At 34.5% G+C, this 57671-nt stretch carries 61 protein-coding genes and 5 tRNA genes (1 of these 66 running past the window's edge); 8 read left to right on the top strand and 58 right to left on the bottom strand.

From position 1 onward, the window contains the following. From tuf to rpsO, 4 genes are all read right to left on the bottom strand, one after another. A complete protein-coding gene (gene tuf, locus ACSYTJ_RS02985; RefSeq protein ID WP_491716143.1) occupies positions 1–1188 on the bottom strand; it encodes an elongation factor Tu in 1188 nt (395 codons plus the stop codon). Positions 1189–1405: 217 nt separating this feature from the next. Next, a complete protein-coding gene (locus ACSYTJ_RS02980) occupies positions 1406–2320 on the bottom strand; it encodes a hypothetical protein (RefSeq protein ID WP_491720083.1) in 915 nt (304 codons plus the stop codon). A gap of 15 nt (positions 2321–2335) precedes the next feature. Next, on the bottom strand, positions 2336–4066 hold the full coding sequence (locus ACSYTJ_RS02975; protein WP_491716141.1) for a ribonuclease J: 1731 nt from the start codon (positions 4064–4066) through the stop codon (positions 2336–2338). 139 nt (positions 4067–4205) lie between these two features. Beyond that, positions 4206–4475, bottom strand: coding sequence for a 30S ribosomal protein S15 (gene rpsO / locus ACSYTJ_RS02970; protein ID WP_491716140.1), 270 nt, complete (start codon positions 4473–4475; stop codon positions 4206–4208). Between the two features lie 255 nt (positions 4476–4730). Between rpsO and rpsT the strand changes: the two genes are divergently transcribed. Beyond that, positions 4731–4985, top strand: a complete 255-nt coding sequence (rpsT, locus tag ACSYTJ_RS02965) for a 30S ribosomal protein S20 (protein ID WP_491716139.1) — start codon at positions 4731–4733, stop codon at positions 4983–4985. Between the two features lie 47 nt (positions 4986–5032). On the opposite strand, the gene ACSYTJ_RS02960 is transcribed toward rpsT, so the two are convergent. From ACSYTJ_RS02960 to ACSYTJ_RS02905, 12 genes are all read right to left on the bottom strand, one after another. Next, complete coding sequence (locus ACSYTJ_RS02960) at positions 5033–6358, bottom strand: IS3 family transposase (RefSeq protein ID WP_491719859.1); 1326 nt, start codon at positions 6356–6358, stop codon at positions 5033–5035. Between the two features lie 124 nt (positions 6359–6482). Next, the gene (holA, locus tag ACSYTJ_RS02955) at positions 6483–7496 is read right to left on the bottom strand and encodes a DNA polymerase III subunit delta (RefSeq protein ID WP_491720082.1); all 1014 of its coding nucleotides are present in this window, start codon (positions 7494–7496) and stop codon (positions 6483–6485) included. A gap of 4 nt (positions 7497–7500) precedes the next feature. Further along, complete coding sequence (locus ACSYTJ_RS02950; protein ID WP_491720081.1) at positions 7501–9714, bottom strand: DNA internalization-related competence protein ComEC/Rec2; 2214 nt, start codon at positions 9712–9714, stop codon at positions 7501–7503. An 18-nt stretch (positions 9715–9732) separates the two neighbouring features. Next, positions 9733–10215: a ComE operon protein 2 gene (locus ACSYTJ_RS02945; protein WP_491716136.1), complete on the bottom strand. Its 483-nt coding sequence runs from the start codon at positions 10213–10215 to the stop codon at positions 9733–9735. 27 nt (positions 10216–10242) lie between these two features. Then, complete coding sequence (locus ACSYTJ_RS02940; RefSeq protein WP_491720080.1) at positions 10243–10947, bottom strand: helix-hairpin-helix domain-containing protein; 705 nt, start codon at positions 10945–10947, stop codon at positions 10243–10245. 71 nt (positions 10948–11018) lie between these two features. Next, positions 11019–12056 (bottom strand): SepM family pheromone-processing serine protease, encoded by a 1038-nt coding sequence (locus ACSYTJ_RS02935; protein WP_491716134.1) that lies wholly within the window; start codon positions 12054–12056, stop codon positions 11019–11021. After that, entirely contained in the window at positions 12046–12534 is a 489-nt protein-coding gene (gene coaD, locus ACSYTJ_RS02930) for a pantetheine-phosphate adenylyltransferase (protein WP_491716133.1), read from the bottom strand. The genes ACSYTJ_RS02935 and coaD overlap by 11 nt, the downstream gene beginning before the upstream one ends. 2 nt (positions 12535–12536) lie before the next feature. Next, a complete protein-coding gene (gene rsmD / locus ACSYTJ_RS02925) occupies positions 12537–13097 on the bottom strand; it encodes a 16S rRNA (guanine(966)-N(2))-methyltransferase RsmD (RefSeq protein ID WP_491716132.1) in 561 nt (186 codons plus the stop codon). A gap of 12 nt (positions 13098–13109) precedes the next feature. Beyond that, the gene (locus ACSYTJ_RS02920; protein WP_491716131.1) at positions 13110–13370 is read right to left on the bottom strand and encodes a YlbG family protein; all 261 of its coding nucleotides are present in this window, start codon (positions 13368–13370) and stop codon (positions 13110–13112) included. Positions 13371–13379: 9 nt separating this feature from the next. After that, positions 13380–14570 carry an FtsW/RodA/SpoVE family cell cycle protein gene (locus tag ACSYTJ_RS02915; RefSeq protein WP_491716130.1) on the bottom strand — a complete coding sequence of 397 codons (1191 nt, stop codon included), beginning with the start codon at positions 14568–14570 and terminating at the stop codon, positions 13380–13382. Between the two features lie 129 nt (positions 14571–14699). Beyond that, a complete protein-coding gene (gene typA, locus ACSYTJ_RS02910) occupies positions 14700–16535 on the bottom strand; it encodes a translational GTPase TypA (RefSeq protein WP_491716129.1) in 1836 nt (611 codons plus the stop codon). A 210-nt stretch (positions 16536–16745) separates the two neighbouring features. Then, positions 16746–17024, bottom strand: a complete 279-nt coding sequence (locus ACSYTJ_RS02905) for a UPF0223 family protein (protein ID WP_491716128.1) — start codon at positions 17022–17024, stop codon at positions 16746–16748. A gap of 80 nt (positions 17025–17104) precedes the next feature. Here ACSYTJ_RS02905 and def point away from each other — a divergent pair, with 80 nt between their 5' ends. Next, positions 17105–17665 (top strand): peptide deformylase, encoded by a 561-nt coding sequence (def, locus tag ACSYTJ_RS02900; protein ID WP_491716127.1) that lies wholly within the window; start codon positions 17105–17107, stop codon positions 17663–17665. A 32-nt stretch (positions 17666–17697) separates the two neighbouring features. On the opposite strand, the gene ACSYTJ_RS02895 is transcribed toward def, so the two are convergent. After that, positions 17698–18156, bottom strand: coding sequence for a hypothetical protein (locus ACSYTJ_RS02895; RefSeq protein WP_491720079.1), 459 nt, complete (start codon positions 18154–18156; stop codon positions 17698–17700). A gap of 173 nt (positions 18157–18329) precedes the next feature. On the opposite strand from ACSYTJ_RS02895, the gene ACSYTJ_RS02890 reads away from it, so the two are divergent. From ACSYTJ_RS02890 to ACSYTJ_RS02880, 3 genes are all read left to right on the top strand, one after another. Next, the gene (locus ACSYTJ_RS02890; RefSeq protein WP_491716125.1) at positions 18330–18545 is read left to right on the top strand and encodes a DNA-directed RNA polymerase subunit epsilon; all 216 of its coding nucleotides are present in this window, start codon (positions 18330–18332) and stop codon (positions 18543–18545) included. A gap of 2 nt (positions 18546–18547) precedes the next feature. After that, the gene (gene rnjA / locus ACSYTJ_RS02885) at positions 18548–20230 is read left to right on the top strand and encodes a ribonuclease J1 (RefSeq protein WP_491716124.1); all 1683 of its coding nucleotides are present in this window, start codon (positions 18548–18550) and stop codon (positions 20228–20230) included. A 71-nt stretch (positions 20231–20301) separates the two neighbouring features. Beyond that, entirely contained in the window at positions 20302–21255 is a 954-nt protein-coding gene (locus ACSYTJ_RS02880; protein WP_491716123.1) for a diacylglycerol/lipid kinase family protein, read from the top strand. Between the two features lie 77 nt (positions 21256–21332). On the opposite strand, the gene ACSYTJ_RS02875 is transcribed toward ACSYTJ_RS02880, so the two are convergent. The 29 genes from ACSYTJ_RS02875 to ACSYTJ_RS02735 all read right to left on the bottom strand — a co-directional run bounded on the left by ACSYTJ_RS02875 (position 21333) and on the right by ACSYTJ_RS02735 (position 49910). Beyond that, the gene (locus tag ACSYTJ_RS02875) at positions 21333–21548 is read right to left on the bottom strand and encodes a hypothetical protein (RefSeq protein WP_491716122.1); all 216 of its coding nucleotides are present in this window, start codon (positions 21546–21548) and stop codon (positions 21333–21335) included. 118 nt (positions 21549–21666) lie between these two features. Continuing rightward, entirely contained in the window at positions 21667–22125 is a 459-nt protein-coding gene (locus tag ACSYTJ_RS02870; RefSeq protein WP_491716121.1) for an arginine repressor, read from the bottom strand. 12 nt (positions 22126–22137) lie between these two features. Next, positions 22138–23571: an arginine-ornithine antiporter gene (arcD, locus tag ACSYTJ_RS02865; RefSeq protein ID WP_491716120.1), complete on the bottom strand. Its 1434-nt coding sequence runs from the start codon at positions 23569–23571 to the stop codon at positions 22138–22140. Between the two features lie 158 nt (positions 23572–23729). Next, positions 23730–24716 (bottom strand): aldo/keto reductase, encoded by a 987-nt coding sequence (locus ACSYTJ_RS02860; RefSeq protein WP_491716119.1) that lies wholly within the window; start codon positions 24714–24716, stop codon positions 23730–23732. Between the two features lie 195 nt (positions 24717–24911). Continuing rightward, positions 24912–27308: an SF1B family DNA helicase RecD2 gene (recD2, locus tag ACSYTJ_RS02855; RefSeq protein ID WP_491720078.1), complete on the bottom strand. Its 2397-nt coding sequence runs from the start codon at positions 27306–27308 to the stop codon at positions 24912–24914. Between the two features lie 24 nt (positions 27309–27332). Further along, positions 27333–28055 (bottom strand): tetratricopeptide repeat protein, encoded by a 723-nt coding sequence (locus ACSYTJ_RS02850; RefSeq protein WP_491716117.1) that lies wholly within the window; start codon positions 28053–28055, stop codon positions 27333–27335. A gap of 16 nt (positions 28056–28071) precedes the next feature. Further along, positions 28072–28731 (bottom strand): histidine phosphatase family protein, encoded by a 660-nt coding sequence (locus ACSYTJ_RS02845; protein ID WP_491720077.1) that lies wholly within the window; start codon positions 28729–28731, stop codon positions 28072–28074. Positions 28732–28844: 113 nt separating this feature from the next. Next, complete coding sequence (gene mnmA / locus ACSYTJ_RS02840; protein WP_491716115.1) at positions 28845–29972, bottom strand: tRNA 2-thiouridine(34) synthase MnmA; 1128 nt, start codon at positions 29970–29972, stop codon at positions 28845–28847. 102 nt (positions 29973–30074) lie between these two features. Further along, entirely contained in the window at positions 30075–30416 is a 342-nt protein-coding gene (locus tag ACSYTJ_RS02835; RefSeq protein WP_491716114.1) for a hypothetical protein, read from the bottom strand. Positions 30417–30428: 12 nt separating this feature from the next. Next, on the bottom strand, positions 30429–31583 hold the full coding sequence (locus ACSYTJ_RS02830) for a cysteine desulfurase family protein (RefSeq protein ID WP_491720076.1): 1155 nt from the start codon (positions 31581–31583) through the stop codon (positions 30429–30431). A 21-nt stretch (positions 31584–31604) separates the two neighbouring features. After that, a complete protein-coding gene (locus ACSYTJ_RS02825) occupies positions 31605–32297 on the bottom strand; it encodes a 5'-methylthioadenosine/adenosylhomocysteine nucleosidase (RefSeq protein WP_491716112.1) in 693 nt (230 codons plus the stop codon). Positions 32298–32309: 12 nt separating this feature from the next. Beyond that, the gene (locus ACSYTJ_RS02820) at positions 32310–32624 is read right to left on the bottom strand and encodes a hypothetical protein (RefSeq protein WP_491716111.1); all 315 of its coding nucleotides are present in this window, start codon (positions 32622–32624) and stop codon (positions 32310–32312) included. Further along, positions 32625–33170, bottom strand: coding sequence for an NUDIX hydrolase (locus tag ACSYTJ_RS02815; protein ID WP_491716110.1), 546 nt, complete (start codon positions 33168–33170; stop codon positions 32625–32627). Between the two features lie 60 nt (positions 33171–33230). Next, positions 33231–33440, bottom strand: a complete 210-nt coding sequence (locus ACSYTJ_RS02810; protein ID WP_491716109.1) for a cold-shock protein — start codon at positions 33438–33440, stop codon at positions 33231–33233. A 52-nt stretch (positions 33441–33492) separates the two neighbouring features. Beyond that, positions 33493–36291 carry an isoleucine--tRNA ligase gene (gene ileS / locus ACSYTJ_RS02805; RefSeq protein ID WP_491716108.1) on the bottom strand — a complete coding sequence of 933 codons (2799 nt, stop codon included), beginning with the start codon at positions 36289–36291 and terminating at the stop codon, positions 33493–33495. Positions 36292–36531: 240 nt separating this feature from the next. Beyond that, a complete protein-coding gene (locus tag ACSYTJ_RS02800) occupies positions 36532–37179 on the bottom strand; it encodes a DivIVA domain-containing protein (RefSeq protein WP_491720075.1) in 648 nt (215 codons plus the stop codon). A gap of 15 nt (positions 37180–37194) precedes the next feature. Then, positions 37195–37977, bottom strand: a complete 783-nt coding sequence (locus ACSYTJ_RS02795; protein WP_491716106.1) for a YlmH family RNA-binding protein — start codon at positions 37975–37977, stop codon at positions 37195–37197. After that, positions 37974–38255: a YggT family protein gene (locus tag ACSYTJ_RS02790; protein ID WP_491716105.1), complete on the bottom strand. Its 282-nt coding sequence runs from the start codon at positions 38253–38255 to the stop codon at positions 37974–37976. Before ACSYTJ_RS02790 ends, ACSYTJ_RS02795 begins: the two co-directional genes overlap by 4 nt. A gap of 19 nt (positions 38256–38274) precedes the next feature. Further along, positions 38275–38730, bottom strand: coding sequence for a cell division protein SepF (locus ACSYTJ_RS02785; protein WP_491716104.1), 456 nt, complete (start codon positions 38728–38730; stop codon positions 38275–38277). A gap of 26 nt (positions 38731–38756) precedes the next feature. Beyond that, the gene (ftsZ, locus tag ACSYTJ_RS02780; RefSeq protein ID WP_491716103.1) at positions 38757–40016 is read right to left on the bottom strand and encodes a cell division protein FtsZ; all 1260 of its coding nucleotides are present in this window, start codon (positions 40014–40016) and stop codon (positions 38757–38759) included. Positions 40017–40035: 19 nt separating this feature from the next. Further along, positions 40036–41379, bottom strand: a complete 1344-nt coding sequence (gene ftsA, locus ACSYTJ_RS02775) for a cell division protein FtsA (RefSeq protein WP_491720074.1) — start codon at positions 41377–41379, stop codon at positions 40036–40038. 160 nt (positions 41380–41539) lie between these two features. After that, on the bottom strand, positions 41540–42367 hold the full coding sequence (locus ACSYTJ_RS02770; RefSeq protein WP_491716101.1) for a cell division protein FtsQ/DivIB: 828 nt from the start codon (positions 42365–42367) through the stop codon (positions 41540–41542). Positions 42368–42387: 20 nt separating this feature from the next. Next, on the bottom strand, positions 42388–43482 hold the full coding sequence (murG, locus tag ACSYTJ_RS02765; protein WP_491720073.1) for an undecaprenyldiphospho-muramoylpentapeptide beta-N-acetylglucosaminyltransferase: 1095 nt from the start codon (positions 43480–43482) through the stop codon (positions 42388–42390). Beyond that, positions 43482–44858: a UDP-N-acetylmuramoyl-L-alanine--D-glutamate ligase gene (murD, locus tag ACSYTJ_RS02760; RefSeq protein ID WP_491720072.1), complete on the bottom strand. Its 1377-nt coding sequence runs from the start codon at positions 44856–44858 to the stop codon at positions 43482–43484. Before murD ends, murG begins: the two co-directional genes overlap by 1 nt. A 29-nt stretch (positions 44859–44887) precedes the next feature. Continuing rightward, positions 44888–45841 carry a phospho-N-acetylmuramoyl-pentapeptide-transferase gene (gene mraY / locus ACSYTJ_RS02755; protein WP_491720071.1) on the bottom strand — a complete coding sequence of 318 codons (954 nt, stop codon included), beginning with the start codon at positions 45839–45841 and terminating at the stop codon, positions 44888–44890. 17 nt (positions 45842–45858) lie between these two features. Then, on the bottom strand, positions 45859–48024 hold the full coding sequence (locus ACSYTJ_RS02750; RefSeq protein ID WP_491720070.1) for a penicillin-binding transpeptidase domain-containing protein: 2166 nt from the start codon (positions 48022–48024) through the stop codon (positions 45859–45861). After that, positions 48021–48404, bottom strand: a complete 384-nt coding sequence (ftsL, locus tag ACSYTJ_RS02745; protein WP_491720069.1) for a cell division protein FtsL — start codon at positions 48402–48404, stop codon at positions 48021–48023. The genes ACSYTJ_RS02750 and ftsL overlap by 4 nt, the downstream gene beginning before the upstream one ends. A gap of 27 nt (positions 48405–48431) precedes the next feature. Next, positions 48432–49376, bottom strand: coding sequence for a 16S rRNA (cytosine(1402)-N(4))-methyltransferase RsmH (rsmH, locus tag ACSYTJ_RS02740; RefSeq protein WP_491716095.1), 945 nt, complete (start codon positions 49374–49376; stop codon positions 48432–48434). A gap of 174 nt (positions 49377–49550) precedes the next feature. After that, positions 49551–49910, bottom strand: coding sequence for a DUF3397 family protein (locus tag ACSYTJ_RS02735; RefSeq protein ID WP_491720068.1), 360 nt, complete (start codon positions 49908–49910; stop codon positions 49551–49553). 86 nt (positions 49911–49996) lie between these two features. Between ACSYTJ_RS02735 and ACSYTJ_RS02730 the strand changes: the two genes are divergently transcribed. Next, a complete protein-coding gene (locus ACSYTJ_RS02730) occupies positions 49997–50116 on the top strand; it encodes a DUF4044 domain-containing protein (RefSeq protein ID WP_491716093.1) in 120 nt (39 codons plus the stop codon). A 49-nt stretch (positions 50117–50165) separates the two neighbouring features. Here ACSYTJ_RS02730 and ACSYTJ_RS02725 read toward each other — a convergent pair whose 3' ends face one another. From ACSYTJ_RS02725 to ACSYTJ_RS02710, 4 genes are read right to left on the bottom strand one after another with little or no spacing between them, the layout of a single operon-like run. Beyond that, positions 50166–50681, bottom strand: coding sequence for a tRNA (cytidine(34)-2'-O)-methyltransferase (locus ACSYTJ_RS02725; protein WP_491716092.1), 516 nt, complete (start codon positions 50679–50681; stop codon positions 50166–50168). Between the two features lie 32 nt (positions 50682–50713). Further along, the gene (locus tag ACSYTJ_RS02720) at positions 50714–51604 is read right to left on the bottom strand and encodes an RluA family pseudouridine synthase (protein WP_491720067.1); all 891 of its coding nucleotides are present in this window, start codon (positions 51602–51604) and stop codon (positions 50714–50716) included. After that, positions 51591–52406, bottom strand: a complete 816-nt coding sequence (locus ACSYTJ_RS02715; RefSeq protein ID WP_491716090.1) for an NAD kinase — start codon at positions 52404–52406, stop codon at positions 51591–51593. The genes ACSYTJ_RS02720 and ACSYTJ_RS02715 overlap by 14 nt, the downstream gene beginning before the upstream one ends. Before the next feature lies 1 nt (position 52407). Continuing rightward, positions 52408–53016 (bottom strand): GTP pyrophosphokinase, encoded by a 609-nt coding sequence (locus tag ACSYTJ_RS02710; RefSeq protein ID WP_491716089.1) that lies wholly within the window; start codon positions 53014–53016, stop codon positions 52408–52410. A gap of 197 nt (positions 53017–53213) precedes the next feature. On the opposite strand from ACSYTJ_RS02710, the gene ACSYTJ_RS02705 reads away from it, so the two are divergent. After that, entirely contained in the window at positions 53214–53825 is a 612-nt protein-coding gene (locus tag ACSYTJ_RS02705; protein WP_491716088.1) for a DsbA family protein, read from the top strand. A 16-nt stretch (positions 53826–53841) separates the two neighbouring features. On the opposite strand, the gene ACSYTJ_RS02700 is transcribed toward ACSYTJ_RS02705, so the two are convergent. The 3 genes from ACSYTJ_RS02700 to ACSYTJ_RS02690 all read right to left on the bottom strand — a co-directional run bounded on the left by ACSYTJ_RS02700 (position 53842) and on the right by ACSYTJ_RS02690 (position 56655). Next, entirely contained in the window at positions 53842–54942 is a 1101-nt protein-coding gene (locus ACSYTJ_RS02700; RefSeq protein WP_491720066.1) for a competence protein CoiA, read from the bottom strand. A gap of 191 nt (positions 54943–55133) precedes the next feature. Next, positions 55134–55835 (bottom strand): adaptor protein MecA, encoded by a 702-nt coding sequence (locus tag ACSYTJ_RS02695; RefSeq protein WP_491720065.1) that lies wholly within the window; start codon positions 55833–55835, stop codon positions 55134–55136. An 82-nt stretch (positions 55836–55917) separates the two neighbouring features. Next, positions 55918–56655: an MBL fold metallo-hydrolase gene (locus tag ACSYTJ_RS02690; RefSeq protein ID WP_491717290.1), complete on the bottom strand. Its 738-nt coding sequence runs from the start codon at positions 56653–56655 to the stop codon at positions 55918–55920. Between the two features lie 67 nt (positions 56656–56722). Between ACSYTJ_RS02690 and ACSYTJ_RS02685 the strand changes: the two genes are divergently transcribed. Then, on the top strand, positions 56723–57214 hold the full coding sequence (locus ACSYTJ_RS02685; protein ID WP_491716085.1) for a hypothetical protein: 492 nt from the start codon (positions 56723–56725) through the stop codon (positions 57212–57214). Positions 57215–57252: 38 nt separating this feature from the next. On the opposite strand, the gene ACSYTJ_RS02680 is transcribed toward ACSYTJ_RS02685, so the two are convergent. From ACSYTJ_RS02680 to ACSYTJ_RS02660, 5 genes are all read right to left on the bottom strand, one after another. Continuing rightward, positions 57253–57326 (bottom strand) — tRNA-Asp (locus ACSYTJ_RS02680). A 4-nt stretch (positions 57327–57330) separates the two neighbouring features. Beyond that, a tRNA-Met gene (locus ACSYTJ_RS02675) sits at positions 57331–57404 on the bottom strand. 34 nt (positions 57405–57438) lie between these two features. After that, positions 57439–57510, bottom strand: a tRNA-Glu gene (locus ACSYTJ_RS02670). 8 nt (positions 57511–57518) lie between these two features. Further along, positions 57519–57606 (bottom strand) — tRNA-Ser (locus ACSYTJ_RS02665). Between the two features lie 3 nt (positions 57607–57609). After that, positions 57610–57671, bottom strand: a tRNA-Ile gene (locus ACSYTJ_RS02660); it runs 12 nt beyond the window's last position.

The following is a 57671-nucleotide window of genomic DNA, read 5'->3' as shown; positions in this document are numbered from 1 at the left end:
TTAGTCATCAATTTCAGAAACAACACCGGCACCAACAGTGTGACCACCTTCACGGATGGTAAACTTAGTACCTTGTTCAATGGCAACTGGCTTAGTTAAGTCCACGTGGAAAGTAACGTTATCACCAGGCATAACCATTTCAACACCGTCTTCTAGTTCGATAACACCAGTAACATCAGTGGTGTGGAAGTAGAATTGTGGACGGTAGTTTGAGAAGAATGGAGTATGACGTCCACCTTCTTCTTTACTCAAGATGTAAACTTGACCAGTAAACTTCTTGTGAGTCTTGATTGAACCTGGAGCAGCAAGAACTTGTCCACGAACAACTTGGTCACGGTCAACACCACGAAGTAATACCCCAACGTTATCTCCGGCTTCCCCTTCGTCAAGAGTCTTACGGAACATTTCAAGTCCAGTAACAGTAGACTTCAATGCTTCGTCAGTAAGACCAACGATTTCAACTGGGTCACCAACACCGATCTTACCACGGTCGATACGACCAGAAGCAACAGTACCACGACCAGTGATTGAGAATACGTCTTCAACAGGCATTAAGAATGGCTTGCTGTCATCACGTTCTGGAGTTGGAACATATTCATCAACGATGTCCATTAACTTCAAGATAACTTTTTCTTGTTCTTCGTCACCTTGTAAAGCCTTAAGAGCTGAACCACGAACAACAGGAATATCGTCACCAGGGTAATCGTATTCTGAAAGTAATTCACGAACTTCCATTTCAACCAAGTCAACTAATTCGTCATCATCAACTAAATCAGTCTTGTTTAAGAATACAACGATGTATTCAACACCAACTTGGCGAGCAAGAAGGATGTGTTCACGAGTTTGTGGCATAGGACCATCAGTTGCAGCAACAACTAAGATCGCACCATCCATTTGAGCAGCACCAGTGATCATGTTCTTGATGTAATCAGCATGTCCTGGAGCATCAACGTGAGCATAGTGACGCTTTTCAGTTTCGTATTCAACGTGGGCAGTGTTGATCGTGATACCACGTTCACGTTCTTCTGGGGCTGCATCGATATCAGCGTAATCTTCAGCCTTTGCTAAACCTCTATCAGCTAAAACCTTAGTGATAGCTGCAGTTAAAGTAGTCTTACCATGATCAATATGGCCAATAGTACCAATATTTACATGGGGTTTTGTTCTTTCATAATGTTCTTTTGCCATTAATGAAACCTCCTGTTATTTTCGAAAGACTAGTATCGCGAGATTGCGATACATCTTTTAGTATTATTATACTACATCTTCTCAAAAATACAAAGTTGTATCGCTCTCAAGAAGAATATCCTCTAATATTATATCTATTGCTCTATTATTTGTAAACACCTAAATATAAATATTTTCGACAGTTTAGATTAAATCAACTTTTGATTTAATTGTCAAGTCATTTTATTGAATCAATTATTTTAAGTAACTTAATTTGCCAATTATAAGCTATTTTTGTGTCTTCGCCACATTGATTAAGATCAATTAACTTCCCACACTGAAGTTGATAAGCAACATCAACCCAAAGTGCATAATTTTTAATAACAATGTCATTAAATGGGTATAGATAAGCTAAGAATAAATTAAAGGTCTTTATCATGTTTTCATAAACCGTTGGCGCAGTTTGTCCAAAACGGTCTTCCAGTACTTTAAAAATGCCAATGGCACTTTTAGTCTTGATCAATGGTAATAAATTTCGACAGTCTACTAAGTGAGTTTGGCCATCAATCCATTTAATTTCAATCTGCCTTGAAACGCCTAATTCACGGAACACGTCTAACAAATCAAAACGAATTGCTGGGTACAAAAACGGATCAGATAATGCCCCAATTCCCCCATCAATATACTTTTTAACGGGTAAATTCATGGCATTAGTAATTATTCTTTGTTGATCAACTATCTTTTTTGCACCAATATGATATAAATCACTTACTAATTGATTAATTTCATCAGAATTACTAACTAAGGCATCGTTTACTAGCTTATCAAAGTCATTTTGTAATTCTTTCTTAAAATTAAAGTCTTTTACTGAATTAATTAATATCTGTCCCTGAATAAAATTATGGTTCAAGCCAAAAATCTTTATCATTAATTTAAAATCAGCTTGTGAGTCCTGATAATCATTAATTTTTTCTAACAAATATTCTTTTGCTTGTAAATAATCACCAGCATCGACTAAGGCATTCACTAACAATTGGTTGGCCTTTTTAGATGGATCATTTTCATAAATTTTTTTTAAATCAGAAACCGCAATCGAATAATGATGAGCATCTAAATTTTGATAGATTGTTTGCCATAATTCATCGTAGTTCAAAGTCTAATTCACTTCCTAATTTTTCTCTTTTGAATTATTAGGCTTCTTACCACCCTTATGTCCCTTATGGTGTTGATGAACTTCCATGATCACTGGTAAAATAACCGGACGCCGCTTCGTTTTATCAAATAAAAACGAACTTAATTTATCACGAACATCTTGTTTTAGATGACCCCAATCAAATTCCTTATTATCTAAATTATATTGAACAGCATCATAAACAATCTTAGAAGCCTCGTTCATAAGGGTCTTATTAGCTTTAACATAGATAAATCCACGAGAAGTTATCTTAGGTTGAGCAATCACCGTTTTCTTTTTCCGATTAATAGTAACTACGACCACAAAAATTCCATCTTCAGATAGGACTTTTCGATCTCGCAAAACAATATTTCCAATGTCTCCAACACCAATTCCATCAATCATGATATCACCAGCATCAACACTGCTTGCACGTAGCATTTTATTGCCATCATATTCTAAAACATCCCCCTTTGCAGGAATGAAAATATGATCACTTGGAAAACCAACTTCTTCAGCAACCATTGAATGTGCTTCTAGCATCCGATACTCTCCTTGAACAGGAATTAGATATTTAGGTTTCAAAATATTGAGCATGAATTGAAGATCCTCTTGACTAGCATCCCCAGACGATTTGATGTCATCTGAAATCATTTTAACCTCTGCGTTTGCTCTATAGATCATGTCACGAGTTCTAGCTACATTTGTTTCCATTGCTGGAGCTGGAGTCGTCGCGATTAATACTAAATCGCCCTCCCTAACACTAATTGGATTATCAACTGAATTCTTACTAGTCATTCTTTGAAGGGCCTTAATTGGTTCGCCCATCTTTCCAGTTTGTAAAATAACGACTTCAGATGGATCTAATTTTTCTAAATCAGCAACTTTAGAGATCAATAAATCATCTTTGGGGAGTGTTAACTTATCTAATTTAATTGCAGTATTAACAATCTTTTCTAAATTTTGATTAGTAAGAAATACCTTGCGTTCACTTTTAGCCGCTGCGTTAAATACTTGTTGAATTCGTAAAATATTATAAGCTGCACAAGCAACGATGATACGGTTATCATGATATTCAAAGGCATCATCAATGTAATTAGCGATCTTACGTTCATTCGTTCCTGGATTAGGATTTTCAGCATTAGAAGAATCACTCAATAAAGCTAAAACACCACTTCTACCAATATCACCAAGTGCTGCATAATCAGTTTGGTAACCATTGGATGCGGTTTGATCAAACTTAAAATCACCAGTATAGACAATTTTTCCATATTTCGTATCTAATACGATTCCCATTGACTCAGGGATTGAATGGGTAGTCTTGAAAAATGTAACTGTAACGTCATCAAATAGAATTTCACTATCTTCATTAACTACGTTAAAATTATTGAATTTCTTACTTTCTTTATTATCACTAACTAATAACTTAGCAAGTTCAATTGTTAGTTCTGATCCAAAAACAGGAACATTAAATTCGGATAAAAAGTAAGGAAGTGCACCAATTGCATCCGCATGTCCGTGGGTTAAAAATACCCCTACGATTCGATCTTTGTTTTCTCTTAAATAAGTTATATCTGGAATCACAAAGTCGATCCCTAACATTTCGTTTTCTGGGTACTTAAGCCCACAGTCTAAAATATAAATACCGTCATTAATGTCAACGGCATATAAATTTTCGCCATCTTCCCTTACTCCACCAAGTGGAATAATTTTAACCTTTTCCTTCATAGAGTTCACCTCAAAAATATTTTCTTTTATTTACGTTCATAATATCTATGAATTATTTTATCATACTTTAAAACCGAACGTATTATTATGTACAAAAAAAGGGTGTGCTGCAAATAGCAGCCCACCCTTTTTAACAGTATTAACGACGTAGGCCAAGACTGTTAATTAGTTCACGATAACGTTGTACATCCTTGTTACGTAAGTAAGCAATAAGATTACGACGGTGACCAATTTTCTTCATTAATCCACGTTGTGAATGAAAATCCTTCTTGTGTTCCTTCATGTGGTTGTTAATTTCATTAATATCAGCAGTTAAAACAGCGATTTGTACTTCTGCTGAACCAGTGTCACCTTCGTGACGAGCGTACTTCTTGATAATTTCATTTTTATGTGCTTGTGTAAGAGCCATAAAAAATCCCACCTTTCATTGTATATAAACACCTATAACTGAGTAATCACTAGTGAGAAAGTGGAAAACTAAGTCTAGGTTAAAAACTTTTTACTAATTAATCATACTAGATAATTGAATATTAAACAACCCCATTTTAGTCATTTTTTTATGGTAACACTGATTTAAGCAAATACTATTGCAATTAAGATAATGAGTCTGTATAATAAAAAAGTGTTGAATTATGGACATTACTTCGTATTTGGAGGTGAAATCATGCCAGTAATCAAATCCGCTATCAAGCGTGTTAAGACTAATGAAAAAGCAGAAAAACAAAACATTGTACAAAAAAGTGCAATGAGAAATGCTATCAAGAAATTCGAAAAAGCTCAAGCAGCTGGTTCTGATAATCTTGAAGAAACTTTCAAGGCTGCCATTAGCAAGATTGACCACGTTAAATCAAAAGGTTTAATCAAAGCTAATAAAGCTAGCCGTGACAAGTCACGTCTTACTAGACTTTTCAATAAGTAATAAAAAAGCTCTGATCTGACCCCTATAGGTTGGACTAATACTTTTTGCTAGGATATCAATCCCAAATATTGATTTGGTGATTGGTATCCTAGTTTTTCTTTTAATCTATTGTTATTGTAATCCTTAATCCATGTTTTCATCGCATTGATTAAGGATTTTTTGGTATCATAATGCGTATTCATCATTTCAATTTTCATGATATGGAAAAATGATTCCATTTGAGCATTATCTAAACATGTCCCCTTACGGGACATGGACTGAATAGCTTCATATTTGTTTAGTGTTTGAACCCAACTATGACTCTGGTATTGAATTCCTTGATCACTATGCACAATTGAATGCTTAACAGTGTTCTGGATTCTTTTTAGTGCCTGGTTCAACGGCTTTAATGTTAGTTCAACTGTTGGATGGCTGCTAATTCCATATGAAATGATTTTATCAGAATATAAATCCATCACTGGAGAAAGATAAACCCGATGGTTTATATCTTCATTTCCATATCTAAATTCACTTACATCTGTTGTTATCTTCTCTCCAAAATTATTAGATGAAAAATCACCATTTAAAACATTATCAGCAACATGGCCTACTTGGCCATGGTAAGAGTTATATTTACGTTTTCTTTTTCCAAATAGTTGGCACTGTAAACTGTATTTTTGCATAATTCTCTGGACTCTTTTGTGATTAACATGGTATCCATTATTGTTAAATAATGCTGTTATTCTTCTATAACCATAAGCAGGATGATCCTTAACAGCCTTTTTCACCTCAGTATCAAACTCATCATTTATTTTCGAAAGCGAAGCTTTTCTATGATGATAATAACTACTTTTAGGGAATGAAATTGATGATAATATTCTAGAAATTGCAACATCACTAAATTTTTTCACTAATAAATCAATACTTTCGTATTGATTATTAGTGCTTAGTAATTTTTCATAGGATAGTTTAATCGATAAAGCTAAATTTTGCTTTTTTAACAGTTTAATTTGCTTTACAGCGCTATTTGTGAGAACATTCTTTTGATGGGACTTACGTTTATTCATTAAATATAGGCTTCCATTCTCTAATCTCCGTTGCCATGTAAAGATGCTCGACGGAGATGCAATATTAAAATGAAGTGCTGTTTCTGGATACGACTTGTGGTAGAGGTGCATCCATTTCAGCACTTTTAATTTATACATATAAGAATATTCTTGATTATAATGTTTTGCAATAAGCGCTTTTTTACCAAATTTTTTATACGTCTTTACCCACGAGTAGATTGTTGCAACACCCTTAATGCCATATTTATGGTTCAACGTAGTTGATCCAACTCCAGAAAGGTATTCTAAAACAACTTTCAATCTAAATTCATAACTATATTTTGCCAAAATAAAGACCCCCGTATGCTGAACATTTTCTGTCCAACATACGGGGGTCTCTTCACTCAGCTCATGACTGGGTTTTTTTATTACCAAAAAGATTCCATTAGTAAATTGCTAATGGAATCTTTTTTTATGCAAATTTAAGCATGAACATTTCAAATAGTAATTCTGGAGACTCACTGGTACTCTTTAATTGTCTCTCAATATCAGTTAATCCTAAAAAAGCCCGTTTTAGATCTTTAAATTGATAGTTCCTAATGATCTGTAAAGCCAGTTTAACCCGATATGGATGAACCTTTAACTCACTAGCCAATTTACCTTGACTATAACCATAATTTTTAAGAATCATTATCTGAAGTAATAATCGAAATTGACTCAATAGGACTGCATTAATTTGAATTGCAGACTGTCCTTCGACTAATAACTCTTGATACAGTGAAACTGCATTAGTAGTCTGCCGCTTCAAAACCATGTCAACCAATGTAAATATGTTTTGATTTAAAGTCTTGGTAACCAAATTTTTAACAGCTTGACTAGTAATCAACTTATCTTTTTGACAATAGATCATTAGTTTTGAAATATCGATCATAATAGCAGATAACTGACCATCAGTTCTTTGCATTAGTTGATCCATTACATGCGAATCGATTCGATATCCATGTTGTTGCAAAAAATTACCAACATACCTTTTGGTCTCAAATTCATTAATCGCTTGAAGGTCAACACAAACAGCCTGTTTTTTCAACTGTTTGACAACTTTTTTTCGCGAATCTAGTTTTTCATAAGGAGCAATAAATACCAAAATGGTTGAAGAAAGTGGATCATTGATGTATTTTAACAATTCGTCTGTGTCATGATCTATTTTATTTTTATTTTTCTCACCCGTTAAAAAAATAGGGTTATTAATTATGACCATTCTATTCTCACCAAAGAACGGCGCAGACATTGCATCATTCATTGCATCAGCAAGCGGTGTCGTCTCCATATCATAAATAGCGAGATTCATCGTCCGATCATCCTTTGGAATCAAATTGATAAATTGTTTTTTTAATTGCTCCATTAGATATTCTTGTTTTCCAGTAATTAAATAAATGGGGGCTAAATTTCCTTGCTTTATTTGATTACTTGCTTCATAAAAATTCATCAAATCACCTTTTCATGTACGTTTCAAAATGTCCATAATCAAACCCACCAAAGCGGTAGGCAATCATCCCATCCGTTTGTGTGTTATAGATTTTAATTTTTCTTTGCTGTAATTGATTAACTACCTCTGAATGGGGGTGGCCATAGCGATTTTTTCTCCCTGCAGATATAATGACCAATTTCGGCTGAATTTGATTTAAAAATTCAATTGCAGTAGATGTCTTACTTCCATGATGGCCCGCCTTTAAGATATCTGCTCTTAGATTTGGATACTTGTTAATTATCTTTTTTTCACCGTCTTGGTCTAAATCACCAGTAAATAACCAGTTTAAGTTATTAATTCTGCTGCCAATAACTAATGAATCCTCATTTGCTCCCATCCCACTTGTGAATGGATGGTAGATCTGCAATGAATGATTATCAAAAGTGTCCCCATCCTTTGCCAGCATTAGGTTAGTGTTATTCATTTTACCATTCAGTTTATCCATAAAATTTTTATTATTTTGCATCCCAATTGGAATAATTAGATTGTCAATTTTCATTTTACTTAAAAATGCGGGTAAATCTCCACTATGATCAGCATCTTGATGGGTGATAAATAAATTATTAATCCTATCAATTCCAATACTTTTTAGATAGTTAATGGATGTTTTTTCGGCATTAAACTTAGTTTGTACAGCTTGCTTACCAAACATCAATCGTCCCCCAGTATCAATTAAGTCTACAGAACGATTAAATGGTTTACGAATCAAAAAACTATCTCCCTGCCCCACATCAAAATAAACCACTTCCCCATTAATTGGGAAATGAATTAATAAAAAAGATACCCCATAAGTAACAATTAATATCGACCACCATTTACGAGAAGCATTCCCCAATAATACTACTGTAAACAAAAATAATAAAGCTGCTAATAAAATTGGCGGCTTCCCGAATAAAATATTACCAGGCAAATTACCAATCCAATTAATAATGCCATCAAACAGCGCCAAAAAATTAGCAATCCAAAAAGCAACCATGGGGACAACCGTAAAACATAGCATCCCGATAATCACGATTGGAAAAATGATTATTGAAAATAATGGCAAAATAAATAAGTTAGCAAAGAAAGTTAAAAAATGCCACTCGTACACATGAAAGATTACAAATGGAATGCTCAGCATGTTCATTAAAATAGTTTGTTTAAAAAAGCCAAATTTATTAGTAAAAATCAATCCAAATGACAATGCATAGCTCAATTGACTACCGAATTGGATTAGCATTCTAGGAGCTAAAATTAAGTTAATGATAAGAGCAATGCTCCAAATATCTAATCCGCCCAGCTTAAAACTAAAGAATTTAGTGATCAGCCCTGCTTCTACCATTAAAATTGCCCTTAATAAACCCACAGATGAACCAGAAAATATAAAATAAAGCGGCAACACTAACATAATCAGTAGTTGATAGTGATCCCTACGAAACCTTAAATAAATCAAAATCCGTTCAATCATGCTAATAAAATAATAGACGTGTAAACCTGAAATACTAAATAAATGTATCAAACCTAGCTGCTTAATTCCAGTTATCTCGTCATAAACCTCAGAATTCATTTCACCAATAATCAAACTTAATACATATAGATTCAATGGTTTGGGAAGTTGATTAGCGTAATTAATTAATCCTACTCTAAAACTATGAACTGTATCAACTAAGCTAAACCCATCAGACTTACGAATATCAATGATTGACTTAATTTTAATTGAATTACTGATTCCTTGAACTGAATAATAGCGTTTAGCATCAAATTGATTTTGATTCGTTGCCGAATCGAGATCCTTGATCTCCGCTTTAACATTCATCAATAATGGTTTATCCATCTCGATTAAACTCGGGATAGGTGAATTTGAACTTAATGTTCCTGAAAATAAAACCGGTTGATTACTACCAACAATGACTGCTTTTCCATGATAATAATCTGGTAATATATTGAAATCGTCAGGTTGCACTTTCAAAATAAGTTGTTGTTCATTGACAGGTAAAAGCCTATTTTTATCAAGTTGTTTGATGTTAATAACGCAGAGTAAGGTAAAAATAATCCCCGTAACTATAGCAAAGGCAAAGAAAAATGGCTTCTTTAAAAAAAAGATGCGGATTAAAATAAAGATTAAAATTGCCAGTCCTAAAAATAGATTGCCAAAAAAAATAACACTAATCGCAACCCATAGAATGGCAATAAACACAATGTTATTTCTTAAAATTTAATTATCAGATAAATAGGTATCAAAAGGTAATTGTTCTAAAGTTTGCTTAGGTATCTTCACTTGCTGCAATCCAATCTGCTTTAGTTTCAATAGATGCATTGCATATGGATCATTATTGTAATTTCTTAAATAATTAATTTTTACGATTCCCGCTTGTAATAACATTTTAGTACATTGAAGGCATGGAAAATCCGTAACATAAATTTCTGCACCATCTGTTGATTCACCAAATTTAGCACACTGCAAAATGGCGTTCATTTCAGCATGAATAGTTCTAAGACAGTGCCCATCAACCATGTAACATCCCTCATCAGTACAATGAGCATCACCTGCAACGGAGCCATTATAGCCACCTGCAATAATGCGTTTATCACGAACTAAGCTAGCCCCTACAGACAAACGATTACAAGTACTTCGTGTTGACATTAACACGGCTTGTAGCATAAAGTACTGGTCCCATGGAATCCTATTTTCAGTCATTCGAGTTAATCCCCCTGTTAGTTGAAGTTAAACAGTAATGTTTTCTTTTATATTTTCAAACATTTTATCACCAATTCCATCGGCGTTCTTAATATCTTCAATCGATTTAAAACCACCGTTTTGTTGACGATAATTAATAATATTTTCGGCTTTTTTATCGCCAATACCACTTATTGTTTGTAGTTGCACCTTATCAGCAGTATTAATATTAATTTTACCATTACTATTACCCGAATTACTAATTGAATCTGTAGAACTCACCTGATCATTAGCTAATGATTTTGATTTTTCAAGATGGACATTGCCCTTAATTTCACCCTTTAACGGAATATAAACTACCTGTTGATCATTTAAGCGCTGTGCCAAATTAACGTTTTGATGGTCAGCCGACTTACTAAAACCACCTGCTAAATCAACTAATTCAGATACCCTGGTCTCATACTCCACCTTATAAATACCTGGATGTTTTATTGCTCCCTTTATATCAACAATAATTTTACCGCCTGGAGATATTGAAGACTCACTAGTAACTGAATTGCCACTAAATTGAGAACTACTATTCATTGCACTTCCACTAATCATTTCTGATTGCCCGATTTGATTAATATCATCGTTGCTATTTTTGAAATAATTACCACTTAAAAGCATAAAAGCTAAAATAAGCAAAATTACTAAACCAGATAAAATAATTTGATAACGATAAGTATCGATTAATTCCTTAATCCTATCCATCTGCTACCCTCCTATCTAGCTATAAATACGTAAAAAGATCCAATAAATACGTGATTTATTGGATCTTTTTATTATTTAAGCTTATCCAGTGCATTCTGAAATGAAGTAACTGGCAAAACTTTCATATCTGGTGCGTAGCGTTTAGCAGTCTTAACTGCCAGTTCATAATTAGTTAAATGATCAGGTTCTAATGCTCGAATTGCCTTGGTTGGCTTTACATACGGTGCCAAGAAAATAGTTGCACCTTCCCTTTTAGCAGCAATGATTTTTTTATCAATGCCCCCAATTTCACCAACGGTCCCATCAGAATTGATCGTTCCAGTACCAGCAATTTTACGTCCTTTTCTAATGTTTTCACCAGTTAATTGACTATAAATTTGCAGTGAGAACATTAAGCCCCCTGAAGGTCCGCCAATTTGTCCCGGATCAACTTTAATCGGAATTTTGGTTTTAACCCTTAAGTCATCAGTTAATGTAATCCCAATCCCTGGTTGATTACTGTTTGGCAACTTAGTTAATGGTGCCGTTGCTTCTTTATACTTAGAGTTATGATAAAAGCCAATCTTTAATTTAGAACCAACTTTTTGCTTCCGAATATAATTTTGATAACCTAGTGCAGAATTAAAATGATGCCCGTTGACCCTAACGATAGTATCACCAACATGAATAACGTTCTTAAATTTAGAAGTATTTAAGACATCAATGATATAAATGCCTCGATAATCCTTAGTTACATTCTTGTGGGCAGCACGATAAGCAGTATAAATGGCCTCATTAATAGCACTTTTCATGTAAAAATCTTGTAATCGATCGTATGTAGCATTATCCTGACCACCAGTTACATCTTCGACGCTCTCAATCGAATAGTAAGGATTTAACTTCGCATAAACATAGGAAGCTGGAGTAGCTTGCGCAATTCCAACTGAGGTCAACATAAATTTTCCACTATAATGATCTGGGTGGTTTTTTATATTCACGATTGATTTTAAATTATCAGCACCACCTGGCCCTTCAATATATTTTGGCAATGGTAGTAAAAAGAAAATTGCGACTATAATTAATCCTAATATCGGTAAGCCGAATTTCAAATAACGATGTTTATTTTTCATTTAATTCCCACTTTTCATTAATTAAATCTGCAACTGGTTTTGGAACATAACGATTAACTGATTTTTTAAAATGACATAATTCCCTTACCCTTGAAGAAGATAACGCTTCAAACTCAGGATTAGTGGGAATTAATAATGTCTGAACCTTATTATTTAAGCGATGATTAAAGTCAGCCAATGATTTCTCTGCGTCAAAATCAATTGAATTCCGAACTCCCCTAATAATCACATTCGCGTTGATCTCATCCATTAAATCGACAATCAACCCATCGGTAATCAATACTGAAACATTACTTAAATCCGCTGTGGATAGTTCTATCAAATGAAGACGATCATTATTTGATAACCAGGGTTGCTTCTTACTATTAATGCCAATCACAACTACTAATTCGTCAAAGAGCGCACTGGCCCTTCTAATAATATCTAAATGTCCATTGGTAAGCGGATCAAAGCTTCCAGGAAAAACTGCCTTAGTCAAATTTAATCACCCATTTCATATTTATAGATTGAAATAACGGTCAAGCCGTATTCTTTTTGTCGAACTAAACGATAATTTTGAACATCATCAACTAAATTTGTGTGATTATCAGTTTCACAAATTACAAATGCATCCTTAGCTAATATTTTTAGCTCATTAAGCGTTGATAAATCACTTAACATCTGTTCTTCTTTGTAAGGCGGATCTAAAAAGACAATGTCAAACTGTTGACCACTCGATGCCAGACGGTTCAAAGCATTTTCAGCGCTACTTTTTATCACCGTAAAACGATTGGGTTCCTTAGTCATCTTAATGTTTTCATTAATCGTTTTAATTGCAGCATATTGTTTATCAACTAATGTCGCATTATCAAAACCACGTGATACCGCCTCAATTGCAACACCACCAGAACCAGCAAATAAGTCTAAAAAACTACCACCATTAAAATATGGACCGATTATGTTAAATAACGATTCTTTGACCTTATCAGTTGTTGGACGAGTCAGACGGCCAGGGACTGCTTTTAAAGGCCGTTTACCATATTTACCTGAAATTACTCTCACAATTAACCATCCTTATTCATCATCATCATCTAAACTTTGATTATTAGCAAAACTGGTTGATAAATTAACCAATGGGGACTTTTCAACGCTTCTAACGATTTTTAATTTTTCCAACTGGGCAATTTTTTCATCAACGTCACTTGCATCTACATAAACAATTGCATAATGCATTCTTTTTGAAACATAGTCTAAAATCCCGTATTTTTTCAAGAAACGGGATTGTTTTACAGAATAAACATAGATAATTAATCCTATTCGATCCTTAATTTCCAAACCTAATAATCACCCTTCAATTTTATTTTTAAAATTACTTTCTTTATAACTAATTTTTAAAATTAGCCCCAAGCAAATGCACAGGGTAATCATACTGGAACCTCCATAACTAATAAATGGAAAGGTAACCCCTGTAATTGGTAAAATCCCTAATACTCCACCAACGTTAAAGTAAGTTTGCACAACCATATAAGCTGCGACTCCATAGCAAATTAATGTATCATAGCCACTTCTAGCCTTAATTCCAATAAATATAATTCTTAAAATTAGAAATGCTAATAAACTCATAATAATAAATACACCAATTAAGCCAAGCTCTTCGGAAATAATTGCCATGATAAAATCAGTATTAGGTTCAGGCAAATAACCAGTCTTTTGGATACTATTCCCGATTCCTCTACCAAAAATACCACCATTACTAATTGCATAATAAGAATTAACTAACTGTTGACCAACCCCATTGGCATGCTTGAACGGGTTGGCAAAAGCAACGATTCTTTGTAACATGTAATTACTCTTCATTATCCCAGATGATTGTAGTGGCCCATAAGCCGCAAAATACAATCCCGTAAACGCAAGTGTAAAAAGGATTAGTAAACTTCTAAACGATCGTTTATAACTAACCCCAGATGCATAAGTCATCACAATTACAATTGTAGCATTAATTAGCATTCCACCTAAGTCGGGTAAAAATAGAATTGCAAATAAATTGGCACCCGTTATGATATAGGTTTTTATATGATTCATCGCAAACGTTGACCAATTTTTAAAAACGTACATTCGATTTTGATCATTACTTAAAACCTCAGCAAATAGTAGAATAAAAAATAGTTTTACAAATTCAGCCGGTTGAATTCCAAAACCAAAGAAATTTAGCCACCCTGGAGAACCATTAATTGCCTTTCCAAAAAAATGCAAACCAGCAAACAAAAAGATAAAACCGATTCCAATTAATTTTAACAACCCTTGATCTCTTAAAATCTTAAGATTCTGAAAAAAGGCAAAATAAATCATTAAAATCCCAAATAAAACATAGCCAATCTGCTTAATTAAATAACTTGTTGCAGTTCCACCATTTTGCATTCCAATATTTGAGCTTGCTGAATAAACCATTATAATTCCTAGTACGCTTAAAATCGCAAATGGCACTAGTAAAAAATAATCTAAATTCTTAGGTATTCTTTTAATTTTTAACTTCATTTAAAATCAGACTCCACTGTATCAATAATTGGTTTAATTATATCACACATCATAATTTGCATTCACCGTGAACAAAAAAGAACGAAGAAAATAATTTCTTCGTTCTTTTAAGAATAGCTATATTAATTTTTATCCGTGACGAGCAACCTTAGCTTCTTTTTCACGTTGTTTAGTATTCAAAGTTTTCTTACGAAGACGGACAAAGTGAGGTGTTACTTCACAAAGTTCATCATCATTTAAGAATTCCAATGATTCTTCAAGAGTTAAGTGTTCTGGTTCCTTAATCTTAGCCATATCGTCAGATCCAGAAGCACGAACGTTGGTTAACTTCTTACCCTTAGTGATATTAACAGAAATGTCATTATCACGGCTGTTTTTACCAACGATCATTCCTTCATATACTTCAACCCCTGGGTTAGTGAAAATCGTACCACGACTTTCAATCCCCATGATAGCGTAAGTAGTAGTCTTACCTTGGTTAATTGAAACTAGCGCACCGTTCTTACGACCTGGGTTCCATTTCTTAATTACTGGAAGATACTTTTCAAAACTGTGGTTCATAATTCCATAACCACGAGTAATTGATAAGAATTCAGTTGGGTAACCGATCAATCCACGTGAAGGTACTAAGAATGTCAAACGTTGTTGACCATTCCCAGTGTTTTCCATGTTTTCCATGGTTCCCTTCCGTTGTGACAAGGTATCGATAATTGAACCAGAATATTCTTCTGGAGTATCGATTTGAACAGATTCAAATGGTTCACACTTTTCACCATCAATATCACGAAGAATAACCTTTGGACGGGATACTTGTAATTCGTAGCCTTCACGTCTAAGGGTTTCAACTAAAATTGATAAATGAAGTTCACCACGACCTGAAACAGTCCATGAACCTGGTTCACCGGTGTCTTCAACCCGAAGTGACACATCAGTATGCAATTCACGTTGAAGTCTTTCAAATAATTGACGAGCAGTAACAAATTCCCCATCCTTACCAACGAATGGTGAAGTGTTAGAACCAAATGTCATTTGAAGGGTTGGTTCGTCAATTCTCAATACTGGAAGTGGTTCTTGGTTAGATGGGTCAACAACGGTTTCACCAACATTAATATCTTCCATTCCTGAAACAGCGATCAAGTCACCAGCTTCAGCTTCATCAATATCAACCTTAGCTAAACCAAGGAATCCCATTAACTTAGTAACTCGGAAGTTTTGCGTAGTTCCATCAAGTTTCATAACAGTAACGTTATCCCCAACCTTGATCTTACCACGGAAGACCCGACCAATTCCGATTCGACCCAAGAAATCATCATAATCAAGCATGGCAACTTGGAATTGTAATGGTTCATCTGAGTTATCGATTGGCGCTGGAATCGTCTTAATGATAGTATCGAAGACTGGCTTCATTGTGTGTTCTTGGGAATCAAGATCATCACTGTAGCTTGAAGTTCCATTCATAGCGGAAGCATATAGAACTGGGAATTCAAGTTGATCTTCATCAGCACCTAATTCAATAAATAAATCAAGCACTTCGTCAACTACTTCTGCAGGACGAGCTCCTTCACGGTCAACCTTGTTAATAACAACGATTGGCGTTAAATGTTGTTCAAGTGCCTTTTTCAAAACGAAACGAGTTTGTGGCATAGTTCCTTCAAATGCATCAACAACTAAAAGAACACCATCAACCATTCGCATGATACGTTCAACTTCACCACCGAAATCGGCATGTCCTGGAGTATCCAAGATATTAATTTGCTTATCACCGTATTTAACGGCAGTATTCTTAGAAAGGATCGTGATTCCACGTTCCTTTTCAATATCATTAGTATCCATGGCACGATCGCCAATTTCTGTGTGTTGGTCCAATGTATCGGATTGTTTTAGCAATTCGTTAACTAAAGTAGTTTTACCGTGGTCAACGTGGGCAATAATAGCGATATTGCGAATGTTGTCTCTTGTTTTCAAGTTATTCCTTCCCTTCACACTAATTAAAATTAGTATTATACAAGATATCCATAATCCTATTCAGTATAATACAAAACCCCTTTTTAAAAAAGGTAATTTGCATTAATCCATAACAAAAGCTGTAACATAATTTGTCACAGCAGAATAGCATTATCTTAAATTATCATTATTTATAGTAACTTAAAATTATAAACTAGTCAAAGCATAGCCCTATATTTTAAACATTTTTCTATCGGAAGCCCGAGCAGCCTTAACGCATTTAAAGATGTTGTAACCAGAGTTATGTTCAAATTCACGTTCAATCGTTCTTTGTTCACCCTTAGCAGGAACGATCTTTTGAAAATTAGTATATGCAGTGAGCAATTTTTGACAATCGGCCCCTTGATTGAGTTCATATGCATCTTCAACTAGTTGATATAGCTTAAATACCTGGGTTAATTCATCACGACTCCAGTCTTCAAACATTGGATACTGGTAATTTGGTTTCATTTTTAAGACCCCTTATTTATATTATTACTAAAAAAGAAAATGTGATAAAATTAAGTGTAAAGAATTTGGAGGGAATTAATTTGTTCTTAATGAAAGATATTGTAAGAGACGGCGATCCCGTCCTAAGAAAACAAGCTCAAAAAGTTAAATTTCCATTAAGTGATTCTGATCAACAATTAGCTAAGGATTTAATGGAATACTTAGAGATCAGTCAAAACGAGGAACTTTGTAAGAAATATCATCTTCGAGCTGGTGTTGGCCTGGCAGCTCCTCAGGTAGGCGTTAGTGAAATGATGGCATCGGTTCTTGTTCCAAACGAAGAAGATCCAGACCATCCTATTTTTAAGGATGTTATCATTAATCCAATTATCGTTTCAAACGCTGTTCAAAGATGTGCGCTTACTGAAGGCGAAGGTTGCTTATCCGTTGATAAGGACATCCCTGGCTACGTTCCACGCTCCGCTAGAATTACACTTAAATACCAAGATGTAAACGGAACTGAACATCAAGTTAGGCTCAAAAACTATCCAGCCATTGTTTGCCAACATGAAATCGACCATCTTCATGGAACTTTATTCTATGACCATATTGACGGGGAGAACCCATTTTCACGCTCAGACGATGAAATTTTCATTGGATAATAAACTGGACGTTGCATTAGCAGCGTCTTTTTTTATTCAGTTAAGCGCTCGATATCATTAATATATTCGCTAGTTGATTGGTTAACAATGTATGCCAGCTCAATGTGGACAAAATTATCATACTGCCATAAGTCTGTAATTTTAATTTGAGAATCATCAATGGCCGTATTTAAATTTCTGCGTTCAAATAGGCTAGTTAATCCTTGCTTTAAAAACGACAATTTATCGTTAACATTATGTTTATCAGAATCCAGTTTATATTCAAAAACTTGAATGCCACGTCCCCAGACATCAGATAACACCTTAGAATGAATGATTTTCAAATTATATTCATTATTACCAAGCTGGGTTAAAAAATCAGTTAAAATTTTTTGACAGTGTTTTTCGGATTTTAATTGCGCTTTTTTGGTTGGATTAACAACGAAAATCCAATGGACTAAGTTATAAACAATGATCGCAATAATAATTCCTAAAAAAGCTTCCCAAAACAATCCTTGATCAACTCCTCTGACTTAATTATTAATTTATTTTAACACGCAATCAATTATATGTAGCTATACTATACTTATTATTTCGAATATGCTAAAATTAGGATAATTTAGTGCTTATAGCACGCGAACGATACAAAAAAGTTTACATAAAATTAAAAAGGAGATTATTAAGTATGATTTTTAAAGTTTTATATCAAGACTCTATCAAACGTACTCCTAGAAGAGAAACTACTAAGAGTATGTATGTTGAGGCTGGTACTGAAGTCGAAGCCAGATCAATGGTTGAATCTATTAAAGATTACAACATCGAATACGTCGAACCACTAGAGGGTAACCATCTTGAATATGAAAAGAAGAGCCCTGATTTTAAAATTACGGAGTTTAAATAATTATGAAAAAACTAAACGTCAAAAATAACGAAACAGCTATTTATGGCGTTGGTGGTTTAGGTGAAATTGGAAAGAATACCTATGGAGTTCAATTTCAAGACGAAATTATCCTAATAGATGCCGGAATTAAGTTTCCTGAAGATGATTTATTAGGTGTTGATTATGTTATCCCAGATTATAATTACTTAATCGAAAATCGCGATAAAATCAAAGCCTTGGTTATTACCCATGGACACGAAGATCATATTGGTGGGGTTCCATACCTATTAAGAGACCTTAATGTTCCAATTTATGCTGGACCACTAGCGCTAGCTTTAATTAAAAACAAGTTGGAAGAACATGGTTTATTGAGAAGTGCTGAAATGCATCGAATTGATGAAAATTCAGTCCTTAAATTTAGAAAAACTAGTGTTTCATTCTTCAGAACTACCCACTCGATTCCTGATACTTTAGGAATTGCTGTGCATACCCCATCTGGGGTAATCGTTCAAACTGGTGATTATAAATTTGATCTTACGCCAGTTACTAACCAGCCACCTGGTCTTCATGAAATGGCTCGCCTTGGTGAAGAAGGCGTTCTTTGTTTAATGTCAGATAGTACCAATGCCGAACGGCCAGTTTGGACTAAGTCTGAAAAATGGGTCGGTAAGTCCGTTCGTCATATTTTTGATGAAGTTCAAGGGCGGATTATTTTCGCTACTTTTGCTTCTAATATTTCAAGAATTAAGACTGCTTGTGACACAGCATTGGCCCATAATCGTAAAATTGCCGTATTCGGAAGAAGTATGGAAGCTGCCATTGTAAATGGACGTGAACTAGGTTATCTAGATATTCCAGACGATGCATTTGTTGATGCTTCTGACCTTTCTTCCCTCCCTGCCAATAAAACGCTAATCCTATGTACTGGTTCGCAAGGTGAACCAATGGCCGCTCTTTCAAGAATTGCCAATGGTACCCATCGACAAATTTCTATCCAACCAAATGATACCGTTGTATTTTCAAGTAATCCAATTCCTGGAAATACGGTTAGTGTTAATAAGGTAATCAATGAGTTAGAAGAAGCCGGTGCAAAGGTAATTCATGGGAAAGTAAACAACATTCATACTTCAGGTCACGGAGGTCAAGAAGAACAAAAATTAATGCTTCGTTTAATGAAGCCAAAGTTCTTTATGCCTATTCATGGTGAATATAGAATGTTAAAGATCCATACTGAATTAGCTGAACAATGTGGAGTTCCACTTAAAAATAGTTTTATCATGGCTAATGGAGATGTATTAGCTTTAACTAAGGATACTGCTAGAATTGCCGGTCATTTCACTGCTGGAGACGTTTATATTGATGGAAATGGAATTGGTGATATTGGTAACGTCGTTCTTCATGATCGTCAAATTCTTTCTGAAGAAGGATTAGTTGTTGTTGTTGCTACCATTAATTTAAATAAACAAGAAATTCAATCTGGTCCAGACTTGTTATCACGTGGATTTGTTTATATGCGCGAATCTGGTAAGCTTTTAGATGAAGGTCGAAAATTAGTATTTAGAACCATTAGAAGAGCCATGCATAATAAGCACGCTACTGAAGCTACTATTCGAAGTGCGATTATTAATGACTTACAAAGATTTTTATTCAATAAGACCGAACGTCATCCATTAATCTTGCCAATGCTAATTATGAACAAACACTAATCTTTAATGAAAAAGCGAATTCATGATTGAATTCGCTTTTTTAAATAACTTATAAAGGAGTGTAATCCCCATTGCAAGCCAGATACCTGATAATTATCAATCCAACTTCCAATAATGGTAAAAGTATGGATACTTGGCAACTGATTAAGAATCAATTGGATGCCAGTAAAATTAATTATCAATATAGAATAACTGAATATCACAACCATGCAAGGTTGATTACAGAACAATATACTAAGGATTATTATGATAATGATCGCTTATATAACGTTCTATTGGTAATTGGTGGCGATGGGACAATTAATCAAGTTATTAGTGGTCAAAAAAACGCCCTCCTTAAGAATAAACAATTAAAAGAGTTTCCAATTGCACTAATTCCAACTGGTAAAAACAATAACTTTGCATTAGAAATGGGTATTAATAAAAATTGGCAGACTGCCCTACAAAATGTATTAAATGCTTCTACAGTACTGGATATTAATTTAGGTTACTACTTTAACAACTTTAATAAACGGTACCATTATTTTTTAAACAACATGGGAATCGGTTTTGAGTCCAATTTATTAAATAGTAAATCTAATTATCATTGGAAATGGCTTCAAAAACATTTTAAAAAAATTAGACGGTTTTGGCGCATTTTAGTTAATTTATATGCAATTAAGGAATTCCCCATGTATATGTATTTAAATGGCCATAGAGAGCAATTTTCAAAAGTAGTATGGGTATGTATTTATAATGGTCCATATTTTGACAATAATAAAAAAATCATGCCAAATGCAAGTATCAAAAAACCTTCGCTAAATATTTTAATAATGGAAAATAAAAATATATTAATAGTAACCTGGTCGATTTTTTTGATGTTTATGGGAAAACAACCTAAGTTTAAATCCGTTCATTCTTTTGATTGTAAAAGTATTAAAATTAGTATCCCATCAATCGAATATGGCAATATTGATAATGAAGAACTTGGTGGACATTTCTATAATGCTAAATTCGGTGTTACTCAGTTTAAATTAGTTGTGTAAATAAAAATAGTTAGTGATAAGAAAAAATTTCTTATCACTAACTGTTTTTTTGATGGGACTTATGTAACAGCCCATTTTTAATCTTCGGAAGCATCCATTGCTTCTAAGATCATCTTTAATGTATTACATTTTTTAGTAAGTGTTTTCATTTTATTGCCATACTCTGGTTCAATGGTAATAGTACTATTCCCCTTGGCTAATATTCTAGAATTAGCTGCCTCACTGATTTTTAAATTCTCTAACTCCTTAGCCGCCTGTCTATATTCTACCAAAAGTTCAAATCTATTACTCACTGTAACCACTCCTAACAATATATATGAATTATAGTTATTTAGTTCGTTATTTAAAATAAAGCGTAAGGGTAATATAACACTAATTCATAAATTTGTTAATAGTTTTGCTTAATTTTTATTAAAGATCAGAGTTTAAATGCTCAATAAACATTTGATTTACCGTTTCAGCATAATCATTACTAGATGAAAAAATTACAATTGTGTCATGCCCTGCTAACGTTCCCGAAATACAGTCAAGACTTAAGTCATCAATAACTGCAGCAAGCGTATTTGCATAGCTAGGCAGGGTATGAATAACGTTAATAAATTGAATCTTTTCAGCAGATGTAACCGCCCCATTAATCATTTCATATAGATGGGTCAATTCATTCGGATTATCGTTCTTATAAACTGTATAACGCCAATTATTACCATCCTGTTGTTTAATAATATTCATTTCCCGAATATCACGAGAGATCGTTGCTTGAGTAGCATCAATTCCAGCTTCCTTTAGCTTATGCATTAATTGTTCTTGTTTAGAAATTGGAAACTGGTTAATAATTCTTTCAATTGCAGATTGACGAACTTCTTTTTTCATTAAAATCACTCCTTAATACGAAAAACTATCATACCCTAAAAATAACCCAAGTAAAGCGTAGACACCGAACAGTAAAATAAACACTGCGATTATTTTTTCATACCATTTAAAAATAACCGTTTGGTGATTATCATATTTTTGTAAGTAGTAAAACACAGGAATGCCAAACATAAATAAAATCGTTGTTAATAATATAAAATGAATTCCAGCTGCATATAAAAGCCAGCAAGTATAAACACTAGCAATTAGTCCAATTACGATATTCTTGTTACGAGCTGCGCTTTGATCGAATTGAATTGAATATTTTAACTGATAGAAAGCAGAAAAAGAATATGGAATCAAAATTGCAGCACTGGCAATCGAATAAAATAAATTATAAGCACTATTAGTGAATAAAAAGGTAAACATAAATAATTGAACAATAGTGTTAGTAACTATTAAAGAATGAACTGGGGCGCCGTTTTCATTCTCATTAATAAAGAACTTAGGAAAAGTTCCTGCCTTAGAAGCCTCATAGGGTAACTGACCAGCAAACATCGTAAAAGATAGCCATGCCCCAGCAACCGAAATGATTAATCCTAAGTTAACGATCATGGCCCCCCATTTACCAACCACCCTTTCTAAAAGTGCTGCCATTGCAGGTTGTCCTAAATGAGATAGGCCTGCCTGCTTCATAACTCCAAATGATAATAATGTAATCAACATATAAATTAAAATCACAATAATTAACCCTAGAATAGTAGCTTTTCCAACATCATTGCGATTCTTAGCCCGCCCAGAAAAAACCACAGCTCCTTCAATACCAATAAATACCCAGACTGTAACTAACATCGTACTTCTCACCTGGGATAAAACATCTCTAAATTCAAAATGACCCGTCTTGGTAAACCAAAAATCAGTAGTAAAAACGTTAAGCTTGAAAGCGATGATCATTACCACAATAAAAAGAAAAATTGGAATTAATTTTGCAATCGTTATCATCACATTTATAAAGGATGCTGATTCAATGCCATGTAAAATCATAAAATGACAGCCCCATAGTACACAAGACGCAACTAGAATTGACCAAATATTTTGACCATTTCCAAAAATTGGTAAAAAATAAGCAATGGCACTCATTAATAAGGTTGCATACCCAACAGTTCCTAATAAGGTAGAAAGCCAATATCCCCAAGCCGAATTAAATCCCATATACTTACCAAATCCAGCTTCTGCATAACTAAAAACTCCGGCATCTAGATCTGCCCGTTTTCTAGTTAAATTCTGAAATGTAAATGCTAAGGATAACATTCCGATGGCGGTAATCGCCCAACCAATAATGACTGCACCAGCACCTGCTCCAGTTGCAATATCATGCATAATGTTAAAAACACCACCACCAATAATTGCACCAATTACTAGTCCTACTAGTTCTAATAGGCTTAATTTACGCCTTATATGAGGCATTATATCATCTCTCCTTAATTATATGTTTAATATTTATACGATTTAATGAATAAATAAGACACATTTATCAATTATAACGCAATTTTTTATAAAATGGTGATTTTTTTTATAAAAAAAGAACAGCATTAGCTGTTCTCGTTTTCCAATCAATCAAACTATTATTTAGTAATGCGGTCAATTGCTTCTAATTCATCACTAGTAAATGAAACGTTGTCCAAAGCCTTTAAATTAGATTCCAAATGATTAACTTTTGAAGCCCCAGTAATAACACTAGTAACTGCTGGATTATTCAATAACCATGATAAACTCATTTGAGCTAAGGTCTGGTTTCTATTCTTAGCCAAATCATTTAATGCATTGATTCTTTTTACAGCAGAATCAGTCCCATTATTAACTAAGAATCTGTTCGTACTGTGTAAATATAATGAATCAGGAATCCCGTTCAAATACTTATCAGTAAGTAATCCCTCTGCAAGTGGTCCATAAGCAACTAGTCCCTTATTAGCATTAGTTAAGGCATCAATCGTCCCATCATCTTCAATTTCACGATTAAGCAAATTATATGACATTTGATTGACTACGAATGGCGTATGCAATTCCTTAAAGTACTTCATGATTTCCTGTTCTTCTTTACTATAATAATTAGAAATTCCGATGTATAAAGCTTTGCCTGATCTAACTATTCCGTCAAGTGCTTCCGCAGTTTCTTCTAGACTTGTATTAGGGTCAAAACGGTGACTATAGTAAATATCAACATAGTCTAAGCCCATTCGTTTTAGGCTCCGATCTAATGCTGCAACAAGTGTTTTCTTAGATGAAAATGACCCGTAAACACCAGGCCACATATGATAACCGGCCTTGGTAGTAATAATTAGTTCATCCCGATAAGGCTTCAAGTCAGCACGATACACCTGTCCGAACATTCTTTCTGCAGCTCCAGAACCAGGACCATAATTATTGGCTAAATCAAAGCTAAAAATTCCCCGATCGAAAGCGGCTAAAATAGCTGCTTCACTGTCCTTAAAATTAGCGTCATCACCATAACTATGCCACATTCCAAAAGAAAGTGCAGGCAGCTGAAGACCCGAATTACCAGCTCTCCTTACTTTTTGATTATCATATCGATTATCGCTTGCTTTATACATTAAACTCACTCCTAATCTTATTAAAAACTATAAATAAATAATAAGTTGCTTTATAAATCCAGTCAAGAAATTGAAATCAAAAAAGGCAAACTCATTGGTTTGCCCCTTAATTTTACTTATTAAAATATTAGTTAAATAAAACATTCAGCTAAGAATAAATCGTTTATTAGCATCATTATCGTTTACTTTAATTCCCTATTTATAGGGCGTAATCCCATCCATCCCAATCATTGGATCTATTGAGTTACTTTTAATCAGGTCATCAGTTAAAATTTTAGCTTTTGAACCACTTTGATCTGCATTTTTAGGTTGAGGTTGAGTTTTATTATTACCATTCATCGTCATTCTAATACGTTCAACCAAACTGGTCCTTCTTCGAATTGGATTATCGTGAACACAACGAACGAACGATTCAAAATCCCCAACCATTATCAATAAATTAGCTGCCCGTGTAACCGCAGTATACAATAAATTTCTTTTCAACATCCTTCCATATTGGGGGAAAGCTGGCAATATGACCATTTTAAATTCGCTTCCCTGTGCTTTATGAATGGTCGTACAATAAGCTAATGAGATTTGATCCCAATTCTTTCTTTGATAAGTTACCTCAACATCATCAAAAGCAATTACTAAATTGTCCTTACTACTATTTTTATTAATATCAATTCCTACAATTTTTCCAATGTCACCATTAAAAACATTATTTTCAGAACTATTGACCAATTGCAAAACCTTATCGCCAATTCGATATTTAAAATCTTTATACTTAACTTCTTTTTGATCTGCACTAGTTTTAGGGTTCAAAATTTCTTGAATAACAGTATTTAAATTGTCAACTCCAATCATTCCCCTGTACATTGGTGCTAATACTTGTATATCAGTAGCGGTAAATCCTCTTTCATGTGCCTTACTGACGACAAATGAAATCGCTGATTCCGCTTGCTGAGAATTACATGAAATAAAAGAACGATCAGACTGTTTATCCTTAAAGTTAGATGGTAACTGACCATTTTTAATATTGTGTGCTAAATCGATAATTGTTGAATCATTATTTTGGCGATAAATAGTATTTAATTCTAGACTTGGAATGACTCCTGATTCTAATAAATCACTAAAAATTTGACCAGGGCCAACTGATGGTAATTGATCCTTATCACCAACTAGAATTACCTTCATATTATTAGGGATTGCACAGATTAGCCTTCTAAACAGATAAGTATCTACCATTGACATCTCATCAACAATTAAAATATCACCATGAATATTATATCCATCAAAATCTTTGTCTTCATTATCGTCATCAATATTCAATCCCAATAGTTTGTGAATTGTGCTAGCTTCCACACCAGTCGTTTCTCGCATTCTCCTAGCTGCCCTACCAGTAGGTGCAGCTAACACAAATGGATAATTACTACTATAATCACGAATTGATAGTGATAAATCATGAATCTTTGCATATAAAGTGATTAACCCCTTAATAATTGTAGTTTTACCAGTTCCTGGTCCACCGGTTAACAAAAATACTTGAGATTGCATTGCTTTTTTCAAAGCATTAACTTGGGATTGATCATAATTGATTTGATTATCAAACTCAATTTCCTTAATCATCTTATTGATATAATTCTCATCTTTTGTTTTAGAATCATCATTATCCATAATTCTTTTTAAATTTTCAGCAATTTGCCATTCAGCATCGTAAATACTCTTTAAATAAATTCGCCCATTCTCACCAACAATTTTATTATCATTGGCTAGCTCCATCATTTGAGCACTAACATCGTCGACATTAACTGAACCATTTCGACTATCATTTAACAGTGACATCGAATTAACAACTACGGTTTGAACGTCAGTATAAGTGCACCCTTGACTAATTAATAACTCATCTAAAACGTTCATTATCCCAGCGCGAATCCTACCACCGTTACTATCATCCACACCAACTTTTTTAGCAAGTTGATCAGCCTTATAAAAACTAATCCCCTTGATATCCTCAACTAACTGGTATGGGTTTTTCCGAATTACTGAAAGGGTACTTTCCCCATATTCATCATAAATTTTAGTGCAAAGTCTCGTTCCAAATCCATAGTTACTTAACTCAATAATAATTTGTTCAAATCCATTATTATTTTGCACCCCCTCAACGATTGAATCACGTTGCTCTTGGGTTAAATCAACAGAATTTAGTACCTTTGGATCATGGATAATATCTTTAATTAGATTCGTTCCTAACGATTCAACAACCCTTTCAGCAGTTTTTTCACCAATTCCAGGAAATTCATCACTTGATAAATATGCAATTAGTCCCCGATTTGTATTAATCGTCTGCATTTCATACTTATTCACTTTAAATTCTTTCCCATACTTAGGGTGATTTATTAATTTTCCCTCAAAACGATAATCCGTTCCTTTTTCCATTTCACCAAAAGTACCCAGGACAACAATATTATCACTATCCCAATTAAAGTTATTTTTTTGAATATTAACTGATATTAACTTAAAATGATTTTCTGAATCTTCAAAGATAATTGCCCTAATCGTTCCAACGATAAAAAAGGGTTCATTAATTTGAGGAGCGTTCGTTTGATCCAAAATAAATTCCTCCATAACAGATTATTATTTATGCTTCTTTTTTTGAACTTGAATAAATTTTTCAATATCACTTAACCGACTTTGACCCTTATCAAAATAGGTTTTATCATATTGCTCAGCTTTAGCAAAGTAATCGTCAAACGGTTCACCAAGCACCATGGATACGAGCCCACGATCAAAATTAGCCTTTCCATCATTCGGATCATTTTTTAAAATGACATCAAAGAACTGTGCAGATTCAGCAAAATTCCCCAGTGCCAATAAGCTATCTCCTAAAATCCGATTAACGGATGGATCCTGGCGACGCATCCCTTGTGCTGTCAATGCAAATACAACTGCCCGCTTATAATTTTTTTTAGACATATAACTTTGAGCTACCATAAGATACGAATCAAATTGCAATTTTTGGTCATCAATTTGATTAAATTGTTGAATTGCCTTGTCATACTCTCCAGCAGCATAATAAACGTTTCCTAATCCGTACATTAGGGTATTTTTGGCTTTTTTACTTCGATCAGCGAACAACCCCATCGCCTTCATCAATAATTCTTCTGCTTGATTATAATTACGTAGTTGAACTAAAAAGGTCCCTAAATCATAATAAGTTCTGTAATCATGCGGATGATCATCAATATCTTGAACTAATTTATGCAGTGTTGCATCCGCTGCCTTTTGTTTCGCTTCTCGTTGCTTGGCGACCGCCTCTTGGTGTTCTTGATTTTGATTCAAATCATTATTTTCAGTCATTATTATCACTTCCTGATTAAATTGTATCGGTTGAATCTAACTTTCTAGATAAGTATTCTGTATCGTTCCACTTAATCAATTGAAATGTTTTTCCATTGTCATTGGTCTCCAAAATCGTGGTACTAGTATTTGATAATCCCCCGCGCTTACGTAAGTCTGCTAACTTTTCGCCTAACAATGAATTAATCAGTGCATTCAAGGCTGCTCCATGACTCACTACCATTATATTTTGGTTATCTAACGGATAATCATTAACAATCAACTTAATGGCGGGTAGCATCCGTGCTACTACCTCTTGAAAGGTTTCACCACCAATTTCACTATTATCGTACTTTTCTGGATGTTCTCTAAAGTTATTAAATTGTTCTGGAAACGCTTTTTTTACATCGTCAAACTTTTGACCTTCCATTTTGCCTAAGTGAAATTCTTCTAATCGATTCCACAAACTAATTTTTGGCACAAAGTCAAGTTGATTTCTAATCCGCTCAGCTGTGTATCTAGCGCGCTTGATTGGGCTTGCAAAAACGTGCTCAAATTTAATCGATTTAAAAAAGGCCGCTAATTGATCCATTTCTTGATAACTAGATTTTAAAAGTGGCGAATCTCCACCAGCCCCCTGGTAACGACTTTCTAAGTTCCATTCAGTTTTTCCGTGGCGAATAAAATAAATTTTCATTTTTTTACCCCATAATTTCTAATAAATTAATATCTCATATTCATTATAAACTGAATTTAGATAAAATAAAAACACCATACGTTTGCAAGGTGTTTTTATTTTCAGATTAAAATTTAAATATACTGAAGAACTTCTTCATTTTGATATGCTGCATCAATAATGGCGGAACCTAAGCACTCCTTACCATCATATAACACAACTGCTTGACCAGGGGTAACAGCACGTGCTGGATCATCAAAAATGACCCGAATCCGTTTTTGATCAGCGCTAACTTTCACGGTAACGCCACAATCTTTTTGGCGATATCTGAATTTAGCGGTACAGTGAAACTCACTTCCCCGCTCTGAGATATCATTGACCCAAAAGGCATCGGAAGCATCTAGATAATCAGCATAAAGATGCTCATTTTCATACCCCTTACCAACGTATAAGATGTTCTTAGAGAGGTCTTTCCCTACTACGAACCATGGACGATTATCTTTACCATCGCCACCAATTCCAAGACCCCGACGTTGGCCAATCGTATAGTACATTAAACCGTCATGGTGGCCCTTTTCTTGACCATCAAAGGTCATCATCTTACCAGGAGTAGCGGGAAGGTATTGACCCAAAAAGTTCTTGAAGTTCTTTTCACCGATGAAACAAATCCCAACTGAATCCTTCTTATCAGCAACAGCTAAGTTTGCTTCACGCGCAATTTTACGAACTTGTGGCTTGATCATCCCGCCCAATGGGAACATAACCCGATCTAATTGATCAGCAGAAAGTTGACTTAAAAAGTAAGTCTGATCTTTGTTGGAATCGGTTGCCCGCAACAAATGATTATGGCCATCTTCATCACGATATAATTGAGCATAATGGCCAGTTGCAATGTAATCAGCACCTAATTCTAGGGCATAGTCCAAAAACGCCTTGAATTTAATTTCCTTATTACAAATTACATCGGGATCTGGAGTTCGGCCTTTCTTATACTCGTCTAAAAAGTAAGTAAAGACCCGATCCCAATATTCTTTTTCAAAGTTAACTGAGTAGTAGGGAATTCCAATTTGAGAAGCCACTTTAGCAACATCTTTGTAGTCTTCAGTTGCGGTACAGACACCATTTTCATCGGTGTCATCCCAATTCTTCATGAAAACTCCTACCACATCGTATCCTTGTTGTTTTAGAACGTAAGCAGTCACGGAAGAATCCACGCCACCACTCATTCCAACAACAACCCGAATTTTACTATTATCGGTCATTTGTTTATCACCATCATTTCTTTAGATTTCTGAGAATCCACGATTTGAAGGTCGCAATTTCCAGTATTTAATATCTTACTAACTAAAAGAAAGAAATGCAAATTAATTGGCTAATGTAAGCACCTTTCTTAAAATTAAGTTTTGAATTTGATAATTTAGCTGTTCAACATCATCAGGATGCTTGTCGTCCTTAAAAAGGTCTACCTTGCGTAATCCCTTGGCATCGGTAACAGCTAATTTCAACTGTTTTAAATCCTTACTAATTGATACTTTTAAATTAAATCCAATGTTGGGGTTCACACCACTTAGTAACTGTTTTAAAACAAAACTGCCATTATTTAATTTTTTAAAGCCCAAGTCTAGCAACGTAAATTGCTTAATTTCAGGACTGACTTTAAAATTACGGTCATCCCCAGTGAATTGATCAACATCTGAAAAAGCCATTGAGCATCCCCCCTATTTATCTTTTTTTAATCGATGGATAATTTTAGTAGTTTTACTAATGAATGCATTAATATCTTCCTCAGTTGTGTAATTGCCAAAGCTGACCCGAATTGATTCACCAATCCGTGGACTTTGTTTCCCGAACATCGCAACTAAAACATGGGAAGGTTCAATACTACCTGCCGTACATGCGGAACCACCTGAAACTGCAATGCCAGCCAGATCAAGATTCGTTTGTAAAACGTAAGTGGAAATTCCCTTGAACCAGAGATTCAACACGTGATTTAGGTTTGCATGCGATACCTGGCCATTTACTTCAAAATCAATTCCGTTATCGGTCAACCCGTTAATGATCATTTCCTTGAAGTGGTAATACTTTGCTTGTCGACGCTTCTTTTCAACTGGGTCCACCAAAGCAACTGCAGTTGCAAAGCCAGAAATTCCAGGAACATTTTCAGTTCCAGCACGACGCTTCATTTCTTGATCACCACCCTTAATAAAACTAGGGAAACTGATCTGACTTTGCCGATATAAAAAGCCCATCATCTTCGGACCGTTAATTTTATGCGCTGAAGTTGACAACATATCAATATGGTCAGCCTTAACATCAATATCAACTAACCCGTATGCTTGAACGGCATCAGTATGAAACCAAGCTTGATGATCCTTTAGCAATTCACCAATTTCATGAATTGGCATCCGACTTCCGACTTCATTATTACCACTCATGATTGTAACCAAAATGGTTTCATCATCTAAAGCATCTTTTAAATCTTGAATTGAAATATTACCATTTTCATCAACGGGAAGATAAGTTACCCTAAACCCCTTTGTTTCTAGATACTGTAATGGTTTTAATACTGCTTCGTGTTCGATCGCAGTTGTAATAATGTGTTTGCCCAGTGCCTGTCTAGCTTCAGCGGTTTGGATAATAGCGGTGTTATCACTTTCAGAGCCACCACTAGTAAACACAATTTCATTATCATTAGCATTAATACTTTTGGCGATTACATGCCGACTATCCTCTAAAATACTATGGGATTGCCGCCCTAAACCATAAAGCGTTGAGGCGTTCCCAAAAACATTTTTAAATTTATCGTTCATGTCGGCTAAAACTTCATCAGCAATTGGGGTTGTTGCTGCATTATCTAAATAAATTTCGTTCAAATTTAGCCACCTATCCCTTTATTAATTTTGGTTCTGTAAAAAGTTCAACATCATCTTAGCAGATCGTTTACCAGCTTCAACCACAAATTCATTAAAACTCATATCAGCATTTTCATCACCAACATCGGACATTGCTCTAATCACAACATATGGAATGTGGAATTGATTGGCAACTTGACCAACTGCGGCCCCTTCCATTTCACTAGAAAGCGCATCTGGAAAGTGGCTTAAAATATTATCAATTTGCTTTTGGCTAGCGATAAACTGATCGCCAGAAACAATTAAACCGGTTTTGGCTTCTAGCCCAACTGATTCAGCTGCAGCCATTACCTTGTCAACAAACGATTGATCAGCTTTGAAACGCGCTGGTTGGTCTGGGACTTGACCATAATCATAGCCGGCAGCTGTTGCATCAGCATCGTGATAAGCAGTTTCAGTTGAAACTACAACGTCACCCACCGATAATCCCTTACCAATTCCAGCAGCAGAACCAGTGTTAATAATAATGTCAACATCAAATTCAGTCACTAATAATACAGATGTAATTCCAGCTTCAACTTTACCAATTCCTGATTTTACTAATACTACCGATTCACCGTTAATTGTCCCAGCAAAAAAGTCAATTCCCTTGATGTTCTTTTTCGTTTCATTTTCCAAATTATCATGAAGACTCTTAATTTCTTCGTCCATTGCACATAAAATTCCGTATTTCATCAAAAACACTCCTTAATTTACAAAAAATAGCACTAATAATACGGCGATTATCCCTAACGCAAATAATAAAATAAACGTATCCAAACGATGAGCTAACTTTTTAGAACGTTGCTCAGCGATATTGCGCTTCATTTCTTTATCTTCCCAAATTTGATTTTCACGTTTCTTTTGACGACTAAACGTTTGATCATCAAATTCATCATCAGTAGTTACACCAATTTCAGTATCATTATTCTCACGATTACGGAGTTTGCGATACTGTTCTCTGGTTAGATATTTTGAATCATCATCAGAATCAAAATGGTTATTCTCGCTAATTAAAACCACCTACTTACTTAGTAATTCCCAATAGAGGATTGCCATTGAAGTCTTAGCATCCTTTATTTTACCACTATTCAATAGTGCCTTTGCCTCTGGTAGGGAGTACTCTTTAATTCCCAAGTATTCACCCTTATCCCGTGGCAACTCGTCTTTAACTGGTTGTAAATCTGTTGCTAAATAGAGGTCCATATATTCATCCGAAAAACCGACCGAGGTATAAAAACCAGTCAAATGTTTTAGAGTCTTAGCATGATAACGAACCTCTTCATTTAACTCCCTTATCATCGCTTCCTCAGAAGAACCAGTATCTCTAGAATCGACCTTACCTGCGGGAATTTCCAATGTTACTTCCTGGACTGGTGCCCGCCATTGAGTTTCCATCAACATTTTATTATCCGCTGTGATTACAAGAGCAGCTACCGCTTTAGAATGATAAACAATATCACGACTAGCCTCTTGACCATTAGGTAATAAAACCGTTTGTTTTTCAACGTCGATAATCGAACCATGATACTTAGGCTCTTTTTTGATTACCTTTTCCTCTAAATTCATTAATATCACCTATTTTCATTAACTATTATAATTTTAGCGATAATTAATTCACTTTGCAATTTAATTAGTTTCAATTGGTTGCACCTTCGCTGCTTGAGGACCTTTTTGACCGTTCACAACTACGTATTGCACCTGTTCACCAGGCGTAAGCGTCTTAAAGCCATCCCCCACAATTGCGGAAAAATGAACAAATAACTTATTTTTATCGGCTTCTCTAATGTACCCAAACCCCTTATTTTTATCGTATTCTAAAACAGTTCCAAGTAACATTTCATCATTTCCTTTCTAATTAAAAAAGCTGGGAAAACTCCCAGCTTTTTGATTATTCAGTGAAACCTTCAGTAGCAGTTTCAGGGAATTCTTGTTTAACAATTGCGGCACAACGTTGACAGAATTCAGGATAGTCAGGATCAGCCCCAACATCTTGAGTAACTAAACGACAACGTTCACAAACCTTACCTTCAGCCTTTTCAACGGTAATCGCAACATCATCACCGTACTTATCAGCATCAGCAGGAGCTTCTTGGTAATCCTTAACATCAAGTTGAGAAACCAATAGCACTTGTTTAACATTGGTATTTAAGTCTTGTAATAATTGTTGATCTTTTTCACTAAGGTAAAGGGTTAACTTAGCTTCTGAAGCCTTCCCAATTAGTTTTTGATCACGAACTTCTTCAAGCGACTTCAAAACGTTCTCACGAACATTCATGAATTGATTCCAATTAGTAAGTAATGCATCTTCGTTCGCAAATTTTTCTGGAACTGGCATTTCTGATAATTGTGCAAATTCTTCTGGTTCCTTCAAGAATTGCCAAACTTCTTCAGTTGTGTGTGGCATTACAGGGGTTAATAACTTCGTTAATGCAACTACTGCATTGTACACAACGGTTTGCATTGAGCGTCTAGAAGCACTGTCCTTAGCATCAATATATAAAATATCCTTGGCAATATCCAAGTAGAAAGCTGATAGATCAGCATTCACGAACTTTAATACGGTCTTGTAAATGCTCAAGAAATCATAGCTGTCATAGTAACCCTTCACTTCAGCAATAAAGTGGTTCAATTTTACTGACATAAATTGATCTAAAGCACTCATTTTTTCAAATGGCACCGCATTCGTCTTTGGATCATAGTCACTAGTATTAGCAAGCATGTATCTAATCGTATTTCTGATCTTCTTGTAACTGTCAGACACCTTAACAAAGTTTGCCATTGAAACCCGTACATCAGCAGAAGTATCAACTGAAGTAACCCAGGTTCTAACGATATCTGCCCCCATCTTCTCGATCACTTCTGAAGGTGCAATCGTGTTTCCAAGGGACTTACTCATCTTGTGACCTTCACCATCAAGTGTAAATCCTTGTGAGACCAATTGTTTGTATGGCGCATGCCCAGAAACAGCAACACTAGTGATTAAACTAGAGTTGAACCAACCACGGTATTGGTCAGACCCTTCCAAGTACATATCAGATGGATAAGTAAGGTATGAACGTTCTGCAAGCACCCCTTGGTGAGATGAACCAGAATCGAACCAAACATCCATGATGTCATTTTCCTTAGTAAACTTACCATTTGGTGAGTGTTCATTAGTGTAGCCTTCAGGTAATAGATCCTTAGCTTCACGTTCAAACCAAACATCTGAACCGTACTTGCCAAATAGATCGGCAACATGGTCAACAGTTTCTTTTTCAATGATTGGGGTTCCATCTTCACCGTAGAAGATTGGAAGTGGAACTCCCCAAACCCGTTGTCTGGAAATTACCCAATCACCACGGTTAGCAATCATATTGTGAAGCCGCTTTTGACCCCAGTCAGGCTTAAATTTAACTTCATCAATCGCTGCTAAAATCTTGTCCTTAATTTTATCAACGGAAGCAAACCATTGGGTCGTTGCTCGATAAATGATTGGTTTTTTAGTCCGCCAATCAAATGGGTAACTATGTTCAATTGGCATGTACTTAAGCATTAAGTTTAATTCTTTTAACTTATCTAATGAAATTTGGTTCGCATCTTCGTAGAAGACCCCTTCGAAGTCCTTACCAGCTTCCTTAGTTAAGTATCCCTTTGAATCAACATCAACGAAGACGTCTAAGCCATACTTCTTACCAACTTGGTAGTCATCGTCCCCAAATCCAGGAGCGGTATGCACTAACCCAGTCCCTGCATCTAAAGTAACGAAATCACCCAACATCGTTAATAAATGACGACTAGGATCAAATGGATGTTCTGCTTCAACATATTCCAAATCCTTACCCTTAAGGGTTTTCACTACTTCATAATTGTCCCAGCCGAACAATTCAGCATCCTTGCTTAATAGGTCAGTAGCAACAACAAACTTCCGATCGTCACCCTCTGGTTTAACAACTGAGTAATCAAAATCAGCTGAAACCGTGATTCCCATTGAAGCTGGAATGGTCCAAGGAGTAGTGGTCCAAACAGCTAAATAAGTATTATCATCTAAGACGCCCTTACCATCAACCACTTTTTCACCATAAAATGCGGATGGGGAAGTAACGTCATGATATTCAACTTCGGCTTCTGCCAATGCTGATTCAGATGACCATGACCAAATAACAGGCTTCAAACCGCGGTAAATCAAACCACTTTCTGCCATCTTACCAAAAACTCTAATTTCAGCAGCTTCAAATTCTGGCGCTAAAGTTAGGTATGGGTTATCCCATTCTCCACCAACCCCAAGACGCTTAAATTCAGCTTTTTGACGGTCAACTTGCTTTAAGGCATAGTCATGACACAATTTTCTGAAATCATTGGTACTCATTTTTTTACGATCATAACCAGCTTGAGTAAGCTTTTGTTCAATTGGAAGACCGTGAGTATCCCAACCAGGAACGTATGGTGATCTAAAGCCATTCATGGATTTGTAACGAACGATAAAGTCCTTTGAAATCTTGTTCATTGCGTGTCCCATGTGAATATCACCATTAGCATATGGAGGCCCATCATGAAGTACAAAAGAAGGCTTGCCTTCATTTAACTTTTGGCGTTGTTCATAGACCTTATTTTCAGCCCACACATTTTGACGTTCAACTTCTTTTACTGGTAAGTTACCGCGCATTTTAAATTTGGTCTTACCTAAATTCAATGTATCCTTTACTCGCATTCCAATCCACTCCTTTTGAATTTATATACAAAAAAAGACCTCATCCAAGGGACGAAATCTTCCGTGGTACCACCCAATTTTAGAATATATAAATTCTCTTATTTGATAATTGAATTGACTATGTATAATAGCCAGGGTTGATGGAAAATAATAAAATGATCCTGTCGAACTCTCACCATTCTCCGACTCGCTTAAGGAACTTTACACTTTCGCTACCCCATTCAATAATTATTATTAAATTTATCTTGAAGATCCATCTGGATAGTAGACAACGGTTGGATCACCAAACTGATTTGGTCCACTAACCATATTTGAATCTTGATTTGATTCTACACTCTTAGATTGTGAGTTGTCAAGATTATGCAATAAATCATTAATAGATTTATCTTGACCAGTATTTAAAACATCATCCCAATTACTGCTTTGGATAAAGTCTAGCTGACCCTGTAGTAAATGTAAGATTTTTTCTCTAAATGATTTAGTAGATTGCTTTAATGTACTAATTTCCGAATTTAAAGAATTTGCCTGTTGGGTAGCTTCATAAATGATTTGATTAGCACGTTGATTAGCGTCGTTAATAATATTATTAGCTTGTTGATTAGCATTATTAACGACCACCTGTGCTTCACCATTGGCACTATTTTTAACTTGATCAGCGGCTTGTTGCGCAACTAAAATTGATTGATTAAGTGAATTTTGCAAATCATTAAAGTGTTTTAGCTTGGCTTGAGTATCATTTAAAGCAGCCCTTAAATCATCATTTTGCTTAATTGTAATTTGATAGTCCTTGATAATTTGATCCAAAAAGTCATTAACTTGATCAATATTATACCCGCGCATTTTAACTGAAAATTCTTTGTTATGAATATCCTGTGGACTTAATACCATGTTCATTCCCCCAGATCATTTTTTTAGTATCGATAAACTAATCCGCAACTTATTACGGCGACTAACACCCGTTATTTGCGTAACTTTAAGCCGTCCATATCCACGAACTGATAAAACATCATTAATTTCAAGTTCATAATCAGGGCGATTAAATTCACCCCAATTTAAATGTATTTTACCATGTGTAACCAACTCTTTGGCAATGTTTCTCGAAATATTAAATCCTTTTGAAATAATATTATCAATTCTAAGTGATGATGCCGTTGTATTGATTGTTTTCCATTCATTTAATGGTTCAATCATTTTATTAATGGGTAACGGCTTCAAATGGACTTTAATCTTGCCAATTCGATCAATTTGATTTCTTAGGTACGTTTCCATCTCAACCTCAGTTACGAACTGCCAGCGAGTCCCATCAAATAGAATATCACCAATCACGTTTCTTTCAATTCCGGAACCAATTAAAGTGCCTAAAATTTGACTATGGTGTAAATTAGCAAATTTAACTGGATAATTAATTTCAAAAAGACACAGTCTAAAATCATCAGTTGTTGGTTCAAAATAACTAGGATAAACTAAAGCCCGTTTCATTTCAGAATTATGTAATCCCCCGAAACAAGAAAGACTAACATCTTCATGACTATTAACAATTATCGTTAATAAATAAACTTGTCTGGGGTTCAAAAAACTAGTTAAAATTGGACGATATTCATTAATTGACTGGTTAACCAAGTCATCCATTAACTCCAAAAAAGGAATTTCATCTTTTCTAAAATGTTGTTCTATATTTGCATTCATAATAAACTTAATACCAGGAATTCAATTCTTCCTAAAACACTCTGCAGTAATTGGAGCAAGATTAAAGCAATTAATGGCGATATATCCACCATTCCAATTCTTGCAAAACTAAATAACCGTAAAAATGGATTTACAAATCGACCGATAAATTGACCAAACGTTGAAAACGAAGCGTTTGGTAACCATGTTAATAAACAGCTAACTGCAATCATTAACATGTAAATAGATATCAATCCATTTAAAATAAAAAAGATCAGGTCAATAGTGGTAACTAGCATATTTTGTTAGTCCAGCTCCTTATCTAAAGCGATCACCTAAACCCTTCTTCTCATCTCCATCAATTTCAAATTTGTGAGGAGTGAAAAGAAAAACCCGACTGCCAATTCGTTCAACATTGCCATCTAGAGTAAAAACAGTCCCGCTTAAAAAATCAATGATCCGTGTCACAGAATTACTATCTGTATGAGAAAAGTTAACAATTGCGGCATTATTATCAATTAAACTACCGGCAATTTTTTTAGCATCTGAATAAATGCGTGGTTCAAAAATTGAAATTTTACTATTTGGGGTTTGCTTTTGTTGAATTGAAACGATTTTCTTATCATTTTGCGAAAAGGAAGGATTTGGTTTTGGCTTCTCATGGTGAATTTGAGGTGTTGATTGATTAACATTATCCTTTTTAGGCCGTTGCAATTCATCCTCATCATCATCGTCAAGGCCAAAAAACTTACTAAATTTAAATTTATCAGACAAAAGAGCCACTCCCCTCAAGTAATGAATTATTTATTACGACGACGAAACTTGAAGAATGGTGGTAAATCATCATCTGAATCATCATTATTGTTGTTCGAATTTGTGTCAATATTATTAGCGTCAAATGGGTCAAAACTAGAATGTTCTTTTTCTGAATTCCGTTGATCATTACCATTTGATGGTTGATTATTAATATCCCAATTATCAACAGGATCGACCTGAGATTGGTGGCGAGGTTTAGTCACATTATTATTGTTTAGGTCACTACTTCTAGGGGTCGTAGCATTTCCAGCGTTAATATTTCTAGTCGTTTGTGGATGGTCACTATTTCCCTTGTCGATTCCAGTTGCAATAACCGTAACTCGAACTTCATCTCCTAAATCCTTATCAATTGAAGTCCCAAAGATAATGTTAACATCACTACTAGTTGATTGAGCAACGATCGAAGAAGCATCTTGAGCTTCGAATAATGATAAGTCAGGCCCACCAGTAATATTCAAAAGCACTTGTTGTGCACCATCGATTGAAGCTTCTAATAATGGTGAAGAGATGGCTTTCTTAGTTGCTTCAGCAGTTCTATTTTCACCAGTAGCAGAGCCAACTCCCATTAAAGCTGAACCTTGATTTTGCATTACTGTCTTAACGTCAGCAAAATCCAAATTAACGTAACCAGGGTTTGTAATTAAGTCTGAAATTCCTTGGACCCCTTGCCGTAAAACATTATCAGCTTCTTTAAAAGCTTCCATCATTGGGGTCTTTTTATCAACCATTTCTAACAAGCGATTATTAGCAATCACGATTAAGGTATCGACATTTTCCTTTAAGGCTGAAACACCCTCGGCAGCATAGCGAGAACGCTTAGGTCCTTCAAAACTAAATGGACGGGTAACAACCCCAACGGTCAAGGCGCCTTGATCCTTAGCAATTTTGGCTGCAATTGGCGCAGCTCCATTACCAGTACCACCACCCATTCCAGCAGTAACAAAAACCATGTCGGCACCCTCAAGGGCTTCTCCAATTGCTTCTTCGCTTTCTTCAGCTGCCTTACTTCCCACTTCAGGGTTAGAACCGGCTCCTAGCCCACGTGTTAACTTAGGCCCTAATTGAATTTTGGTTTCAGCTTGAGAGGTATCTAATGCTTGAACATCAGTATTTGCAACGATGAATTCAACACCCTTTACATCATCCGCAATCATTCGATTAACAGCATTACTACCTCCGCCACCAATCCCAATTACTTTTATTTTGGCACCCTTATTTTCAGATGCATCTAGTGAAAATTCCATTGTAAATTCCTCCGTTTAATTAGTCGTCAAGTAAGTTGCGAAAAAAATTAGTAATTGATTTACCAATCTTCTTTTTATTTTTAGAACGTGATTTGGGCTCATCATAAGATTCGTTTTCATCAAACTGCCCATCTTCTAATTCATTATCGTGATCATTAGAATCAACATTATTATCAATGTTATTCGCTTTAAATGTTGCACCGCTTTTTAGGACAGAACGAACTAGCACTTCAATTTCACTCATATTAGCTCGATATGAAACCAAAGCTAATGACAATGCATATGAAGGATGTCTTAATCCCATTTGATTTGGAACGAATACCTTAACATTATTATTAAAGGTATCTGCTGCCAAAGTATCAATCCCTGGAAGTGCTGAAACACCACCAGTAAGTACAATCCCACCTGGTAATCCCAAAGCTGAAACGCTACTTAAACCTTGCTTGAGACGGTCAAATATTTGTTCAAGGCGTGCCTGGATGATTTCAGAAAGAATTTTTTCTGATATTTGAGAAGACTGACTTTGGCCAACAACATCAACTGGAAACTTACTTTCGTCGGAAGCATCCATTGAATCAGCATAACCGTAGTCTCGTTTTAACTTTTCAGCGCTCTCCATTGAAGTGTTTAAAACTACTGAAATATCCTTAGTAATAAACTCGCCACCCTCTTTATCGACGGTAGTGTACTTTAATTGGCGATCATGAATTACTGAAGCAGTAGATTGACCACCACCTAAATCAACTAAAATCGTCCCAAAATCCTGTTCACCATCGTCAAGTAGGTATTTTCCCAATGCTAGTGGACTTACAATCGTAGATTCAATGTTTAAGCCTGCTTTTTGAACTGCTCGTTCAACGTTATGAATAATGGTCTTAGGTCCCGTAATAATATGACCACGCATCTCTAAGCGGACCCCAACCATTCCACGTGGATCTTTAATTCCATCAAACCCGTCAACGATAAACTGATCAGGAATTGCATCAATAACCTGTCTCTCTGGTGGTAAGTTCTTTACCATTGCAGAAATCGTAACTTGTTGTACATCCGTATCTTTAATTTCTCTTGATTGATCAGAAATTGCAACCATTCCGCTACAAGGTTCAATCTTAATCAAATTAGCGGGAATTCCAACTACAACATCTTGAATTTGGATGCTAGCCTTTTCTTCAGCTTGATTTACCGCGCTTTTAATTGATTGAGCTGCTTTATCGATGTCAACGATGATTCCCCTATCAACACCCTCAGAATTAGAATTTCCAACTCCTAAGACATTCATTTGTCCCTTAACTTCTTCAGCAACAATAACCTTGATTGAGGTCGTTCCAATATCCAGTCCAACATATAATCCTGAATTATCCATATTAGCCGGGAAACCTCCAATGTATTAGATTATTTTTAATAATTGATATTAAAATTGACTCCATTTTATTTATATTTATAGTAATAATAAATCGTTTAAAATCATGATAATTTTAACACAAACAGCTTAATTACAAAAGATTAACTAATAAGAATTAACATTATTTTTTACTTTTGATTGGATATGAATAAGCCCCCACTTCTAAGTTAACCACGGATGGTTTTTTTATTTTAGAAACAATTGAAGGATAATAATTCATTTTCGAACCAAAAGTATCACTTTTTGCATATACAATGTTTTTATCGTGCATAGTCAATTTAATCCTTTCTGGATTATAACTAGTCGGATCCTTTTGAATTTTAATAATGTTACTCTTAATTGATTTGGATAATTTACTATACTGAATTGTAATTGATTTTAAATTATTATTTGGTTTGAAATTAACGAAAATTGGCAAATTAGTTGATGGTGAGAGTAAATACCGATTTATTATTTCGCCATTATCAACGACAATATAATATTTACCCTTGCTGTACAAATAACCAGCTGTACCATATTCCACTATCTTAAACCGAACATGATTAAAGTTCGTAATTTTAAAGTCAGCGGTCTTAACCTGTGGATTTCGCTTTAAAAAATCATTAATAATTTGTTGATGATGATTAAAAGCATAAATTACTGAATCGCCATTTTTTATTGGCATTGAGGTAACGATATCACTAGAATTTAGTTTCTTTTCCCCTTCAACTGAACGTCCAGCAATCCTACTTAATGGTGAAACTAAGTATATAAGAAAAAGTAACAATAACAATAAGATGCTCATAGCAAGACTAAACTTAAATAACACTAAATTAAATTTAAAGTTAAGTGGATTATTGCTAAAATAACTTTTCTTTATCTTTTGACTCTTTTGATAACGCTTCTGATATTGTTCCCAAGGAGTCTGTTTAACAGAATCATTTTGATCAAATTTTATTTTTTTAACCATCTAACAAACTCCTCTCTAAATTAAGCATCAATAACAGTACACATTACCTTATATAATTTAGTGGCCGCATCAGGAACCCCAATTTCTTTGGATTTCTGGGCCATTTCCAATCTTTTTTTATCATCATGCATTAATTTATCAATATTTTGTACCAACGTCTGAGCATTTAAATCATCCTCTGTAATCATTAAAGCAGCACCGTTATCAACTAAACTCTTTGCATTTTTGGTTTGATGATCAGCGGTAACGTAAGGACTAGGAATTAAAATTGCAGGAATCCCAATTGCAGTAATTTCAGCAAGACTAGTTGCTCCAGCTCGACCAACGATCAAATCCACCTTGGGTAGCATTTCTGGCATGTTAGAAATATAAGGTTTAATAACGATGTTGGCTCCTAATTTATGTTTACCTAGTTCTTCTGAAACCGTCTCATATCGATTCTGGCCAGTAACAAACAGTACTTGATAACTTCTTTGACTAAATGCCTGCATTGCACCAATTGTTGATTCATTGATTTTCAAAGCTCCTTGGCTCCCACCAAAAATTAAAACAGTTGGTACATTATCCTTTAATCCATATTCAGACCAATTAAAATGACTTACCACACTAGCAGCTTGTTGGGCTCTGGGATTACCAACAAAAACGACCTTGTCCTTAGGAAATTCCTTTGCTGCAGCATGAAAGGCAATTCCAATTTTGTCTACATACCTGGCCAAAAAACGATTCGTTAGCCCAACAATGCTATTTTGTTCGTGAATCATAGTTTTAATGTGCATCTTATGAGCAGCATAGACTACGGCACCAGAAACATATCCACCAGTCCCAATGACCATGTCAGGTTTGAATTGCTTAATAATTTTTTTCGAATCATGGACACTTTTCAAGAATAAACCAACTGTTTTAAAGTTTTCAAGTGACAATGACCTTTTAAAGCCTTGAATCTTAAGTTCCTTAAATGGAATCCCTTTTTGTGGGACAATATTTTTTTCAAGTCCACGCGTAGAACCGATATAAAGAATTTCAGAATCAGGGGCTTGTTTTTTTACTTCTTCAATTAACGCTAGTGCTGGATAAATATGACCACCAGTTCCACCACCAGATACAATCAAGCGCATTATTTTTCCTCCTGTTTTCCAGTTAGTTTCTCAACATCCCTTATAAATTCATCTCCACGAACCTCAAACGTCTTAAATTGATCCCAACTAGCATTAGCTGGCGAAAGCAGGACAATATCACCGGGGTTACTCATTTCATAAGCGGCTGGCACTGCATCATCTAAAGTATCAACCAATTTAATTTGTGGAACTTGAGCCTGTTTAGCAGCATCAGCTAATAAATGTTTAGTTTCACCAAATAACACAATGCCCTTAACGTGTTTCGATAAATCAGGAATTAACTTATCAAATGTATAGCCCCGATCTAACCCACCAGCTAGTAGCACGATTGGATCATTAAAACCTCTTAAAGCCATTTGGGTAGCCTCAATATCAGTTGCCTTTGAGTCATTATAAAACTTTCTGCCATCTGCGGTTAAAACATATTGAACCCGATGTCGAACGCCTCCAAATGTAGTTAAAACATGCTTAATTGCTTGATTTGATTTTCCCATAATTTTAGCTACTGCAATTGCTGCTAGTGCATTTTCAACGTTTTGTTCACCTGGAATCCTGATTTCATCAGCATCCATAATATAATCATGCTTAAAATATAGCCGCCCATCTTCTGCGTATGCACCATCCTTAGATTTTGCTAGTCTAGAGAACGGAACAATTTGAGCATGACTTTGTTGACTTAACGTTTGTAATTCTTCTGAATCAAAATTAACCACAAAAAAATCATCAGCATTTTGATTCATTGTAATGCGCATCTTAGCTTTAACGTAATTTTCACGTGTTTTATGGTAATCTAAGTGATTAGCAAAAATATTAGTTAGAACGGCAATGTGAGGATGTAATTTAGTAATACCGAGCAACATAAAACTAGAAATTTCCATAACTACCGTATCAGTCGGCGTTGTTTGTTCAGCAACTTTAGAAGCAGAAATTCCGATGTTTCCGACAGAATATGCCTTACCAGCGTTACGTTCCTGATTTAACATTTTAGTAATCATGGTAGTAGTGGTTGTTTTACCATTACTACCGGTCACACAAATCAATTCACCCTCATTGATTTCACTTGCTAGTTCAACTTCAGTGATAATTGGTATTTTTAGTGCCATTGCTCTTCTTACTACTACATTATCATAATTAATTCCTGGATTCTTAACCATTAAATCAAAGTGTGCATCCAATAAGTCGTCAGGATGACCACCAACTATTAAGCTCACTGCTTGATTTAATTGATCTAAACCGGTTAGTTTGGATTCTGGTTGTGAATCATTCAAAGTAACTTTAGCACCTAGTCGAATTAATAAATTCGCAGCATTGATACCACTTTTTCCAGCACCTAATACTAAAATATTTTTATTTTGATAATCACTAATTGATTTCATTTCACTGCCTCCAAGTTAATCAAAAATAATTAAATAATGAATAGGACTCCAGTAATTGCTGCGAATAAACCCACAAGCCAAAATACAATATCAACCTTCCATTCAGACCAACCACTCATTTCAAAATGATGATGAATTGGTGACATTTTAAAGATTCTTTTCCCAGTTAGTTTAAAAGATGTTACCTGCATGATAACGCTTAGGGTCTCAATTACAAATATAATTCCAATCCAAATTAATGATAATTCATGATGAACCAGTATTGAAACGGCAGCTAATGCACCGCCCAATGCTAATGAACCCATATCCCCCATAAAAATTTTAGCTGGTTTATGATTAAAAATAATAAATGCAATCATTGCACCAACGACTGCTGAACAAAAAATCACAACCTCAAATTGATGCTGAAAATAAGCAATAAATCCATAAGCAGCAAACGCAATAATAGATAAGCCCGAAACTAAACCGTCTAATCCGTCAGTTAAATTAACAGCGTTAGAGAACCCAGTTAACCAAATAATTATAAAAATTGCATATAACCATCCCAAATGAATATCACCAATTCCTGGGATTCTCAATGCTAATGGAAAATAGGCACTAAACACCCATGTAAATACAATTCCACCTATAATTTGGCCTAAAAACTTTTGCCATGCTTTAAGCCCCTCGTTTTGGCGCTTAAACAATTTTATACTATCATCCCACATCCCCAACAATCCATATAGAACTAATATGAATAGTAAGATCAGTAAAGTCGGCTTCATTTGGCCAACCAAAATTGAATAGCAGACACTGGTAATGATGATTGCAATAATAAACCATAATCCACCCATTGTTGGAGTCCCAGACTTCTTTTCATGCCATTTGGGGCCTTCTTCTCTAATCATTTGTCCTTCATGCTTAGATCTAAAATAATTAATTAATTTTGGCATTCCAAGCAATGTAATTAAAAAACTAACTAGTATTGGTATAATCCAATCCATAACTTTATCAATCCTTATTATTTATTAAATTTAACACTAAGCGTCTCATTCGACTCAATTAAATCACCAGAATTAATACTCTGTTTTTGTAAAGAGCCTTCACCACTGGCTTTTAGTTTCAGACCAGTTAGCTGACAGTAAATAGCAACATCTGATTCACTCCAACCCTTTAAACTGATCATTCTTTGTGGTCCGTTGGTTATTAAAATAATCTTACGGTTTTTTAGAACCCGTTCACCGCTAACGATTGATTGTTTAGTGATTGTATCACCGCTTCCAACAATCGTTGCCTGCAGTCCAGCAGCCTTTAGTTTATCATTAGCATCTGAAATACTATCGCCAGTTAAATTGGGCATCTTTACGTAAGCACTATTATTATTAGCTGTACTTTCATCTGCATCAGATAATGCTCGTTTCATAACTGGATTAAAAATTTCTGCTAAATATTGTGAAGCGGTTAATTTACCAGTTAAGTTAGGCTGCTTCATTGTAATGTACATCACATATTTAGGATCATTAGCTGGTGCCATTCCTGCAACAGAATATAGGTAACTATCATCTCCTGATGCATAACCACCATTTCCGTTACTGACTTGAGCAGTTCCCGTTTTAGCTGCAATTCGATATCCAGGAATTTTATAATCTGAACCAATTCCATAAGGCTTATAAACAACGTCTTCCATGTGTTCACGAACCTCTTTGGCTGTTTTAGCCGTAATTGGATCGCCAACTACCTTTTTCGGATATGATTTTACAACTTTACCATTATTTGGATTTACAATTTTCGAGATGATATGCGGCTGGAGCATCTTCCCATCATTTGAAATTGCTGATAGCGCTCTCATTACTTGCATTGCAGTTACTTGTATCCCTTGACCAAATGCGGTATTAGCACGTTCAATTGGATATTTAAATTGAATACTACCAATTTGTTCACCATAAAGGCCAGTATTGGCACTCTTCAAGAAATCAAATCGCTTAATGTAATTTAACCAGGTACTAGCCCCCATGCTCTGTTCCAAATGAGCCATTGCAACGTTACTAGACAACGCAAACCCCTTGTTATAGGTAATCGTTCCCCAACCACTAGGATTCCAATCAGGGACAATATTACCATCAATATCGTACTTACCAGATTGATAGTATGCATTCCCATTATAATGATTACTATTAATTGCAGCAGCCATCGTGAAAATCTTCATTGTTGAACCTGGTTCATATTGATCTTCGACCAATGTATCTCGCCAAATATTACTAATCCCCTGTTTATTAGTCGCATTAAAAGTCGGTCTTTGCGTTGCTGCAAGAATTTCACCAGTTTTAGCATTCATCAAGACCGCATTCATAGAGGAAGGATGAACTTGTGCATAAACGTTCGACATTTCAGTTTCTAAAAGTGTTTGTAATCGATAATCAAGCGTTGTGTAAATGTTGTCACCATTTTTAGCAGGCTTGTCCTTCTTTACACCATTGGGTAATTGATAACCATAGACATCGTTTTGCACTTTTTTAATTCCGTCAGTCCCAGTTAAATAGTTATTGAAAGCTTTTTCAATCCCCATTTGACCAACCAAAGTAGTATTATCAGTCTTTTCATTGGTAACTGGAGAAGCAATTCCAATTAAATGTGAAGCAAAGATTCCATTTGGATAGAGACGTGATTGTTGTTGAATGAAATTAATCCCGCGCAAATGCTGATCATCAATTTTTTGCTTAGTCGTAAGTGAAATGTTTTGCCCAGCACTCCCGAACTCAACTTGAAAAGCTTTCTTATTTGCTGGGTTTAAATCTTTTAGTGCCCGCTTATATGAAATTGGTAATATTTTAGAAAGCGCTCGCGCTACCTTCTTTTTATTATCAACGTAAATCGGCTTACCATTAACACTTTTTTGACTCTTATCTAAAACAGCGTATATCGAATAGGTGCTAGTATCCTCCGCAATCGGTTGGTTATTAGCATCATAGATCGTTCCTCGTTTTGATTTTAAAACACTAGTTTGGGTATAAAGTTTTTGTGCCTGTTTTATTAAATTAACATCACTCACATTTTTAAAAAATCCAATGTATGAGAATCTAAATGCTAATAATACAAAAACGAAAAGGGATAAACCAAAGAGGCCTACCCCATATATTTTCCGATTTCTTTTAATTGTTCGTTTTCCAATTAATGACTTCTTACTCATTTTCTAACATTCCTTATATTATTATTAGAAAGCGATAAACCTTTTTCTTGAGCAATTTTTTGTAACCTACTACTACTTTGTAGTTCACTAATTTCTTGCTTTAGATTTCCATTATCGTTATGTAATTTTTCAACATTTTGGTTTACATTTTGTAACTTTTGTTGTGCATTAGTAAGACCAACTTTAGCACTAATTGAAATTAATGTAATAGCTAGCAGTGCACATAAAAGAAGAAAATAAAAAACCTTCTCAATCGCAGATATTTTTGCGTTTTTATGTGGTTTGGGGCTTCTGGAATGGCGAACGTGTCTGCCTTCTTGAACACCACCAGAAGATAACCCCTCGTCTGGGGTTTGCATATACAAACTTTTTTCCATCATAAGCATCATCATCTCCTATCCATTAATTTATTTAATTCGTTCAATTACCCTTAACTTAGCACTATGGGAACGATGATTGACTTCAATTTCATCCCTAGTAGGTAAAATCGGCTTGCGACTAACTAATTTAAAATCTGGTTTTAAGCTGTCTGGAATTATTGGTAATCCCTGGGGAACATCTTGAATAGATGTTTTTTCTTTAAAAATATTTTTTACTAAGCGATCTTCAAGTGATTGGAAAGTAATCACACTAACTCGCCCACCAACCTTAATCATGTCAATAGCTTGTTCCAAAGATGCTTCTAATGCTCCTAATTCATCATTAACAGCAATTCTAATTGCTTGAAAAACCTTCTTAGCAGGATGACCACCATGGCGACGTGCCGCAGCTGGAATTCCTTCTTTAATAACTTCAACTAAATCATCAGTTGTATCAATTGTTTGGTCTAAGCGTCTTCTTTCGATCACTCTAGCAATTTGTTTAGCAAACTTTTCTTCACCATAACGGAAAAAAATCCGCACTAATTGATCATACGACCATTCATTAACAACCTTCCAAGCATCCAATGGATTTCTTTGATCCATTCGCATATCAAGACGGGCGTTCTTTCGATAACTAAACCCTCGTTCAGCATCGTCAAACTGAGGTGAGGAGACCCCCAGATCATATAAAATACCGTTCACTGAAGAAATCCCCATTTTATTAAGGTCTTGCTTCAAATTACGGAAATTATCATGAATAAACGTCAATTCATTTTGTTTAAGGTATTTAGCGAGGTGGGTTCTATTATAGTCAATTGCCACTTGATCTTGGTCAAAGGCATACAAATGACCATTAGAAAGATTCTGTAATATTTTAGAACTATGTCCACCGCCACCTAGGGTACAATCAACATAATCACCATCTGGTTGAATATTTAATTCTTTTACAGCTTCCATTAACAATACAGTTTGATGGTCAAATTTAATCAATACTAAATACCCCTTAATAAAACAAATTTATTCATTAAAACACGATAATTTAAACTGGCTTTATCCATTTACCCCATCGTATGCTTAAATTTTACCACGATAACGGGCTTTATACTACATCTTCCATAGATTTAATAAAATATAAAAAGATACCGAACATGTTTTCGGTATCTTTTAGACTATAAAAATGGAAACTATCCAAATAAATGGAAAAAGGATATCCCCTATCCGCCAAATTAATTTAATTGATTTTTTCCAGTTTACATCGCCCTTTTTAAAAAATTCTATCGAAAAAATAATAATTGCAAATAATACAAATGGAATCAAAATCCACGCTAAGTAATCATAAAAGGATGTACTAACGGTGTTAGTATAAGTATAAAAAAACCAAAAGGGTAATAAGAAATCAATTGGTTTAATCCCCTTCAAAAAAGAAAATTTAAAATTCTTTTTAATTATTACAGCCAAAATTGATGTTATTATTATTATTAATATTTGAAAAATAATCCTTAACAAAATACCAGATCCTATCATAAATTAATATTGCAACAGTTGCAAAACCGTCTATCTAACTGTAAACTTATATTTAAGTTACTAAATACCGAAAGCGAGGGATACAATTGGCAAAAAAGAAAAAGAGCACCTTCCAAAAAATCGTTACCACTGTTGTTTGGTTAATGATTATCTTTTTAGTATTAGGTGTTCTGCTACCCGTTGCTAGCTCATTATATAATAATTAAAACACCTTAAAATAATATCAAAAATGGAACTCAGTAATGGGTTCCATTTTTATTTTAGCTTATCATGCTCATAGGTGTGAGTTCTTTCAAGTGAGTTAAAGTTCTGTTGTCTTAGAACCTCATAAATGACGATTGCACACGAATTTGATAAGTTCAATGCTCTAATGTGCGTATCATCCTGTGGAATCCGAATCGCTTTTTCTGCATTCTTACGCATGAACATTTCAGGCAAGCCAGTGGTTTCTTTTCCAAATAGAAAGTAAAAATCACCGTCAATGGATTCTGAATAATCAGGCTGGGTGTAATCTTGTTCGGAAAACTTAGAAACCAAGAATAATTTAGAATTTGGTTTTAAACTATCCATAAATGCAGGTAAATTAGGATGATAATTGATGTTAACCTTATCCCAATAATCCAATCCAGCCCTTTTTAAATGCTTATCATCAACTGAAAAACCCAATGGTTCAATCAAATCAAGTATTGTATCGGTTCCAGCACAAGTTCTTGCGATATTACCAGTATTAGCTGGCATTAATGGTTCAAATAAAACAATATGATTAGCCATTTTGATTCCTCCCGAAAATAGTAGAATTTAATTTATAGTTGTTGCCAAATTGCGTTTTGCATATCATCTGGTAATGAAGCATGGCACACAATAAACTGTTGGGAAAATGGATTAAAAAATTTAATATAATAACAGTGTAGTGCCTGTCTTTTCATCGAATGATTGTCCGAGTTATAGAGCCAATCACCGATTAACGGATGGCCAATACTTGAAAAGTGAACTCTGATCTGGTGCGTTCGACCTGTATGTAAACGAATCCGTAGCAAAGAATCAGCATTCCCATAATCAAGTTGCCAAAACTCGGTTTTAGATGGTTTTCCATCATCCCGAACAATTCTTTTAACAAAGGAATCATCATCCCTACCAATCGGTAAATCGATTTCACCATGTTGATAATCAAATCGACCCTCAACAATTGCGGTATACATTTTAACAATTGAATGCTGCTTCAACTGCTTATCCAAAACAGAATGCGAAAGATGGTGCTTTGCAAAGATCACAAGTCCACTAGTATCCTTATCTAACCTGGTAACAACATGAATTTTAAGATTAGAATAATGCTGATTTAAGTAATATCCCTTTACCCGATTAACTAAAGTATCTCCAGCATAATTATGGTTAGGAACAGTCGATAAAAATGGCGGCTTATTAACTACTAAAAAATGTTCATCCTCATATGCAATATCAATTGGTAAAAAGGATGCTGGCACATGGTCATTATTTAATTCTGGTGGTAAAACCAATGTTACGACATCCCCACTTGATAACATGTAATTAGCACGCTGCTCTTCGCCATTTACAATTATTTTACCACCATGAAACTTGACCTTCTTTAACAAAGTTCTAGTTACTCCATGTTCAATTAAAAGCGTCCGAACCCTTTTGGGAGAATCCCCATCATACGCCCAATTAAATTTTGTCATTATTGTTTACACCAATAAATGAATTCCCAACTCGTTTCCAGAAATGAGTATGTCGATACTGAGCAAATGCAATTCTTTGTTCAGATATTTGATAACTGATGGATTCAATTGGACGGTCCTTAACTAGCATCTGATCACAAGTTAAAATATTATTTTCTTTATTATCTGGAATGAGCGTAATCCATTCGTTAGGTGGAATAATAATTGGGGAACCCATTGTTCTGAACACCCGATTATTAATCGATGCCATTTCCGAAACTTGAATCGCATTTAATTGGGGATTGATAATTGCCCCACCAACTGCCTTATTATATGCAGTCGATCCAGTAGGAGTAGAAATACATAATCCATCTCCTCTGAATTTTTCAAAAAATTCATCTTTGATATATACATCAGTTACCATGGTACTACTAACTCTTTTAAATGTTGATTCATTTAAAGCTAAAAGTTCATCATACGCCCCACCATCAGCATAGTTAACTTTAATCGACAACAGTGGATATGAAACACTCTGACGATTATCCTCTTCCAAACTACGAATCAATTGTTCAACTTCATAATCACGCCAATCTGTATAAAATCCCAGATGACCAGTATGAATACCAACAAATCTAATTCGATCAAGAGCATCATTATAGTGATGAAATGCAGATAATAAAGTTCCATCACCACCAACTGATATTACGATTTCTGGATTTAATACATCGATTTCTAATTTAGGTGAATCAATAATTTTATTTTTTAATTTTAAAGCAACTTCATTTGAAGTCCCACCATTGTTACTAAAAATTGCAACTTTCATTTCAATCTTCCTTATTGTCTTGATATTCTGCTAGTTCTTTTCTAATTGATGACATCTCTTCATCAAGTTTATACGTTGTATTTGCAACGTTTTGGAGCCTTTTTTCAAGTACTTCAGGAAAATTTCCCTGATGCTTATAGTTAATTGAATGCTCAACCGTTGCCCAGAAATTCATTGCAAGTGTTCGAACTTGAATTTCTGCAAGTAGCACTTCAGGACCATCAATACTTTGAACAGTGTATTCAAAAACCATATGATATGATCGATAACCGCTTGCTTTTTCATTATGAACGTAATCGCGTTCTTCTAAAATATTTAAATCTGACCTTTGCCTAAGCAAATCAACTACATAGTAAATATCTTCAATGAACGGACAAATAATTCTTAATCCAGCAATATCTTCCATATCTTGTCTTAATCTAGATTCTTCGATATAACGGCGTTGCATTTTTTCTTTAATGCTGTCTACAGGCTTAACTCTCCCTGTGACAAATTCGATTGGTGATCTACGGTTTTCATTAATAAACTCAGCTCTTATTCCACGAAGTTTTGTTTTTAGCTCATCAACAATTTGTTGATATGGGAACAAGAATGCCTTCCAATCTTCCATTAAATCACCCTCCTTTGAATATAGTAACCTTACTAATTTTAACACAATCACATTAATACAAGCACTTGAAAGTGTTTTTAAATAATATTTGTGTTTTAAAGCAAATATTTTGTTTTTTATTATAAATTTGTTATTCTATACATTGAATTAATAAAATCGCTTGTTATTATTATCGATCTTTGAAAGGAGGAATTGTTATGCTCGAAGCTTATTTATTTGTGGATCCATTATGCAATGATTGCTTTAAAGCCGAGCATGTTATTTTAAAATTAGCTGATGACCTTGATAAAAATTTTTCATTTCAGTTCATTCCAATGTTGAATATGCAAATTATTCGAAATCGATATTTAAACAATAACAAGCGACCAATGAACGAAAGCAAAAATTTTAAAATTGAATACGATACCGTTCTTGACTATAAAGCTTCTCTATTTCAAGGACGCAAATGTGGTCGTAAATTTTTAATTGGACTTCAAGAAGAGTTGATTCAAAAAAATCATAAATATACAGATGAAATTGCATTTAAAGTTGCTGAAGATGCTGGATTAGATATAGAAATGTTTAGTGAGGATCGTAGATCAGAACTTGCAATTAATGCATTTAAGGCTGATCAAAAATTAGCTAATGAAATGAATATTAAAGAACCAGCATCTGCAGTTATCTTTGACTGTGATTCCTTTGAATCAGGTATTTTAATGAACCAAGTTAATTATAAAGATTTGTTTAATATTTGTAAAAGAGACGGATTATTCAACGAAAAACAAAAAATAGTTAAAAATAACATAACTCCGAATTTACACATTATTTAGGGAATTAGCGATTGGGCTAATTCCCTTTTTTGTCTAACAGGGCAGCAATTTTTAAATCATAAGAAGCATACCAATTTGGCATCTGTTTTAGAATAACAGATTGTTGATTCAAATTAACTACCCCTTGTTCATCCCAAAAACTTAAAATCCTCAATATAAAATAGTTAATAACACTATTATCTATCATACAAAAATGCTGATCAATCCCAATAAAAGCATTAACCTTGTTTATTAAATCACTAATTTTGACCGATCTATAAATCTTTAGATATATTAACATTACAATTTTAAATTGAATTAATTTTTTACCCATAATCGGTGCTTCAATAATTGGAAAATCTAATAATATTGGATATCCCACAATATTAAATCCATTTTCATAACATAAATTTTGAATCGGATCTAACCGATTTTGATTATAAATTAACGAATTTTGCATTGCCTTGATTCTATTAACCAATCTATCATTCAACATCTTAAAGTTTATATCAATATTACCTTTAATATCTTGGTTGATAAATATTTTGAATTCTTGGAAATTTGATATAAATTTTATTTGATAATCAAGCTTACCAATTATTAATCGAACATGATGATGAATTTCCATTTGTTCCCGTTTAAAGTCCCAGTACAAAAGATAAAATCCTAATTTACGATTATATCTTAAAAACTGTTTTAACTTTTTATAACTATTAATTCTCTTTAAATATGGTAGTCCAAGAATCCAAATTGATTGGTGATTAATTGAATGATAGCCTGACAACCTTTCTAATAGTCGCTTGTTACTTATTGGACTACATTGAAATTCAATTATTAAATTATTTTCTAATAAAATATCTGGACGTTGTTTTAAATTATTAAAATAATGTTCTAGAATTGGGTTGCTGAATTTAAAAAAATTAAATAATTGTTTTTTCCCAATTAAATGTTCAGATGTCTCTCCTTCGCTAAATGAAGAGCAATCACTGCCTCTTTGATGTGCAAAGTGATTAACTTTAATTGAACCACTTTTAAGAATCAATGGTTCTTTACAACTAACACAATAAAAAGATTCATTATTGATATCAACATCATCAGCTGAAATCAGTTTACCAAATTCATTATATGCAATTAACATTTTATTGATCCCTCCACTAAAAAGTACGGGAAAAAGCTCAAATATAATGAATAAAACATCGTAAATTCGGCGCTAACCATTTTGCTTATTATTAATGAAGAAACAATTAAAGCAACACCCTATCGGATAAAATAAAAAAAGAACTGGTTTCGATAAATTATCGAAATCAGTCCTTATCAATAAGTTAAATATTAATCTTTAAAATAATATCTAGCTAGCTCTAACGCACTAGTATCCATGATTCTTTTACCATATTCACTTAATACTTCTGAAGTAACGTTAGCCTTATTTCCAAATTCAAGTGATAAAGCAATTTGATTATCAAGAACCTCATCACCCGAACCATCAAGATTACGGAAAAACATCATTTCTAAATAGTATTTACCATCATAAAGATATAAATTAGAAGAACCACTCTCAATTCTTAATCGCTTTGATAATGCTATAAAATCTTCAAAGGAATTAAACACAACAATTAAATCTTCGTAAGAAGTTCTTCGACGTGGTTTTTCAATCTCATTTTCATTTTCTTTTGAAGAATCATCTTCATCCAAAATATCTGATAAATCATTTACATCACGATTTTGAAGTTGATTTTTAATATAATCAGTAACCGTGTCATTAGTTCGACGAGTTTTATCCGGATCATCTGGGTCAGCTTTGCTAATAAATAATTCAAGCCCATTTTTATTTGGTAATACCTGAAAAGTCAAAGCTTCGTTGTCACCTTGGAACTGATGATCAGTATCAATTTCATCTAAAATGCTATAGAAGAATTCTTCAATTTGCTTATGGTCACCTAATAGATCTAGTACGGTAATGCCATGAGCACTTAAATCATCATTGTTAATTAGAACTCTGATGGTATTGTCATTAATTCTATCCATTTCCATAGATGAGCACCTCCTTAGCACAATAAAATACTATTACTATTATCTCACATTCATACTAAAATAAAAGCTATTAGCACTTTTTTTATAAAATAATTGTTTCATCTTGAATTGCTCTATAAACTTCGCAATTAGATCCAGTTTGTAGCTTAGCTTCTTCTACAAGCTGTTTTAAGTCCCCCTTTTGTGGTAAATGACTAAGCATTAGTTTCTTTACATTCGCATTTTTAGCAAGATCCCCTGATTCTTTTGATGTCATATGCCATTTTAAACCCTTTTTGGCAGCAAAGAAATTTGTATCGGTAATTAATAAGTCTGCATCTTGAGAAAATGGAATTAATCCGTCAAAATAACTAGTATCAGCAGTAAAAACTAAAACTTTTCCATCTTTATCAATAATTCTCATTGCAAATGCTGGAACTGGATGATGGGTTCTTAAAAATGAAATTGTGAATGGCCCAACTGTTATTGGATTTATATCATTATATCCAATTCCTTCGGTTGAATTTGCCCAATTTAAAGTTGCAAAATTAATTGGATCTTCAGTATGCCCGTAAATGGGTAAAACTGGCTCTTTACGACCATCTGGGTTCAATTGCCAATAGTACTGTAAAACACCAATATCAGCAGTATGATCATGATGATAATGTGATAAAATTACAGCATCTAACTTTAGTGGATCAATAACGGTTTGTAGCTCGTTTAATGCATTGCTTCCACAGTCCAATAAAAGGTTAAAATCACCACTTTGAACTAAATAGCTACTAGTTCCAATCCCATTGGTAGGATAGCCCCCATAAAATCCAAGAACCCTTACTTTCATAATCATAATGCTCCTTTGTTTTAATATATTCAGTTACTAGTATAATATATGTAAAGGAGGAGTGAAAATGATAGCTAACATTTATGTCACTTTTGGTAGTAAAAGTTATTTAGAAAACATCATGAATCAAAATAAAAGTCATGAACTACTGCTTTTTAATTCAATTAGTAATTTTGATAGTTTTGAACTAATTGATTTATCTAATCAAAAAACTATTTTTAATAGTCCCATTAACTATAGCGTAATTAGTCAAATGGGAAATGACAATTGGCATGATTCGATTAGTTATATTAGTGTTGATCTAGACGAAAATCAACAAAAGATTTTGGATGCTAAAATTAATAATGTTATTAATAACAATTCATTACCAGATGGAATGAGCTCAATTTATTCCTTATATACAGATAATAAATTATCTAAACGTGTCATTTTAACAACATGGAATGATGATAAAAAAGTTGCTAATTGGTATCGTAATAAAACTGCTGATTACTTATTTAACTTCAAAGATGAAATTAATACTAATTACTTTGAAACTATTTATCATTATGTTAAATAAAAGAGGATATCAACTAAGATATCCTCTTTTATTTATGACGGTCCGTACGAGACTCGAACTCGTGATCTCCGCCGTGACAGGGCGGCGTCATAACCAACTGGACCAACGGACCATAATTGCGGGAGCTGGATTTGAACCAACGACCTTCGGGTTATGAGCCCGACGAGCTACCGAACTGCTCCATCCCGCGATAATATTATTTTATTTTTAGTCGTCATATAAAATGACCCGTACGGGATTCGAACCCATGTTACTGCCGTGAAAGGGCAGTGTCTTAACCACTTGACCAACGGGTCATATAAAATGGAGAAGGAGAGATTCGAACTCTCGCGCCGCTTGCGCGACCTATACCCTTAGCAGGGGCACCTCTTCAGCCACTTGAGTACTTCTCCATATGGGCCTAAATGGACTCGAACCATCGACCTCACGCTTATCAGGCGTGCGCTCTCACCAACTG

Source organism: Nicoliella sp. ESL1113 (genome assembly GCF_058509245.1).
Note: the sequence above shows the minus strand (reverse complement) of the source record. Positions and strands in the feature narration are given on the sequence as shown.

Excerpts from the sequence above, each read along its gene's own strand:
- tuf (WP_491716143.1), bottom strand. The coding sequence starts at position 1,188 with ATGGCAAAAGAACATTATGAAAGAACAAAACCCCATGTAAATATTGGT.
- ACSYTJ_RS02975 (WP_491716141.1), bottom strand. The coding sequence starts at position 4,066 with ATGAAGGAAAAGGTTAAAATTATTCCACTTGGTGGAGTAAGGGAAGAT.
- rpsO (WP_491716140.1), bottom strand. The coding sequence starts at position 4,475 with ATGGCTCTTACACAAGCACATAAAAATGAAATTATCAAGAAGTACGCT.
- rpsT (WP_491716139.1), top strand. The coding sequence starts at position 4,731 with ATGCCAGTAATCAAATCCGCTATCAAGCGTGTTAAGACTAATGAAAAA.
- holA (WP_491720082.1), bottom strand. The coding sequence starts at position 7,496 with ATGAATTTTTATGAAGCAAGTAATCAAATAAAGCAAGGAAATTTAGCC.
- ACSYTJ_RS02945 (WP_491716136.1), bottom strand. The coding sequence starts at position 10,215 with ATGACTGAAAATAGGATTCCATGGGACCAGTACTTTATGCTACAAGCC.
- ACSYTJ_RS02940 (WP_491720080.1), bottom strand. The coding sequence starts at position 10,947 with ATGGATAGGATTAAGGAATTAATCGATACTTATCGTTATCAAATTATT.
- ACSYTJ_RS02935 (WP_491716134.1), bottom strand. The coding sequence starts at position 12,056 with ATGAAAAATAAACATCGTTATTTGAAATTCGGCTTACCGATATTAGGA.
- ACSYTJ_RS02915 (WP_491716130.1), bottom strand. The coding sequence starts at position 14,570 with ATGAAGTTAAAAATTAAAAGAATACCTAAGAATTTAGATTATTTTTTA.
- ACSYTJ_RS02905 (WP_491716128.1), bottom strand. The coding sequence starts at position 17,024 with ATGAAACCAAATTACCAGTATCCAATGTTTGAAGACTGGAGTCGTGAT.
- ACSYTJ_RS02890 (WP_491716125.1), top strand. The coding sequence starts at position 18,330 with ATGATTTTTAAAGTTTTATATCAAGACTCTATCAAACGTACTCCTAGA.
- rnjA (WP_491716124.1), top strand. The coding sequence starts at position 18,548 with ATGAAAAAACTAAACGTCAAAAATAACGAAACAGCTATTTATGGCGTT.
- ACSYTJ_RS02870 (WP_491716121.1), bottom strand. The coding sequence starts at position 22,125 with ATGAAAAAAGAAGTTCGTCAATCTGCAATTGAAAGAATTATTAACCAG.
- arcD (WP_491716120.1), bottom strand. The coding sequence starts at position 23,571 with ATGCCTCATATAAGGCGTAAATTAAGCCTATTAGAACTAGTAGGACTA.
- ACSYTJ_RS02860 (WP_491716119.1), bottom strand. The coding sequence starts at position 24,716 with ATGTATAAAGCAAGCGATAATCGATATGATAATCAAAAAGTAAGGAGA.
- ACSYTJ_RS02850 (WP_491716117.1), bottom strand. The coding sequence starts at position 28,055 with ATGACTGAAAATAATGATTTGAATCAAAATCAAGAACACCAAGAGGCG.
- ACSYTJ_RS02845 (WP_491720077.1), bottom strand. The coding sequence starts at position 28,731 with ATGAAAATTTATTTTATTCGCCACGGAAAAACTGAATGGAACTTAGAA.
- mnmA (WP_491716115.1), bottom strand. The coding sequence starts at position 29,972 with ATGACCGATAATAGTAAAATTCGGGTTGTTGTTGGAATGAGTGGTGGC.
- ACSYTJ_RS02835 (WP_491716114.1), bottom strand. The coding sequence starts at position 30,416 with ATGGCTTTTTCAGATGTTGATCAATTCACTGGGGATGACCGTAATTTT.
- ACSYTJ_RS02825 (WP_491716112.1), bottom strand. The coding sequence starts at position 32,297 with ATGAAATACGGAATTTTATGTGCAATGGACGAAGAAATTAAGAGTCTT.
- ACSYTJ_RS02815 (WP_491716110.1), bottom strand. The coding sequence starts at position 33,170 with ATGAATTTAGAGGAAAAGGTAATCAAAAAAGAGCCTAAGTATCATGGT.
- ACSYTJ_RS02810 (WP_491716109.1), bottom strand. The coding sequence starts at position 33,440 with ATGTTACTTGGAACTGTTTTAGAATACGATAAAAATAAGGGGTTTGGG.
- ileS (WP_491716108.1), bottom strand. The coding sequence starts at position 36,291 with ATGCGAGTAAAGGATACATTGAATTTAGGTAAGACCAAATTTAAAATG.
- ACSYTJ_RS02800 (WP_491720075.1), bottom strand. The coding sequence starts at position 37,179 with ATGGTATTAAGTCCACAGGATATTCATAACAAAGAATTTTCAGTTAAA.
- ACSYTJ_RS02795 (WP_491716106.1), bottom strand. The coding sequence starts at position 37,977 with ATGAATGCAAATATAGAACAACATTTTAGAAAAGATGAAATTCCTTTT.
- ACSYTJ_RS02790 (WP_491716105.1), bottom strand. The coding sequence starts at position 38,255 with ATGCTAGTTACCACTATTGACCTGATCTTTTTTATTTTAAATGGATTG.
- ftsZ (WP_491716103.1), bottom strand. The coding sequence starts at position 40,016 with ATGGAATTTTCACTAGATGCATCTGAAAATAAGGGTGCCAAAATAAAA.
- ftsA (WP_491720074.1), bottom strand. The coding sequence starts at position 41,379 with ATGGATAATTCAGGATTATATGTTGGACTGGATATTGGAACGACCTCA.
- ACSYTJ_RS02770 (WP_491716101.1), bottom strand. The coding sequence starts at position 42,367 with ATGGTTAAAAAAATAAAATTTGATCAAAATGATTCTGTTAAACAGACT.
- murG (WP_491720073.1), bottom strand. The coding sequence starts at position 43,482 with ATGCGCTTGATTGTATCTGGTGGTGGAACTGGTGGTCATATTTATCCA.
- murD (WP_491720072.1), bottom strand. The coding sequence starts at position 44,858 with ATGAAATCAATTAGTGATTATCAAAATAAAAATATTTTAGTATTAGGT.
- mraY (WP_491720071.1), bottom strand. The coding sequence starts at position 45,841 with ATGGATTGGATTATACCAATACTAGTTAGTTTTTTAATTACATTGCTT.
- ACSYTJ_RS02750 (WP_491720070.1), bottom strand. The coding sequence starts at position 48,024 with ATGAGTAAGAAGTCATTAATTGGAAAACGAACAATTAAAAGAAATCGG.
- ftsL (WP_491720069.1), bottom strand. The coding sequence starts at position 48,404 with ATGATGGAAAAAAGTTTGTATATGCAAACCCCAGACGAGGGGTTATCT.
- ACSYTJ_RS02735 (WP_491720068.1), bottom strand. The coding sequence starts at position 49,910 with ATGATAGGATCTGGTATTTTGTTAAGGATTATTTTTCAAATATTAATA.
- ACSYTJ_RS02725 (WP_491716092.1), bottom strand. The coding sequence starts at position 50,681 with ATGGCTAATCATATTGTTTTATTTGAACCATTAATGCCAGCTAATACT.
- ACSYTJ_RS02720 (WP_491720067.1), bottom strand. The coding sequence starts at position 51,604 with ATGACAAAATTTAATTGGGCGTATGATGGGGATTCTCCCAAAAGGGTT.
- ACSYTJ_RS02715 (WP_491716090.1), bottom strand. The coding sequence starts at position 52,406 with ATGAAAGTTGCAATTTTTAGTAACAATGGTGGGACTTCAAATGAAGTT.
- ACSYTJ_RS02710 (WP_491716089.1), bottom strand. The coding sequence starts at position 53,016 with ATGGAAGATTGGAAGGCATTCTTGTTCCCATATCAACAAATTGTTGAT.
- ACSYTJ_RS02705 (WP_491716088.1), top strand. The coding sequence starts at position 53,214 with ATGCTCGAAGCTTATTTATTTGTGGATCCATTATGCAATGATTGCTTT.
- ACSYTJ_RS02700 (WP_491720066.1), bottom strand. The coding sequence starts at position 54,942 with ATGTTAATTGCATATAATGAATTTGGTAAACTGATTTCAGCTGATGAT.
- ACSYTJ_RS02695 (WP_491720065.1), bottom strand. The coding sequence starts at position 55,835 with ATGGAAATGGATAGAATTAATGACAATACCATCAGAGTTCTAATTAAC.
- ACSYTJ_RS02690 (WP_491717290.1), bottom strand. The coding sequence starts at position 56,655 with ATGAAAGTAAGGGTTCTTGGATTTTATGGGGGCTATCCTACCAATGGG.
- ACSYTJ_RS02685 (WP_491716085.1), top strand. The coding sequence starts at position 56,723 with ATGATAGCTAACATTTATGTCACTTTTGGTAGTAAAAGTTATTTAGAA.